Source organism: Streptomyces sp. NPDC027672, assembly GCF_055566335.1.
Window position 1 is genome coordinate 170,609 of sequence record NZ_JBVHSO010000015.1, and the last position, 43,100, is coordinate 213,708.

Genomic DNA, 43,100 nt, shown 5'->3' on the forward strand with positions numbered 1-43,100 from the left:
AGTGCAGCGCTGGCGTGGCTTGGAGGACATCCCCCAGGACTGGGGGCGCAGCGTCGTCACCATCGGTTCCTACGACGGCGTGCACCGCGGCCACCAGCTGATCATCAAGCACGCCGTGGACCGCGCCCGGGAACTGGGCGTGCCGGTCGTCGCCGTCACCTTCGACCCGCATCCCAGCGAGGTCGTCCGCCCCGGCAGCCACCCGCCGCTGCTCGCCCCGCACCACCGCCGCGCGGAACTGATGGCCGGGCTGGGCGTCGACGCCGTGCTCGTCCTGCCGTTCACCACGGAGTTCTCGAAGCTGTCACCGGCCGAGTTCGTGGTGAAGGTGCTGGTCGACAAGTTGCACGCCAAGGCGGTCGTGGAGGGCCCCAACTTCCGCTTCGGCCACAAGGCGGCCGGCAACGTCGAGTTCCTCGCCGCACAGGGCAAGGTCTACGACTTCGAGGTCGACGTGGTCGACCTGTACGTGACCGGCGAGGCGGGCGGCGGCGAGCCGTTCTCCTCCACGCTGACCCGCCGCCTGGTCGCCGCGGGCGACGTCGCGGGCGCCCGGGAGATCCTGGGCCGTCCGCACCGCGTGGAGGGCATCGTCGTCCGTGGCGCCCAGCGCGGCCGCGAACTGGGCTTCCCGACCGCCAACGTCGAGACGCTCCCGCACACCGCCGTCCCCGCCGACGGCGTGTACGCCGGCTATCTGCACGTCCAGGGCGAGGCCATGCCGGCCGCGATCTCCGTCGGCACGAACCCGCAGTTCGACGGCACCGAGCGCACGGTGGAGGCGTACGCCATCGACCGCGTCGGCCTCGACCTGTACGGCCTGCACGTCGCCGTCGACTTCCTCGCCTATGTGCGCGGCCAGGCCAAGTTCGAGTCGCTGGACGCCCTGCTGGAGCAGATGGCCGAGGACGTGCAGCGCTGCCGGGAGATCGTGGCGGCGCAGTAGTCCGCTCACCGCCCCTCGGCGCCACGACACGAAAAGGGCGGCCGGTGCTCGACGCACCGGCCGCCCTTTTCCCTTGGCGCCTATGGCCCCTACTGCTCGGGCGGAGCCTGCGGCGGCTGCTGCCCCGGGTGCGGCTGCGGCTGGGGCTGGGGCTGGGCCTGCGGCTGTCCGGGCTGCGGGTAGCCCGGCTGCTGGGCCGGGTACGGCTGCGGCCCGCCCTGCTGCGGCGGGTACGGCTGCTGCTGCGGGGCGTAGGGCTGGCCCGGTGCTTGCGGGTACGGCTGTCCAGGAGCCTGGGGGTAGGGCTGATCCGGTGCCTGGGGATACGGCTGGCCCGGCGCCTGCGGGTACGCCTGATCCGGCGCCTGCGGATACGGCTGGCCCGGCGCCTGGGGGTAGGGCTGGCCGGCACCGTACACCTGGCCGGGCGTCTGGTGTCCCGGCATCGGCGGGGCGGCCACCGGCGGCGGGTTGCCGTCGCTCGTCCACAGGCCCTGCGACTGCTGGTGCCGGGTGAAGTCCTCGGCGATCAGCGCCGCGAGGTTGAAGTACGCCTCGCGCGTCTTCGGGCGCATCATGTCGAGGTCGACCTCGGCACCGGCGGCCAGGTGCTCGTCGAACGGCACCACCACGACCCCGCGGGTGCGGGTCTCGAAGTGCGCGACTATGTCCTCCACCTTGATCATCTTCCCGGTCTCGCGCACCCCGGAGATCACGGTCAGGGACCGGGAGACCAGATCGGCGTACCCGTGCGCGGACAGCCAGTCCAGCGTCGTACTGGCGCTGCTCGCGCCGTCCACGGACGGCGTGGAGATGATGATCAGCTGGTCGGCGAGGTCCAGCACACCGCGCATGGCGCTGTACAGCAGACCGGTGCCCGAGTCGGTCAGGATGACCGGGTACTGCCTTCCGAGGACGTCGATCGCCCGCCGGTAGTCCTCGTCGTTGAACGTGGTCGAGACGGCCGGGTCCACGTCGTTGGCGATGATCTCCAGACCGGAGGGCGCCTGGGAGGTGAACCGCCGGATGTCCATGTACGAGTTCAGGTACGGGATCGCCTGGACGAGGTCGCGGATGGTGGCCCCGGTCTCCCGGCGCACGCGCCGCCCCAGCGTGCCGGCGTCCGGGTTGGCGTCGATGGCGAGGATCTTGTCCTGCCGCTCGGTGGCCAGGGTGGAGCCGAGCGCGGTCGTCGTGGTCGTCTTGCCGACACCGCCCTTGAGGCTGATGACCGCGATCCGGTAGCAGGACAGCACCGGCGTGCGGATCAGCTCCAGCTTGCGCTGCCGCTCCGCCTCCTCCTTCTTGCCGCCCAGCTTGAACCGGCCGCCGGCCGCCGTGGGCCGGCCGCTCTTGGCCTTCTGCTTCTTGTTGTTGAGCAGCCGGTCCGAGGACAGCTCGACGGCGGCGGTGTAACCGAGCGGCGCGGCACCGGGGTTGGTCGGCTGCCGCTGGTCGTGCTGCACGGCCTGCGGCCACGCGGCACCGGTACGCGGGTCGACCGGCGCCTGCGGGGCCTGCGGAGCGCCGGGACCGGCGTCCTGGCCCTGCGGAGGCTGCGGGAAGCCGTAACCGGGCTGCTGCGGCGGGGCGCCGGGTGTTCCCGGCTGCGGGAACCCGTAACCGGCGTGCTGTGCGGCGGTGTTGGGAGCACCGGGCGGCGGGAATCCGTAACCGCCCGGTGCGGCGGGGCCGTTGGCGTGCGGCTGGGGCCCGCTGCCGGGGGCCGGGGGCTGTGGGAAGCCGTAACCGCCGGGCTGGGGCGGGGTGTCGGGACCGCCGGGCTGTGGAAAGCCGTAACCGTCCGGGGGAGTGGGGCCGTTGGGGGCCGGCTGGGGGCCGCCGGGAATCGGCTGCGGAGCGCCCGCCGGTGCCCCGGGCTGACCCGGCTGTCCTTGCTGGCCCGGCTGGTGCCACGCGGTGGGTGCGGGCTGCGGGGCCTGCGGCTGGAACGGCGGCTGCGGGAAGGGCCCCTGCGGGAACGGCGGTTGCGGGAACGGCGGCTGCTGACCGGGCGCGCCGGCCGGTGACCGGCTGTCCGCCGGCTGCGGCTGGTGGCCGGGCATGGGCCCGGGCTGCTGCGGGGCGCCCTGCTGCGGCCACTGGGCGGCGGGCGCCGGGGCGGCGGGCTGGTACGAGGGCGGCAGCGGAGGCAGCCCGTCCTGCGGCGCCGACGGCGTCCAGCCGGGCTGGGCGCCCTGGGCGACGGGCGGCACGGCGGCGTACGGGGCGCCGGGACCGGGCTGCGGCACACCGGGCTGCGGCACGCCGGGCGGCGGGAAGCCGTAGCCGCCGGGCTGCGGTGCGCCGGGCGGAGCCGCCTGAGGCAACGGCCCGCCGGGCTGAGCGGTGCCGGGCTGGGCAGTGGCCGCCGCTGCGGTGCCGGGCTGCTGGGCGCCTGGAGCGGTCGCGGCGGCCTGCTCGGCGGCGTACGGGGCACCGGGGCCGGGCTGGGGCACGCCGGGCGGCGGGAAGCCGTAGCCGCCGCGCTGCGGTGCGCCGGGCGGGGTCGCGTCAGGCAGCGGCCCGCCGGGCTGGGCGGTGCCAGGCTGGGCGGTACCGGGCTGCTGGGCCTCCGTGTCGGGTGCGGCGGTCTGCTCCGGTGCGTGGTCCGACGTGCCGTCACCCGGGGCGTCCTCGCCCGGCGCATCGCCACCCGGGACCTCGTCCCCGGAAGCGCCGTCCGGCGCGGCGGAGTCCTCCAGCGCGGTCTGCCGGGGCGTGCCGTCCTCGGCCACGCCCTCCGTCTCCTCGGCGGCACCGTCCTCCGCTGCGGCATCCCCGGCCGTCTCCGCCGGGCCGCTCTCGCCCCGTACCCCGTCCGTCTCCTCGCCGTCCTCCTGGTCCCGCTCCCCGCTCCGCTCCTCGTCGGACGCGGCCTCCTCCGCAGCGGCGGTCCGCGCCACCGCGTCCTCGGCCGGGGCGGCTTCGTCGTCTCGGGAGTGGCCGTCCGCGCCCTCCGCCGAGCCGGTGCCCGCGGACGCGGTCCGCTGCCCGGCCGCCGCCACGCGCTCGGCGATCTCGTCCATCTGGCGTTGCAGCGAGCCGGCGGAGAACCGCATGGTGGCCCCGCTCTCCAAGTCCCCGTCGTCCGGCTCCGGTTCCACCGCGGCGGCCGGGTCCGCCTGCGGCTGCTGCGGCTCGAAGCCCTTGGGCAGCCGGGGCACCGGGACGGGACCGCCGGCCGGCGGCGCGGGCTGTGCGGCCGGGGCGTACGGCGTGCCCGGCGCGGGCGGAGCGTACGGCGTGCCCGGCGGCGGGAAGGCGGTCCCCGGGACGGGCGGGGGCGGCGGGTACGCGGCACCCTGCGGCGCGGCGAACGGCGTTCCCTGCGCGGGAGTTCCCGGCACCGGAGTGCCCTGCGGGGGAGTGCCGGCCGGCTGGGCGGCCGGCGCGGGCGGCGTCGGACCCGGGACCGGCGGACCGGCCGGGAACGACGGCACACCGGGTCCGGCCGAGGCGCCCGGCGCACCGGAGGCGTTCTGCGTGTACCAGGCGGGGGGAGCGTAGTCGATGGTGAACTCGCCGGTGGTCTCGACGGCCTCCGCGTCGGGCTGGTCATCGCCGGGTGTGTCCCAGCCCCCGCGCATCCCGTCCCGATCGCTGCTCACAGTTCCTCCTGGTGTGGTCGAGCACCCTCATGCCGTGCCGGGGCGACCATGTCGTGTCGTACCGAATCGTCCGTAGTCGTTCGGGGCGGTCCGGCTCAGCGGACCTGCCCCGGGACACCGACGCCCGGCCCACGGGTCCTGCCATCGCGCCCACTCCCAGCCTAATCACCAGGAGCCACCCCCCGGCAGGCCCGCCCGCCTCCGTGTGGACGCATCGCGGGGCCGCCGCCCGCCCGGAGACCGGATGCCCGCCCCTGCCCCGGCCGGAGGAAACAGGGAGCAAACGGCAGGCATGCGGCGAAGACGGACCGGGCGGGACGTGCGCGCGGGCGTGAACAAATAGGACGTGCGGGGGCAGTTCAGTCCATCCGCCGCGGCGTGCCCAACAATCCGATCTCGGCGTCGGTCGGTTGGGTCAGCACATATTGCCGGTCACGGTCGGTGCACCACAGGGTGACGCCGTCGGGCAGCGCCGGCAGCGACTCCACCTCGGTCCGCGACAGGCCCATGGTGCGCCCGAGTTCGGCCGCCTCGTCCGGCGAGACCCGCTGGATGCCGGCCAGCCGCGCCTGCCGCAGCAGCCGGGGCGCGACCGGGCTCAGGTACGGCAGCAGGGTCAGCACCGACTGCCAGGGCCCGGACACCACCCGGCCGCGCGGCGGACGCATACCGCAGTCCCGCACCACCAGCACCGGCGTACCGGCGGAGGCGCCCTGCGGCGGGACCCGCCCCACCTCGTACACGGACAGGCCGTTCTGCCCGCCGCCCATGGCGTGCACCATCTGCATCCACGCCTGCGGCCGGCCGGTCTCCACGGCGACCCGGGCGCCGGTGGCCGCCGTGCGCAGCGCCAGCACCTGCGCCGTCCACAGACCGCCGATCAGGATAACGTCGTAGGGCGTGGGCCGGTTGATGCCCAGCACGGCCGGCTGGCCCTCGGCGTCGACACCCGCCACCACGCCGTCGTCCCCGATCGGCAGGGCGAGCGCGTCCAGGTGCTGGGCGGACAGGCCGTGCCGGCCGTGCCGGGGCCCGATCAGACCGAGTCCGTGCCGCAGCAGCCCGGCCGCCCGCCGCGGCCCGGAGGGCTCCCGCGCGGCCGGTCCCGCCGGGGAGGTCGTGCCCATCGTCGTCATCGCGCACCTCCGAGGGGCAGAGTGGCCAGCATGCCGGGCAACTGCTCGCGGTCGAGCCGGGCCAGGCCCGCCCCGGACCGCCGGGCCGCGTCCTCCAGCGCGCGCCGGGCCGCCACGAGTTCGTCGTCGCTGCGCCCGGTCACCCGCAGGTGCCCGCACAGCGACACCTCCTGCCGCTCGCCGCGCGCCAGCGTCAGACTGAAGGTGGTCGCCAGGGCCGGCACTGCCGTGACCCGGGCGACGAACTGCGGCAGGGACTCGGCCCCGCCCCCGCCCAGCGGCGGCCACCGCCGCACCCAGTACGTCGTGTGCCGCCGGTTGTCGCAGCGCCAGCTCCGCCCGGACTCCTCCGTGCGCCGCTCCCGGGTCTCGCTGCGTCCCGCCTCCGCGGTGACCAGCGGGTTCGCGCAGGCCGAGGTGGCGACGGCGGCGACCAGCTCCTCCTCGTCCAGCACCCGCGCCCGGAACCCGGCGCCGGTCAGCCGGCTCGCCAGATGGTCCGCGATCCGTACGACGCACTTCTGCGCCCCTTCCAGCCCGCCGCCGCGCGCCGCCACGGCCTCCGCGCACAGCTCCGGGTCCAGCTTGAGCGCGATCCAGGTGATGCGCACGGCCGGGGCGCCGGTCTGCTCCTGCAACGGGACGTAGTTGGCGACGGCCACCGACTGCTGGGGCAGGTGCAGCGCGGGAGCGGGCTGGGTGTGCAGCACGACCTGGGCGGACTCCAGGCGGATGCCGTCCACCTCCAGCGCGTCGCGCACCAGGCCCAGCGGCAGCGGCTGGCGGCTCCGCTCGGCGCGCAGCGCGGTCGCGTCGGCCTCCACCTGGAGCACGGCGGTGACGAACGTGCCGTCGCCGATGACGCCGACCGGCCGGCGGTCACGCCCGCCGTACGAGGAGGTGCGCAGGGCCGGTTCGCACTCCACCGCCGGGACCAGCCCGGGCTCCGTGCCCGGCGGCACCGGGGTGTGCGCGGCCCGCTTCTGCCGCGCCCGCAGCTCCCGCGCGGTGGCGAGCCACTCGGGCAGGGACCGGCCCCGGCGCCGTACGAACGCCAGCAGGAGCAGCACCAGCGCGAGCACCGCGGCCGGCACCAGGGCCGCCATGCCGACGGCCCAGCCGGCCAGCAGTACGCCCGCCGCCAGCTCCACCAGCACCAGCCGTTGCAAACGGAACGAACCGGCCTGGCCCGGCCGTTGCCTGAGGCCGGGCGTGACCTGCTGGCGGTCCCCGCCGCGCCGGGCGGACGCGTCGCGCGCCGGCGTCCCGGACCCGGCCGCACGGCCTCGTGCCGCCGACCGGCCGCGTGCTCGCGTCCGCGTTCCGGAAGCCATCACTCCATCCCCCCGTTTTACTCACAACTCACTGGAACCAGGCCACCGAACAAGGCCCTTGAGGGCCCCGGTACCCTACCCGCTCCACGCGGTCCGCTCCGTACCAGGCATAGTAGGGGCCGGGTCCGACAACGGAGGGCGGGGGAGCGTGGTCCCCGGGCGCGCTCCGCGGGAGACACGGGGAGAAACAGGCACAGATGGCATCTCGGCGGGACCAACTCAACGCCTACACCTTCGCGAAGCGCCGCATGCTCGCGTCGTTCGTGCAGTCGTCACCGGATGCCTCCGACGAGGGGGCGCCCCGGCCGCTGCGCGCCATCCTGCCCGGTGCCATCGTCGGCGTGGTCGTGCTGGCGGCCTTCGGGGCCTGGGGCATGTTCAAACCGACGGCTCCGCAGGGCTGGGACGATCCCGGGCAGAAGGTGATCATCGCCAGCAAGTCCACCACCCGCTACGTCGTCCTGAAGACCAAGGACAAGGTCCAGCTCCACCCGGTCCTCAACATGGCCTCGGCCAAGCTGGTCCTCGACACCCAGAACGACGTCGACGTGGTCACCGTGGACGAGTCGGTCCTCGACAACGGCAAGATCCCGCACGGCGTCACCATCGGCATCCCCTACGCCCCGGACCGGCTGCCCTCCGGCAAGGAGGCCGGCGCCGCCAAGGAGTGGGCCGTCTGCGAACGCCCGAGCGGCAACGGCGGCGCCCTCCAGAAGGCCGCGTTCGTCCTGGCCGAACGGGACCGCGGCAAGCTGGGCGGCCGGCAGCGGCTGCACGGCGGCGAACTCCTCTACGTCGCCACCCCGGACAAGCAGCAGTACGTCGTCGACGCGCACGGCCGGGCGTACCCGGTGGACGCCGGCGACAGCCTGCTCCTGCAGACCATCGTGGGCGCCGACCGCGTCCCGCAGAAGGTCACCAAGGAGTGGATCGACACCCTGCACCCCGGCGACCGCATCAGCTTCCCGCCGGTCGACGGCGTGCCGGGCGCCCCCGCCGGCGCCCCGGGCCAGCTCGACCCGGACGCCAACCGCGTCGGCATGGTGCTCAGGGCACCGGTCAACGGCCAGGAGCAGTACTTCGTCGTCCTGCCCCACCGGGTCGCACCCGTCTCCGACTTCGTCGCCCAGCTCCTCCTGGTCAGCGAGGACCTCGTGAAGCTGGGCCAGGCCGGGCACCCGCTGGAGGTCAGCGCGGGCGCCATCACCCGGGGCGAGCCGTTCGCCGCCGACCACCAGTGGCCCACCGAGAAGCCCAAGGCGGTCAACAACCCCGCCACCGCCGACGGCAGCCGCAACACCCTGTGCAACGTGCTCAACCACGTCGACCCCGGCAACGGCGACACGACCCTGACCACCTGGGCCGGCACCGACTTCCCCGCGGTCCTGCCCACCGGCTCCTCCAGCGCCTACGTCACCGCCGGATCCGGCCAGCTCTACCGCCAGTTCAAGGGCAGCGAGACCAAGGCCGGCCCGGTCTTCCTCGTCACCGACACCGGCCTGCGCTACGCCCTGCAGTCCAACGACGACAGCGCCGGCGACGACAAGGGCGTCGGCGTCGACGCCAAGCAGCGCCAGCAGCTCCGCCAGGAGGCCAAGCTGGCGCAGACCCGCCTCGGCTACGCCGACCTCAACCCCGCGCCCGTCCCGGCGGCCTGGTCGCAGTTCCTGCCGACCGGCCCCCGCCTGTCGACCGCGGCGGCCCGCCAGCCGCAGGGCTCCTGAGGAGTACGACGATGGGTACGACGACGACGCCCGGCCCCGGCCGCCACGCCACCCTCGCGGCGGTGCCCCGCGGCCGCGCGGCCCTGGCCGCCGCCGCGGCCCTGGCCGCGGTGCTGCCGGCCGCGCCGGCCGCCGCGGCCGATCCGGGCTCCGGCCAGTGCACCTTCGCCAAGACCAACCACAAGTACGCCGGCACCCCCTGGGCGCTCCAGCGCGTCAACCTCGACGAGCTGTGGAGCGAGTCCAAGGGCAAGGGCGTGCGCGTCGCGGTCATCGACACCGGCGTCGACACGGCCAACCCGCAGCTCACCCAGGCCGTGGACGCCTCCCTGGGCGCCAACTTCCTGCCCTCCAAGGACAGCCAGGGCGAGCCCATCGACCGCGGCAACACCAAGGGCACCACGGACACGGTCGGCCACGGCACCCGGGTGGCGGGCATCATCGCGGCCCGCCCCATGAAGGGCACCGGCTTCGTCGGACTCGCCCCCGAGGCCACCATCATCCCGGTCAAGCAGAACGACGCCGAAGGCCACGGCACGGCCCTCACGCTCGCGCAGGCCATCCGGCACGCGATCGCCAAGAAGGCCGACGTCATCAACATCTCCCAGGACACGACCGACGCCGCCCGACCGGACCCGGACCTGCAACGGGCGGTGGACGAGGCGCTGGCGGCCCGTATCGTCGTGGTCGCCTCGGCGGGCAACGGCGGCGGCAACGGCGCCTCGAAGAAGACGTACCCCGCCTCCTACCTCGGGGTCCTCGCCGTGGGCGCCTCCGACCGCAACAACGAACGCGCGGCCTTCTCCCAGTCCGGCGACTTCGTCGGCGTCTCCGCGCCCGGCGTCGACATGATCTCCACGGTGCCGAAGGGCGGCCACTGCCCGGACAACGGCACCAGCTTCTCCGCGCCGTATGTGGCCGGCGTGGCCGCGCTGATCAAGGCCAAGCACCGCGACTGGACGCCCCGCGAGGTCGTGGCCCAGATCGAGCAGACCGCCGAACGTTCCATCCCGGGACACGACCGCCTGGTCGGCTGGGGCGTGGTGGACCCGGTCCGCGCCCTCACCGAGGACGATCACCCCATCGAGTCGCCCCACCCCGACGCCGGCCTCACCCACGCGGAAGCCCCCACCCCCGCCAAGCTCACCCTCGGCGAAACCCCGCGCGAACGCACGGCCCGCATCGCGACGTACGTCGCCGTGGCCGTGGCGGTCCTGGTGGCGGCCCTGAGCGGCGCGGCGGTGGCGGTGCGCGACGCCCGCCGCAGGCGCCGCGGCCTCAGGGGAGGCGGAGCATGGACGCGCTGAACCAGCTCAACGTGATCGGCTTGGTGCTGTCCGCCGTGCTGGTGGCCATGGCCTGCGTGAAGGCCGACTGGGTGCGCTCCTGGCGCGCGAACGTCAACCCCTCGGCCCCGGAACTGCCCGGCTCCGCCTTCGTCACCGCCCGCGTCCTCTTCCTGGGCCTGGCGGCCATCGGCGTCTACCTGGCCGTCCAGGGTTTCGGCGTCTCCGACGACGGGTCCTGGAGCGACGACGAGCTGAGCAGCGCGGTACGGCACGCGACCGACGACCTCGACGGCTTCATGTTCCGCACCGACCAGGGCGACAACCCCGACTCCTTCACCGACTACGCCTCGCTGGTGCAGGACCGGGTGACCGAGGCCGGCGGCGGCGACGCACCGGAGTTCGGGGTGGCGGTCGAGCCCGCCGAGGGCAACACGGCCGCCGACGCCTCCCTCACGATCACCGCGGACGGCACGGACGCCGAGTTCTGCGCCCGCCTGCGGCGCGTCCGCTCCAAGAAGGACGACTACACACCGCCGGGCATCACCGGCGGGCAGGGAACGATCACCTACCAGGCGTACCGCCTGCGGACGTCGGTACGCGAGGGAGGCTGCTGACGACCGCCGGCCCGCTCAGCCCGCGGACGCCGTGAGCCGGGCCGCTCAACCCGCGGACGCCGTGAGCCGGCCCGCTATGCCCGCGGACGCCGTGGGCCGGGCCGCTCAGCCCGCGGATGCCGTGAGCCGGGCCGACGGCTCGTCGCCCGCCTGGGCCTGTGCGGCCCGCCGTGCGAAGACGCCGGCGAACCGGTCGGCGAAGGAGTCCGCGGTGGGGACCCCGGGACCGGCCTCGGCCATGGACAGCATGATGACGCTGCCCACCCGCACCTGGACCATCAGGCCCTTCGAACCCTCGGCCGTCGACGCGCTCAGACCGGCCACGGCGTCGCGCTGGTCGCCGAGGTGCGGGGCCGGCACGGTCCTGGCCGCCGGCACCCACTGCTTCCACGCCTTCCAGACGGTTCCGTACGCGGCGCGGGCCGTGGCCTCGTCGCGGTACGTCTGGACGACGAAGGAGAGGTCCGGCTTCCCCTGCCGGCGGAACACCGAGGCACCCAGCACCCGGACGTGATCGCAGGAGTTCCGCCCCGCCACGTCATGGCACCGACGCAGGCCCATCTCCTTGGCCTTTTTCACCGGGTAGGCGACCGGCTCCATGGAGGCCTTCCACCCCGGCAGGGCCGCGGCATCCGGCAACACCGCCGCGGCCTGACCGGCCCCGAGAGCGGACTGTGCTCCCGATTCCTCACTCCCGCACCCGCTCACCAGCACAAGAGAACCAACGAGGGCCAGAGCAGCCTTACGCACAGGCATCGGACTTCCCCACGGCTGCCGTGAAGGCGTTCGCCAGCTTCTTCATGGCGGCGGTGTCACCGAGGTCCGGGTCGTCCACCATGATGGAGGTGTACAGCAGATGCCGGGCGTGGTCAGGGTTCTTGCAGCCCTTGACCAGCTTCACGGCACCCGTGCCGGTGTAGAAGAAGTCGTCACCGGTCGACTGCGGCGCCTTGTCGGTCTCCGGATTGGCGGCCACGACGGTGGAGACGTCCACGTCCTTCTCCCACCACTGGAGATTCGCCATGAACGCCCACTTACCGTCGACATCCACCCGGCACTGCTTCCTGGAGGGCACGGGGCGGGTCTCCCTGACCGCGATCTTCTTGCCCGCGGGGAGGAACGGCGAGACCAGGCCGCGGTCCAGCGGGATGCCGCACAGCGCCCTGGGCACGTCGTATTCCTTCTTGGCAGCGGAATCCGAGCAGCCGGCGATCAGGCCGGCCGCCAGGAATCCGGTGACAGCCGACACAGTTCGCCGGGCAAGTAACGACCTTCTACGCATTCCCGTCCTGTCCCATCGACGCTCATTTGCCTGACGGTGCGCGCCACAGATCAGTGCGCGGACAGAGTCCGGCAAGCGCTCTTGGCTGCGGCAGCCCTATAGCCTTCGATGAAGCTCCGCATGGCCGATGCCTTCACGCTGTGGGACGTCCGCGCAGTGGCCCAGACGGTGTTGTTCGCCGAGGCGGAGTTCGGGCACTCGACGCGGCCGACGGCTCCCGTTTTCGAATAGATGACATCCCCGCCGTTCGTGCCGGCGTCGGTCGGATCCACACCGTAGGCGGACGCGGCCACATCGCCGGCGGTGGTATTCACGCCGCGCTTCTCCAGACTGCTGGAAAAGACGACCTTGCCGTCCACCAGCAGCCGGCAGCGCTGGGTGCCGACTGCCGACGTCGGCTCTGCCGTGATCTTCTTCCCGGCAGGAAGGAGCGGTTCCAGCAGGGGGCCGGCCACGCGAATGCCACATACATCGTCGGGTACGGCGTACTCACGCGTGGCCGATGAGGACGAGCAGGACGTTGCCAGGCCGACCAGCAGTCCGGCACCGAGAAGGGAAACGACGGAGCGGACTCCGCTCCCGGAGATCTTGCGCATACAGCCTTCCAACGCAGTGGGTGAGAGCACGTTCGGCCCGCCTCGTCTCAGTCCGGGATTTCGGTGTCCATGTCCTTGGCCATGGCATGGATATCAGTGCTGGCGTCGTTGAAGCCGGTGGCCGTCCCCTCGCTGACCCAGGTGTCGATCTGATCGGTGTAGTCGGCGTGGTGAGCCTTGGCCGCCTCGTGGGCCGCGGCGTAGTTGATATTGGTGGTCGAGTCCTTGATGGTCTCCCAGCGGGTGGCGATGTCATGGCCGGCCTCGGCCCGGTACTGGCCGGAGTCGTCCTTGTAGAAAGCCTCCAAGACCATGGACGTCACTGTCCCGGCGGCACCGCCTACGCCGGCACCTACTACGGGACTGGCGATAAAGCTGGTCCCGATGCCCACTCCTGTCCCGACGAACCCCGAGATGAAGTTTTTCTTCTGGCTGACGGCGTAGTCGTAGTCACTGTCCTTCTCGGCGGCGGGGCCGAGAACGGCCTCCTGGCGGCCCTGGGCGAGTAGACCGCTGAACTCGCCCGACTTGCGGGAAAGGCTCGTGATGGTGTCGTGCGCGTCATGGGGATAGCGCTGGTCCGCCGGCAGATCCGGGTTCAGGTGGTAGTCCATCAGGCTGGCGGTGTATGCCTTCTCGCCGACGTGCAGTGCGGCATACCCTTCGGGGTTCTGGCTGACGGTGACAAGGAACCGGGTCACAGCGCTGTGGTCCAGCTTGGCGTCCGTGCCGGCGAGCGGATACAGCAGGTTCCAGCCGGACGCACCGTCCTTGACCGTAGGACCGTCGGCCATGGCGCGATGGATGTCGGGCAGGTACTCGGAGCCGATCTGGCCGAGGCTGTCCGACATGTACGAGTGGTCCTTCACCCGGCTCGGGTCGTCCGAGACGGAGTTGACGAGCGCCCGCATGAGGTTCGCCTGATCGGGCGAGTGAGGCGGAGTGTCATCAGTCGGGATCTCGCCCGCGGGATGCCCCGTCGTGGCGGCCTCCAAGGCCAGCGCGAGGTTGTTCCGACCCGTGATGAGTTCGTCTCCGTGCAGGTTGGTCTCCTGGGGCCAGTCCCGCTCCTCGAACAGGTACTGGAAGTTGGACAGGGAGACCTTGCCCTTCTTGCCGTTGCCGTCGGTGTCCCGTTCGAAGGGGTTGTCCGGGTCGTCCTTGGAGACGTACTGCTGGTTGAAGAAGTCGGTCGCGGCGTCGGGGCTGTTGGACAAGCCCTTGAGGTAGCCGGTGAGCGGATCGTTACCGCTGTCGTCCCCGATCCGGTTCAGCCATGAACTCGGTGCCGAGAGCCGCCACATCAGGTTCGGGCGCTCGCCCTTGCCCGTGAGTTTCCGCTCGGTGTCCATGAGCTTGGTGCCGTAGTCCTTCAGGAACTGGTCGTCATAGTCACCGGTCCGCATGAGGTTGCTCATGACCTGGAAGCCCATGGGGCCGCCCCGGTCGCCGTAGATCGGCTGGTCACCGATGTCGATCATCTTGCGTTTCCACTCGGCCATGGCCGTGGAATCGCTCTGCGTCGCGTGTGCCAGCGTCAGCCCCAGATTCCTCTGGAGGTCGTCGAACTGGTCGAGGCGCTGGTGCCCCAAGTCCCAGTTTCCCCTGTGGGGGTCGCTGATGCCGGTCCAGAACTCCAACGTCTTCGCCGGGCCGAGGTCAGTGGTGAAGCGCTCCGCGAACAGCGGATCGTTCGCGTACGTCTTCAGCCCCTTGTTGAGCCGGTCGAAGTCTTCCACCGACAGGTCGTCGGGGTCCTTCCTGGCCAGCTTCGCCAGTTCGTCGGCTTCCTTGACGGCCGCTGCGGCGGTGTCCCGGTCCTGGTAACTGGCGTCCGAGAAGCCCATCCGGGACTGGTCGACGATGGCCGTGAGGACGTCCTTGGCCGAGTTGTCGCTCTCGGTGGCCTTGCCGAGGATGCCCTGGATCTCGTCGCGGAGGTCGTCGACGTCCTTCTGGTTGGTGGCGCCCGTGTTGCCGCTCGGGTCCGAACTCCAGTCGGGCCGCGTGTTGCCCATCACCGTGAACTTGCCGCCGCCCGCGTCGATGACGGTCAGGTTCTTCTTCTGCCCGCGCGAGACGGCGTCCGTCAGCTGCTGGTGGAACGACTTCAGCTCGTCCCGGGTGTCCCGCAGGATGTTGTGGATGGTGGTCGCCTGCGTGTGGGCGTCACCGAACTCACCGGCCGTCTTGCCGATGAACTGCTGGGACACCTGGGCGTTCACACCGGCCCAGTCAGCCTTTACAGCGGTCTTGTGAAGATCCTCCTCGGCGTCCTTCTTCAGGTCCGCGAGGTGCTTGACCAGCGTCGACCAGTCGGTGACGGCGTCGTCCAGCAGCTTGAAGTTGGCGTGGTAGAGAGCGTTGAAGTCCATGGCGTGTCGTCGTCCTCGGAAGTAAGCGGTGCCGGCCGGTGCGGAGTGAGGCGTTGTGCTCGCCTCCCGGTGCCGCTACTCCTTCTTCTCGCTCTTGTCCTGCTCGCCGTAGATGGAGTTCTTCCTGCCCGGCGCCCCCACCCGCTCGTCGAACCCGTCGTCCAGCGCGTCGATGCTGCTCATCTGGCGCTGGATGTAGTGCTCGTCGTTCGCGTGCACGGCCTTGGTGGTCTGCATGTGGTTGGCGATCTGGGCGCAGGCGTCCATCAGGGACTTCAACTGCTCTTCCCAGCGGCTCGACACGTGCTGGAGCCCGGCGCCGAGGGCGAAGCCCTGCGTGGACAGGTCGCCGGCCGCCGAGTCGCTGGACGGGGTGGCCACGCGGGCCTTGTCCCACAGCTGGTCGTACAGGTGGTGCGCGGAGCTGCCGATCTTCTCCAGGTCCTTGTGGCCGACCTTGAGGTCACCGGTCTTGCTGGGGAGGACGTACGGCCCGTACGTGCCACCGCCCCCGTCGACATGGTTGAGCTGCATGTGCGTCGACTGCCCCTGGGCAGCGTCTGCCTTGAGCTGCTCCCATTCGTCCCATGCCATGGAAGGGCCCCTTCCCCCGCGATTAGTCCGATGCCGTGTCAACCTAGCAATCAACGCCGGGGAAAATTTGCGCCATGTCTGCCATATGCGATGTACCGGGCGTGAAAATTCGGCGGAGGGACCGGCCGCCGGCCACCTGGCGCGACTGCCCGGACGGGACGGCGGGTAAGCGCGCGCATGTGAATCTTCTGCGCAGACGGCGGTCCCTTTCTGTCGTTATCAACCGCCTTGTCGGTCTCCGGTGACCCGGAGCCGGTCGGATCCGGACAGCATCGCAACTGAACCGTCGCGGAGTTCAGTTGGCCGCCATTTCCGCAATGACTACAGTGGTCGCCGGTGGACCGGTGCGCGGCCCTGCGCCGCCCGGTCTGCCGGCTGTACCAACGGGGAACGGGGAAGGGGTCGCGGTGAGCGGCGGTAGCGGCTCGGGTATGAGGCGTGGCATCGATGCGCTGGCGAAGTTCAAGAAGAAGGTCGACGACGCGCTGAAGGCCTTCGAGGGCGCTCCCGGCAGCCCGTCCAGGCTCGCGGAACACAGGATCAGCGCCTCCTCGTTCAGCGGCTCGAACATCCCCTTCCACGAGGCGACCGAGCTGCACGGCAAGTACGAGCAGGTGCACGAGCGCCTCACCACGCTGTCGCGGAACCTCGGGATGCAGATCGAGGCCCTGACGCTCGCCGCCCACGCGGCCGACGTCACGTACGACGGCACGGACGACGAGGTGCGGCGCCGCTTCTGGCAGATCCGCGCGCACCTGGACCACGAGCACCGCGAGGCCACGGAGCCCAAGGAGAAGCACGCCGACCCGAAGCCCGCCAAGACTGCCGAGCACGGCGGCGACCACCAGTCCGCGGGGGCGAGTTCCATTGACTGACAACTGGCAGCACAAGTCCGAGTACAAGACCGACGTCGAGCAGGCCAACCGCCAGGTCGGCATGGTCAACAGGCTCAGCCGGCTGCAGAACGGGTTCAGGGGCACACCGATCGGTGCGGCCCTGTCCCTGGGCCGCACCGACTTCGAGGACCGCGATCTCAACGCGATGATCGACCTGGTCCACCACGCCAACCCCGAGCACCTGGAGACGGCCAGCAAGACGCTGTGGGACGCCCGCACGGCGATCCACGACGCGGCGACGGACCTGGAGACCCACCTCAAGGGTGTCGACTGGGAAGGCGAGGGCGCCGAGCAGTTCCGCACCTGGACCGACGGCCTCGTCGACTGGACGAAGAAGCTGGCGACCTTCGCCGACGTCGCCGCCACCGAGATCTCCGCCGCCGCGACGGGCCTGGCCTCGGTGCGCAGCGCCATGCCCGAGCGCGACCCCCGGCCCGCGGCCGAGCAGAAGCGTCCCCACGAGCTGCCCAAGACCAAGCAGGTCGACGGCGACCCGGAGTACGCCGCCGCGCTGAAGGTCGAGAAGAACCGGCAGGAGGCGATCAACCAGATGAACCGGTTGGCGTCCTTCTACGCCGTGTCCGCGACCGCGCTGGGGCTGGCGATGGCTACGGACCCGAAGCCGTACAAGGCCATTCCGGACGTGGGCGTGCCCCGGCCGACGGGGCGGAGCGAGGACCGGGTTCCGTACGGCCCGGGACCGGGTGGCTCGGCGACGCCCCGGCAGAGCGTGGGACGAAGCCACGCAAGCGTGGCGGGGGGCGGCTCCGGCCGCGCAACGTCGCACGGAACGGGTGCCGGCGGACACGTGCCGCCCCTGAAGGAGGTCCACGACCCCGTCGTGCCTTCCACCGGCGGCGGCCACGACGTCGGCACGGAGATCAACACCACGACCACGCTGCCTCCCCAGGCACCGGCCGCACCGCCCGGCACCCCGACGCCGACCGTTCCGACCAGCACCGGCGGTGGCCCGCTGCCTCCGCTGCCCACGGGCCCGATGGGACCGCCCGTCACACCGACGTCCGGCCGCACTCCCGGCTACGGGCCGGCCGGCCCCGCGCAGGGCCGTACCGGTCCCGCGGGCACCGGGACCGGCCGGGTGCCGCAGGGTCGTACCGGCCCCACGGGCACCGGGACCGGCCGGGTGCCGCAGGGCCAGCCGGGACGCACCACCGCCGGCGGCCGGGCTCCGCAGGGACCGACGGGACAGGCCGCCCGTGCCATGGGACGCGCGACCCCGGCGGGCCAGCCGGGTGCGCGGGGGCCCGTGCAGACCGGGCGCACCGCACAGTCGGGACGCGCACCGGTGGGACGCCCCGTCACCGGCGGGACGCCGAGGACGACCGGCATGCCCGGCGGACGCACCGGGGCGACCGGTCCCGCCGGTCCCGCCGGTGCGGCGCGCAACGGCGTCGTGGGCGGCAAGCAGGTCACCGGCCGTACGTCCGCGGGGGCGGCCAACCCCCGGGTCCCGCGCGGCATGGTCGTCGGCGCCGAGGAACCGGCGTCCTCCACGCCGCCCAAGGGCGCGCTGGGCCGGCGGGGCGTCGTCGGCGCCCCCACGGCCAAGCCGGAACCCGGCGCGGGCCAGGCGGCGCTGCGCTCGGCGGCCAACCCCGAGGGCGTCGTCGGCGCACCGCGCAACACCTCCGGCTCCCCGCTCAAGGGTTCCGAGGCCGGTGCCAAGGGGCTCGGCCGCGGAGCGGTGGGCGGTCGCCAGGCACCGGCCGCCGAGACCGGCCGCACCGGCGCACCCGCCAGGACGGAACAGCACCGCTCGTCGCAGGAGCGGCGTGATGTGCCCCAGAAGAGCGACTGAACACGAGCGAGGACGTACACAGGCATGAAGCCAGGGACCGGCCGACGCGGCCCGAGGACCGCCCTCCTGACGAGGCGCACCGCGAGACGGCTGTCTGCGATGTGCTCGGCACTGGGCACGCTGGTGATCGCGTCGGCGGGACTGGCCTCCGGAGCCGTGGCCGCGGACGGCGCTCCGCCCAAGCAGTGGTATCTGGACGCGATGGGCGCCGACGAGATCTGGAAGCACAGCACCGGCAAGGGGGTGAAGGTCGCCGTCATCGACACCGGAGTGAATCCGCAGACGCCTTCGCTCAAGGGGCAGGTGCTCGTCGATGAGGTCCCGAGCGCCGCGAAATACCACGTCACCCAGGACTACGACGGCCACGGCACGTCGATGGCGGAGATCATCGCCGGCACGGGAGCCGGTGGCGGCATCAAGGGCCTTGCTCCCGGCGCGAAGATCATTCCGATTCGTATCGGACTCGATCAGCTGACGGACGAGACCGAGCGGGCGAAGTCCCTCACCTCCGAGAAGGCGATCAGGGCCGCGGCCGACAGCGACGCCAAAATCATCAACATGTCGTTCGGAAGCCCGTACTACAGTTCCGAGGAGGAGGACGCCATCAAGTACGCCGCCTCCAAGGGCAAGTTGATGTTCGCCTCCGTCGGCAACAGCGGGAACAAGGGGAACAAGGGCGAATATCCGGCCGCTGACCCCTACGTTGTCGGTGTCGCCGCCATCGACAAGACCGGCACCGTGGGCGACTTCTCCACGTACGGCAACGACGTGGACCTCTCGGCACCCGGTCTCAACGTCCCCACGTGGTGCGACAAGACCTTCCGGAAGTACTGCCCCGGGCAGGGGACGAGCCAGGCCTCCGCCATAGCCTCCGCCTCCGCCGCCCTGGTCTGGTCCGCCCACCCCGACTGGACGGCCAACCAGGTCCTCCGTTCCTTCATCGACACCGCCGGCCGCACCTGGGCCAAGGACGAGCCCAGCAAGTACCTCGGCTACGGCATCATCCGGCCCCGCCGTGTGCTGATCGACAAGGACATCGATCCGGGACCGGCGAACCGCGACCCCCTCGCCGCCGAGAACGGAACGGACCCGGACGAGGACGTCACCGCCACGCCGAGCCTGTCGGTCGCGCCCTCCGCCGGGGAACCCACCGAGGGAGCCAAGGAAAAGGAAGCCGGTTCCGCCGGCGGACCCACCTCCGCCGCCGCGAAGGACACGGAATCGGGCGGTGACACCCAGACCTGGGTGATCATCGGCGCCGTGGCCGCCGTACTCGTCATCGGAGGCGCCGGTTTCGCCGTGCTGCGCGCACGCCGTAACGCCTGAGCGGTCTCCCGCATACCCGCTCGTCCGCCGAGTGGGCAGAAATCCGCTTGCCGGCCGTACCGACGCCGCCTCAGGCTCGGCACCCGGCAAGGTCAGTCACAACGAAAGGCATCGACATGGCGACGCAGCGCCAGAAGGTAAGCGACAAGGACATCGTCGTCCTCGAAAAGGAGCTTCTGCACCGTTTCGAGGGCATCAAGGGCCAGCTCAAGGAACTGCAGGCCCTCATCGACAGCCTCGAGGGCAACTGGAAGGGCATCGGCGCCGGTGCCTTCAACTCCAAGCAGACCGAGATCAACGAGCGCATGGTCAAGATCGGCAACATCCTGGCCAAGTTCATCGAGGCCATGAGCACCACCCGGAAGATCAAGGACGGCACGGAGGACGAGGTCCGCTCGCAGGTGCAGAGCATCGACGTCGGCCTCGGCGGCTCGGCGCTGTCCAGCTACTGATCCCCTCCAGACCACCACCTCCTCGTAAGCAACGGAGCAATCATGGGCGCCAACAACAGCGGCGAGCTCGAAGTTTCCTACGGCAGCCTCGACGAGACCGCCACCCAGCTCGCCAACCACGCGCGGCGGCTCGAAGAGGGCCTCGAGGCCATCAAGCAGAAGGTCGCCGGCGTCGCCAGCATGTGGGAGGGCGAGGCGCACAACGCCTACGCCGAGCAGCAGGCCGCCTGGGACCGTGAGGCCAAGGGCATCCACGAGGCCCTGGTCCAGATCGGCAAGGTCGTGCACGCGGCCGGCGGCGACTACCAGGGCGGCGACCGGAAGGCCGCCAGCTACTTCATGTAGGACCGGCCGGCACGGTACGGCAGCGGGGTGGGCACGCACGGGAGGTGCCCACCCTCTGTCGTGCCGCACGGCCAGCGCGGAACGGACACCAGGACAGCGATGCATGCCACAGAGGGCGCCACGGGCGTGGCCGCCGGGGGAGGAGCGGGCGGCACCGGCCCGGCGCGGCGGCGGGTGGGCCCGTACACCCTGATCACCGCCCTGGACGAGGCGCGCACCCGGCTCCCCGTCCCCGAGCGGCGGTACATCGCCCGCGGCGCCGACTCCACGGACACCGTCCTGCTGTCCCTGCCGCTGCCCGGCGCCGACCCGCGGCGCTTCCTCGCCGAGGCCGAGGACTCCCGCTATCTCCTCGGCCCCTGCGCCGCCCCGGCCACGGCCGTCGCCGGCCCGGACGGGCCCGCCTGGCACGCCCGTCCCTATCTGCCCGTCCTGCCGCTGCCGACCGCCCTCGCCGTGCACGGCGGGCCGCTGCCCGAGCGGACGGTACGCGCGCTCGGCGCGGCCCTCGCCGAGACCCTGGCCATCGTGCACGGGCAGGGCCTGGCCTTCGCGGGCGTGTCCCCCGCGGCCGTGCTCCTCGCCGCCGACGGCCCGCGCCTGACCTGCTTCGGTGCCGTACGCGCCGCCGCCCCGGACGGCACGCCCCGGTCCGGGCTGCCCGGCCTGGAGGCGGGCAGCCTGCCGCCGGAGCAGGCGTCCGGCGGCCGCCCGCGCCCGCTCGGGGACGTGTACGCCCTCGGTGCGACGCTCGCGTACGCCGCCACCGGCCACACGGCCCCGGAGCGCGACGAACTCCCGGCCGCCCTGCGCACCGTCATCGGCCGGTGTCTCGCCCGCGACCCCGGCTCCCGGCCCCAACTGGCCGAACTCATAGCGGAGTTGACGGATGCCAGCGACTCCCCGCTCGCCCCGGGCCGGCTTCCCGGCCGGGTGATCGCCGCCCTCGCCCACCAGTCGGCGGCCCTCCTCACGGCGGAGACGGCCGTCGGGGCCGCCCCCGTCCGGAACTGACGTACGCCGATGCCCTCTCCCCTCACCCACGACGACCCCCGGGCGATCGGCCCCTACCGGCCCGTCGCCCGCCTCGGCACCGGCGGCATGGGCACCGTCTATCTGGCCCGAACCGCGGGCGGCCGTACCGTCGCGCTGAAGACCATGCACGCCCGTATCGCCTCCGACCCGGCCTTCCGCACCCGGTTCCGGCTGGAGACGGACGCGGCCCGGGTGGTCGGGGAGCGGTACGGCGCCGGGGTCGTGGCCGCGGACGTGCGGGCCGAGACGCCCTGGCTGGCCACGGAGTACGTGCTCGGACCGCCCCTGGACGAGGCCGTCGAGCTGTGCGGCCCGCTGCCCGAGGCGACGGTGCGGGCCCTCGGCGCGGCGCTGTGCGGGGCGCTGGGACAACTGCACGCCTCCGACGTCGTCCACCGGGACCTCAAACCGTCCAACGTCCTCGTCACCGCCTACGGCCCGAAGGTCATCGACTTCGGCATCGCCCGCGCGGCCGGCGACGAGCACCTCACCCGGGTCGGGGTCGCGGTCGGCACGCCCGCCTTCATGTCACCGGAGCAGGCGGCCGGGCAGGAGCACTCCGCGGCGGGCGACGTGTTCGCGCTCGCCGGGCTGCTGGTCTTCGCGGCCACCGGGCACCCGCCGTTCGGCCACGGCCAGGCCGCCGACCTGCTGTACCGGGTGCAGTACGCCGAGCCCGACCTGACCGGCGTACCCGACGCCCTGGTGCCCGTCCTCGCGCAGTGCCTGGACAAGAACCCCTTCCGCCGACCGACGACCGGCCGACTGGCCGCCCAACTGCACGACGGCGCCGGCGAGTTCGCCGACCACCTGCCGGACGCGCTGCTCGCCGACATCGGGCACCGCGCGACCGAGGTCTGGCAGCTCACCCCGCGGCGGCTGCCGGCTCCGGCCGACGCGCCGGACACCGCGGCGACGGCCGCGCCCGCGCGGTGGACCCGCCGCCGGCTGCTGTTCACCGGCGCGGGCACGGCGGCGGCGGTGGCCGGTGCGGGCGCCGGCGCGTGGGGCCTGTACGCGGCGGCCGGCGGCGGTCCGGACCGGCCGCTCCCGGGGCCCGGCAACAGCGTGCTGCCGAAGAAGCAGCTCGATTCCCTCTGGCAGATCCAGGTCCCCGACCCGGACCCCGGCTGGGTGCAGTGGCCGCTGGGCTACCTCCCGGCCCAGCTATACCCCGCCGGGGACCTGGTGGCGCTGGTGGCGGGCAAGGGCCTGAGAGGCGTCCTGGCCGAGACCGGCGCGACCCGGTGGACGACGGACCTGGACGAGTCGGTCTGGCAGTCCGCCTCCGACGGCGAGCGGCTGGTCCGGGTGGCGTCCATCCTCGACGACGTGCCCTACCAGGAGGCGAAGTCGTACCCGCTGTACCTGGCCGCGGTCGATCCGGCCACCGGCGCGGCCGAGAAGTCCTTCGCGCACTTCGACGACCTCAACGGGGCCCTGGTGGAGACCCAGATGCTCTGTGTCGCGGACGGTGTGGCCTATGTGGTGGCGGGCACCGGCGCGTACTCCCTCGAAGGCTTCAAGGCCGGCCAGTCCTGGTACCTCCTCGCCGTCGACACCGGCACCGGCAGGCGGCTGTGGAAGACCCCGCTGCCGGCCCGCCGGCCGGGCGCCCAGGACCTGTACTTCGTCGCCGCCGCCGCGGTGGGCCGGCACCTGGTGGCGTTCCAGGAGGCCGGCGACGGCAGCGTGCACGCGGTCGTGCGCGACAACCGCACCGGCGCCGTCCGTTGGGACCACCCGCTGCCCGGGATCAAGCCGGACCGGGTGCGCCGGCCGCTCGCCGTGGACGGACGGCACCTGTACGTGGGCGCCGGCCGGCTCACCGCGCTGCGGCTCGCCGACGGCGCGAAGGTCTGGGACTCCGGGACCGGGCGGCCGGGCCGGACCTACGGGCTGCCGGCGGTCAAGGACGGCACCGTGTACGCGGTGGAGAAGGGGACCGGGCTGGTCGCCCTCGACGCGGCGGACGGCCGCGTCAGGTGGCGGGAGAAGGGCGGCGGGGGCGCGGAGGCGGACCTGAACGCGGCGCCCGTCATCGGCGCCGACTACGCCTACAGCAAGCGCGGTAAGCGGCTGTGGGCCATCGACCTGTCCTCCCGCACCCCGGCCCGCGCCTACAAGACCACCGGCGACCGGTTCACGGCCCACGAAAAGGCCGGGCTGGTCCTCGCACTGGGCGGCCGCTTCCTCGCGGCCTTCCCGCTGCGGTGAACGCCCCCGCCGACCACGGGACCAGCCGCCCCGTCAGCCATCCGGCCGGTCGTCCGGCCAGCCATCCGGCCGGTCGTCCGGTCAGCCGTCCGGCCGGCCGTCCGGTGAGAAGAGAGAGCGAACAGCGATGAGACCCCTGGAGACCGGCGACCCCATCCGGCTCGGCCCCTACCGGCTGCTCGGCGTGCTGGGCGAAGGCGGCATGGGCAAGGTGTACGTCGGCCAGGACCAGGCCGGGACCGTCGCCGCCGTCAAGGTGCTCCGGCCCGAACTCGCCCACGACGGGAACCTGGCCCAGCGCTTCGTGCGGGAGGCGCTGGCGGCGCGGGCCGTGAGCAGCCCGGGTGTGGCGGCGGTGCTGGGGGCGCAGACCGAGGGCGGCCGGCCCTGGATCGCCACCGAGTTCCTCGCCGGACCGACCCTCGACCAGATCGTGGACCGGCACGGCCCGCTCGACGACGCGCGCCTGCGGGCCCTGGCCGCGTCGGTCGCGCGGACCCTGCGCGACATCCACGCCGCCGGCTTCGTCCACCGCGACCTCAAGCCGCCGAACATCGTGCTCACCGCGCGCGGCCCGCGGGTCATCGACTTCGGCATCGCCCGCCCCGAACACGGCCTCACCCTCACCACCACCGGCCAGATCCCGGTCACCCCCGGCTACGGCGCACCGGAGCAGGTCCTCGGCCGGCGCGTGGCACCGGCCGCCGACGTGTTCTCGCTCGGCGCCGTCCTCGTCTACGCGGCCACCGGCCACCGCGCGTTCCGGGGCACCCATGTGGCCGCCGTGCAGTACGACGTCGTGCACGGCGAACCCGACTGGCAGGGCGTCACCCCCGAGTGGCACGCGCTGATCGCGCCCTGCCTCGCCAAGGACGCGGCGGCCCGGCCCACCCCGGAGCAGATCGCCACCGCGTTCGCCGGGCCGAAGAAGGACTCGGCGGCGTGGCGGCGCGGGCCGGTGGCCGACGCCATCCGGGAGCGGGAGCGGGCGATCCGGGAGCTGTCCGCGCCGCTGCCGACGGCACGGACCGGGCCGTCCCGGCGGGGGCTGGTCACCTCGTTCGCGGCCGGCGGCGCGCTGCTCGCCGCGGGCGGGGGCGGCACGGCGTGGTGGCTGCTGCGCGCGGGCGGCGGCCCGCGCACGGATCCGTTCCGTATCCCGCCCGCCGTGCGCACGCCCGCGGCCCGGGTCCTGTCCGCCGACGACGGCGACTACCTCGTCGGCGGCCATCCCAAGCCGCTGTGGAGCCACGACGGCGTGGTGGGCAAGGACTCGCCGGCGCCGCTGCCGATCCGGGACGTCGTCGTCACCGGCGCCCTGTCCGGCGGCGTCTGCGCCGTCAACGTCGTGGACGGCAAACGCCGCTGGACCGCTCCGGACCTGGAGATGACGAGCCGCTATCTCTCGCTGTCCGACCGGCTCCTCGTGGGCGCCGACCGGGAGGGCACGCTGCACACCTTCGTCCCGTCCACCGGCGAGGCGAAGTGGACGGCGCCGGCCGGCGCCAAGGCACTGCTCGCCGCCGACGCGACGGCGGTGTACGTCTGGACGCAGGACCACCGGCTGCGCGCGGTGGGCCGCTCCGACGCGCGGATCCGCTGGACCGTGTCGCCGCCGGCGGAGTTCCGCGACACCGTCGCGCCCGAGGGCGCCGTCGCCGACCACGGCATGCTGGTCCTCGCCACCACCACGGGCCACGCCTTCGCCCTGGACGCGCGGACCGGACGCACCGCGTGGACGCTGTACCACCAGGCGAGGAAGCGCGCGCTGCTCCCGGCGGCCCGGGACGGCGTGGTCTACCTCAACGGCAAGTCGCTCTCCGCGCGCCGCATCACGGACGGCAGGGAGCTGTGGCAGGACACGAACAAGTACGCCGACCCGCCGGAATACAGCCGGCCCAGCGTCTTCGGCGACTCGGTGTACGCCTGCGTCGGCGGCACCACGGTACGGCTCGCCGTCCGCGACGGTGACCAGGTGTGGTTCTCCCTGGAGAGCGGGGAGAAGTGCCCCGTCGTCGTCCAGGGCGGCGGCGCCTGGCTGATCGACGACTCCAGCGGCCTGACCGTGCACACCGCGAGCCTGGACAGCGGCGACGAGATCTGGTCCTACGACGTCCCGCTGGCCGGCGACCCCGGGCTGGCCGCCGCCGGCAACCGCGCCTTCGTCCGCTCCGGCGACACCCTGCTGGCCCTCCCGGTCTTCTGACGGGACACACCCCGGCGCACCCGCCACCTCCCCGGCGCGCCCGCCACCTCCCGGGTGCGGCCCCGCCACCTCCCCGGTGCGGCCTCGCTCCTCCCCGGCAGCCGTCGGTCCGCGTCACGGCCGACGCGACGACGGGCCACCGGGGAGGAGCGCGCGTCAGTACTCCCCGTCCACCCAGCCCGTCTGGACCAGCGGCTTGCCGCGCTTGCGCGAGACGAAGACGCCCCGGCCCGCGGGCATCGGGCGCGGGCGGACCCCGCCGAGGATGTCGCCCTCGGCCGGGTCGCCGGACAGGAGGAGGCCCTGGGCGCCCAGTTCCTTCATGCGCTGCATGAACGGCTCGTAGGAGGCGCGGCCCGCACCCGCGGAGGAACGGGCGATGATGAAGCGGACGCCGACGTCCCGGGCGAAGGGCAGCATCTCGGTCAGTCCGCCGAGCGGGTTGCCGCTGGACGTGGACACCAGGTCGTAGTCGTCGATGACGACGAACACCTGCGGCCCCCGCCACCAGCTCCGGTCCCGGAGCTGCTGCGCCGTGACGTCGGCCGTCGGCGTGCGGCGCTGCATCAGGTCGCCCAGCGCCACCATGTGGTGGTCCATCTGGTTGGACATCGGGATGTACTCGGCCAGGTGCGAGGCCGGCGTGACGTCCAGCAGCGAGCGGCGGTTGTCGACCACGAAGAACTTCGCCTCGTCACCGCCGTACCGCAGCGTGAGCTGCCTGATCAGCAGCCGCAGCAGGTTGGACTTGCCGGACTCGCTCTCGCCGAAGACCAGGAAGAACGGGTCCTGCTCGAAGTCGACGAACACCGGCTCCAGGTTCTCCTCGTCCAGCGCGAAGGCGACGCCCCGCTGCCGGAACCGGTCGCCCGGCGGCAGCTCGACCGCGTCCAGCCGGCGCGGCAGCAGCCGTACCTTGGGGGCGCCCGGCGCCTGCCAGTGCCGCCCGACCTCGGTGGTGAGCGCGGCCGTGGCCTCGGCCAGTTCGGTGTCGGAGGTGAGGCCGTCGATCCGCGGCACCGCCGCCATGAAGTGCAGCTTCTGGGGTGACAGACCACGGCCGGGGACGCCGGCGGGGACGTTCACCGCGACCTTGCGGTCGATCTCGGAGTCCATGACGTCGCCCAGGCGCAGCTCCAGGCGGTTCATCAGGTGGTCCTTGAGGTTCGCCCGGACCTCCATCGAGCGGGACGCGGTGAGGACGAGGTGGATGCCGTAGCCGAGGCCCCGCGCGGCGATGTCCAGGACCGCCGGCTCCAGGCCCTCGTAGTCGGTGCGGAAGTTGCCCCAGCCGTCGATGACCAGGAACACGTCGCCCCAGGGCTGGTCGGTGACCGAGATGTCGCCCCGGGCGCGCCGCGCGCGGTAGTCGGCGATCGAGGCGATGCCGGCCGTGCGGAAGTACTCCTCGCGGCGGGTGAGGACGCCGTACACCTCGGAGACCGTACGGCGCACGCGCTCCGGGTCCAGACGGGAGGCGATGCCGCCGACGTGCGGCAGCCCGGCCACCGCTGCCATGCCGCCGCCGCCGAAGTCGAGGCCGTAGAACTGCACCTCGTGCGGGGTGTGGGTGAGCGCGAAGGCGCAGATCAGCGTGCGCAGCAGGGTGGACTTGCCGGACTGCGGGCCGCCGACGATCTGCATATGGCCCGCCGCGCCGGAGAAGTCGAGCATCAGCCGGTCGCGGCGCTGCTCGTACGGCTTGTCGACCAGACCGGCCGGCACGACCAGACGGCCCGCGCCCTCGTAGTTCGGCTGGGTCAGACCGCGGCCCTGCACCGCGGCCAGGCCCGGCAGCAGTGCGTCCAGCGACGGCGGGCTCTCCAGCGGCGGCAGCCACACCTGGTGCGCCGCCGGGCCCTGCGCCTCCAGCCGGCGCACGATCACGTCGAGGACGGTGTCGGCGAGCGCCTCGTCCACCTCGGGCGCGGACTGCGTGCGCTGCTGCGGGATCGCGGAGTACTGCACCGGCACCTCGGTGGCCGTGAACAGCACCGGGCGGCGGTCCACCGGGAGCCGGCCGTCGGGCAGGGCCGCCCGCTGGCCGCCCGAGCGGTACACACCGGAGACGTACGCCGCCTTGAACCGGACCATCTCGTCGGTGCCGTACTTCAGGAAGCCGGAGCCGGGGACGTTCGGCAGCTCGTAGGCGTCCGGGACGCCGAGCGCGGCGCGCGACTCGGCCGCGGAGAAGGTGCGCAGACCGATCCGGTACGACAGGTACGTCTCCAGACCGCGCAGCCGGCCCTCCTCCAGGCGCTGGGAGGCCAGCAGCAGGTGCACGCCCAGCGACCGGCCGATGCGGCCGATCTGCACGAACATCTCGATGAAGTCCGGCTTGGCGGTCAGCAGCTCGCTGAACTCGTCGATCACCAGCACCAGGGACGGGATCGGCTGGAGCGGGGCACCGGCCGCGCGCGCCTTCTCGTAGTCGTGGATGTTGGCGTAGTTGCCCGCGTCGCGCAGCAGCTCCTGGCGGCGGTTCAGCTCGCCGCGGATCGAGTCGCCCATGCGGTCGACCAGGGTGAGGTCGTCCGCGAGGTTGGTGATGACGGCCGCCACGTGCGGCATCTGCGCCATGCCGGCGAAGGTCGCACCGCCCTTGAAGTCCGCGAGGACGAAGTTCAGGGTCTCCGAGGAGTGGGTGACGGCGAGGCCCAGCACCAGGGTGCGCAGCAGCTCCGACTTGCCGGAGCCGGTCGCGCCGACGCACAGGCCGTGCGGGCCCATGCCCTCCTGCGCGGCCTCCTTCAGGTCCAGCATCACGGGCCGGCCGTCCTCGCCGAGACCGATCGGCACCCGCAGGCGTTCCGCGAGCGCGCGCGGGCGCCAGGTCCGCTTGGTGTCGACGGACGCCGCGTCCCCGAGCCCCAGCAGGTCGGTGAACTCCAGGTTGGCGAGCAGCGGCTGGTCGTCGTCGCCGCCGGAGGCCATGCGCAGCGGCGCGAGCTGCCGGGCCAGCGCCTCGGCGGACTCGTAGGACAGGGCGTCGGGGCTGCCCTCGTACACCTCGCCGTGCCCGGACTCCAGGCGCAGCAGGCCGGGCTGTACGACGACGGACAGGTCGCCGCCGGCCGTCGTCAGCTCGCCCGGCACCACCTCCAGGACCGTGACGCCCTGCAACCCTTCCGGGTTGGCGAGGACGGAGTCCGGCAGCAGGGACAGCTCGTCCAGGACGAGCACGATGTGCGGCTCGTCCAGCAGCGGCGGGGCGGCCGGGTGGAAGCGCGGCCGGCCGGTCAGCCGGGCGGCCAGCAGGTCCTCCAGCTCGCGCGGGTCGCCGCCGATCAGCCGGCGCGAACCGGCGCCGTCCACCGCGCCGGGCGCCTGGGCGTGCGGCAGCCACTTGACCCAGTCCCAGTGCGGCAGCGCCTCCCGGCCCGCGGCCACCGCGACGATCAGGTCCTGCGGGGAGTGCAGCGAGGCCAGCGAGCCGACCAGGGCGCGGGCCGAGGCCCGCACGGACCGCGCCTCGCCGCTGACCGTGACGTGGTAGAAGGCGCGCAGCGACACGGCCATCGGCAGGTCGCCGACGCTGCCGTGCGCGGCGAGGAAGCGCTGCATCGCGCCCGCGGTCAGCGGCTCCAGTTGCTCGACGGGACCGGTCTCCGGGGCGACGAGCGGGGTCGCCAGCGGCTGCGGGCCCAGGCCGACGCGCACGTGCGCGAAGTCCTCGTCGCCGGGCCGCCGCTCCCAGACCCGGCTGCCCTCGGCGACGAGCGCCCAGAGCTGTTCGGGGGAGGGGTGCAGGTAGTACTGCGCGTCCCGCTGGGTCCTCGCCGTCGCCACGGCGGACTTGCGCGTCTGGGACAGATAGCTGAGGTAGTCGCGGCGCATGTCGGCGAGCTGGCCCTGGGAGCCGCGGCGGAAGCGGACCACCATCGCGACGGACATGCCCACCGTCGAGGCGATCATGATCATGCCCATGATCTTCATGAACGGCTGGCCGTTCGTGAAGAAGAAGACCACCGAGCCGCCCATGCCCAGCGTGGGCAGGAGCTGCATCAGCACGCTCTCCTGATGCCCCCGCGGCAATTCCGGCGGCGGCTGGACAACGACCTCATCCGCGGGCACTTCGGACGGCAGCGCCCTAGGGGGGCGCTTTACGACAATCTGGCTCACGCTCACCAATTCCCTTGCCCGACCCAGGCGTTCCGCCCGCCGCCCCGTGTCCGGCGAGCGCAGGCCGCCGCGTGATCCTACTGAGTTCACGCGGCACGGGTGAGCGGTAGGGTGCCGGATGTTCGCGTGAGCACACGCCGAGCAGACCGGAATACCCGGGCAAACCCCTCAGGGAAGAGGCGGCGGAACCCCGGAATCCCGGTCTGCGGCACCCGGGTCGCCGCGCACCGGGCAAACCGGCACGGGACCTTCACGACACAGACGCACCACCACCACTGAGGGGGAGCAGCAGGTGAGCATGACGGCCGCCGCCACCGGCGGACCCGGGACGGGAGCACCTTCCGGGTCCGGCACCGGACTCGGTTTCTGCCGGGTCACCATCGTCGCGCCGGACAGCCGTATCGACGTGGCACTGCCCGACGACGTCCCGGTCGCCGACCTCTGCCCGGAGATCCTCCGGCTGTCCCGGCAGAGCCCCGAGGCCGGCGCCCCGGTCGGCTACCACCTGGTCCGCACCGACGGCACCGTGCTGGACAGCGCCCGCTCCTTCGCCGCCCAGCGCATCCTCGACGGCGAACTGCTCACCCTGCGCCCGTTCGCGGAATCCCTGCCGCCGGCCGTCTTCGACGACGTCGCCGAGGCCGTTGCCTCCTCCGTCACCAAGCAGCACAAGCTGTGGAGCGGCGACCTGACCCGGGCCGCCGGCCTCGTCGGCGGCGGCGTGCTGCCCGCGCTGCTCGCGTTCGTCGCCTGGACCGCGGACCCGCGCCACGACATGCACGGCCTGGCCGGCATCCTCGCCGCCGTCACCGGCGTCCTCCTCGTCGTGCTCTCCGCCGTCCGCGCCCGCGTCTACGACGACCGCGGCTCGGCCGTCGCCCTCGGCCTCGGCGCGCTGCCCAACATCGGCGTCGCCGGCAGCGGACTGCTGCCGCTCGCCGCCGGCGAGGGCATCGGCAGGCTCCAGTTCCTGCTGGCCTGCGCGGCCGTCCTCGTCGCCGCCCTGATCCTCGCCCTGTGCTCACCGCACGGCGACGGCCCCTTCGTCGCGTTCGTGTTCGCCTCGGCGGTCGCCCTGGCCGTCGTCTTCGTCGCCACCCTCACCGGCTGGGCGCCCCGGGAGACCGCCGCCCTGTGCGCGCCCGTCTCCGTCGGCGCGCTCGCCTTCCTGCCCGGCATGTCCATGCGGTTCGCCCGGCTGCCCATCGGCTTCGAGAACCCCAGCAGCGGCACACCCCGCCCCGCCTACGGCACCGAGTCCGCCCCCCAGGAAGCGGTGGACACCGAACGCGTCGAGGCGCAGGCCCGGCGCGGCCACGAACTCCTCGTCGGCCTGGTCGGCGGCTGCGCGCTGCTCGCCGTGGGCGCGTCGGCCGTGCTCGGCTTCTCCGACGACGTCTGGGCCCAGCTGCTCGCCCTCGCCACCGGGGTCGCCCTGCTCATGCGCGCCGGCCTCTTCCGCTACACCGCCCAGGTCGCCCCGGTGCTGGCCGCCGGCCTCGCCGCCCTGGTCCTGCTCGGCCTCGGCCTCGCCCTGAACCCGCCGCAGCACATCATGCGCGCCGCGCTGGCCGGCGACCGCACCGACCTGAGCATCCGCACCATCTGGCTGATCGCGGCGATCGCCCTGGCCACGGCCCTGGTGACGGCCCTCGGCCTGATCCTGCCGCGCGGCGGACCGACCCCGTTCTGGGGCCGCTTCCTGGAGATCGGCGAGGGCTTCGTCCTGCTCACCCTGATCCCGCTCGCCCTGGCCGTCTTCGACGTGTACGCCAAGGCGCGCGCCATGACCAGCTAACGGACGGACGCGGGAACGAAAAAAGGGGCGGCACGCGCGCGTGCCGCCCCTTTTTCCGTTCCCGTGCGGGCCGCTCACTGCACGTCCAGGCCCCCGTTGTGCGCCATCGGCTTCAGATCGAACTCGCCGTCCCGCGCCCCGAGCACGAACGCGTTCCACTCGGCCTCGGTGTAGCGCAGCACGGTGTCCGGGTCGAGGGAGGACCGCATCGCCACCGCGCCGCCGGGCAGGTGGGCGATCTCGACCCGCTCCTCGTGCTCCTCCGTGCCGGGCGCGCTCTGCCACTCGACGCCCGAGATGTCGAGCGCGTACAGCTCGTCGCGCTCCCGCTCCTTGCGCGCCTTGATCTCCGCTTCCGATTCCGCCATGTGCGGCGACCCCTTCCCGAGATAGGTACGGTCCCGGCGCTCACCCTAGTGGCGCACACCGGGCCGCCAGGACGGTTCGGCGACCCCGCGCAAGGCGCCCGCCGTCCCCTGGTACCCTGAGTGACGGCCGTTCGTGTACGCACCCCCGGAACCCTTGCCGTTCTGGAGGCCGCGCCCAGCGGATCCCCGCCTCCCGAGTAACGGAAGCTCCCCCGCGATGCAGACCGGGGGCACTCGGTGGCCGTTCACAGACTATGAGGAGTACGCGTGTCGCTCGACGCCGCCACGAAGAAGCAGATCATCTCCGAGTTCGGTGCCAAGGAGGGTGACACGGGCTCCCCCGAGGTCCAGGTCGCTCTGCTCTCCCGTCGGATCTCCGACCTGACGGAGCACCTCAAGACCCACAAGCACGACCACCACTCCCGCCGTGGCCTGCTGATCCTGGTCGGTCAGCGCCGCCGGCTGCTGCAGTACCTGGCGAAGAAGGACATCCAGCGCTTCCGTGCGCTGGTCGACCGCCTCGGCATCCGCCGCGGTGCGGCGGGCGCCCGGTAGGACGCCATGAGGGGAGCGGTTTCCCGGCAGGGCCCGGGGACCGCTCCCTTTGCCGTATGCGGGGCCCCGCCGCGCATCCGGTGAGTAACCGTCGTCCGTTGCGGGAACGTGCGGAGTGTCACTCACGCTTTGTAGTGTGGTAGCACAACGCAATACGGACGACACAGCAGGATAGGAAGAGGAGAAGCGCGCCCAGTCGCCGCCGGTCCTCGGTAGTGGCCCCCGGAGAAGCGAACCCCGGGTGCTTCGATCGAAGACCGGCCCGCACCGCACGGAGCGCCTCTCCATCACCGTCCCCCTGCCACACGGGCAGCCAAGGGACGAAGACGAGGAGAAAACGCTAGTGGAGAACGAGACCCACTACGCCGAAGCCGTTATCGACAACGGACCCTTCGGCACCCGCACCATCCGCTTCGAGACGGGCCGCCTGGCCAAGCAGGCCGCCGGCTCCGCCGTGGCGTACCTGGACGACGACACCATGGTGCTGTCGGCCACCACCGCCTCCAAGAACCCCAAGGACCAGCTCGACTTCTTCCCCCTCACGGTGGACGTCGAGGAGCGGATGTACGCCGCCGGCAAGATCCCCGGCAGCTTCTTCCGCCGCGAGGGCCGGCCCTCCGAGGACGCGATCCTCACCTGCCGCCTCATCGACCGCCCGCTGCGCCCGTCCTTCAAGAAGGGCCTGCGCAACGAGATCCAGGTCGTCGCCACGATCATGGCGCTCAACCCCGACCACCTGTACGACGTCGTGGCGATCAACGCCGCGTCCGCGTCGACGCAGCTGGCCGGCCTGCCCTTCTCCGGTCCGATCGGCGGCGTCCGCGTCGCGCTGATCCGCGGCCAGTGGGTCGCCTTCCCGACCCACACCGAGCTGGAGGACGCCGTCTTCGACATGGTCGTCGCCGGCCGCGTGCTGGAGGACGGCGACGTCGCGATCATGATGGTCGAGGCCGAGGCCACCGAGAAGACCATCAAGCTGGTCGAGGGCGGCGCCGAGGCGCCCACCGAGGAGGTCGTCGCCGCCGGTCTGGACGCCGCGAAGCCCTTCATCAAGGTCCTCTGCCGCGCCCAGGCCGACCTCGCCGCCAAGGCCGCCAAGCCGGTCGGCGAGTTCCCGATCTTCCTGGACTACCAGGACGACGTCTTCGAGGCCCTGGCCGCCGCGGTCAGGCCCGAGCTGGCCCAGGCGCTCACCATCGCCGGCAAGCAGGACCGCGAGGCCGAGCTGGACCGCGTCAAGGCGCTCGCCGCCGAGAAGCTCCTGCCGGAGTTCGAGGGCCGGGAGAAGGAGATCTCCGCCGCGTACCGCTCGCTCACCAAGCAGCTGGTCCGCGAGCGCGTGATCAAGGAGAAGAAGCGCATCGACGGCCGCGGTGTCACCGACATCCGCACCCTGGCCGCCGAGGTCGAGGCCATCCCGCGGGTGCACGGCTCCGCGCTGTTCGAGCGTGGCGAGACCCAGATCCTGGGCGTCACCACCCTCAACATGCTCCGCATGGAGCAGCAGCTGGACACCCTCTCCCCGGTGACCCGCAAGCGCTACATGCACAACTACAACTTCCCGCCGTACTCCGTCGGCGAGACCGGCCGCGTCGGCTCCCCGAAGCGCCGCGAGATCGGCCACGGCGCCCTCGCCGAGCGCGCCCTCGTGCCGGTGCTGCCCACGCGCGAGGAGTTCCCGTACGCGATCCGCCAGGTGTCCGAGGCCCTCGGCTCCAACGGCTCGACGTCCATGGGCTCGGTCTGCGCCTCCACCATGTCGCTGCTGAACGCCGGTGTGCCGCTGAAGGCCCCGGTCGCCGGCATCGCCATGGGCCTGATCTCCCAGGAGATCAACGGCGAGACGCACTACGTCGCCCTCACCGACATCCTCGGTGCGGAGGACGCCTTCGGCGACATGGACTTCAAGGTCGCCGGCACCAAGGAGTTCGTGACCGCCCTCCAGCTCGACACCAAGCTGGACGGCATCCCGGCCTCCGTCCTGGCCGCGGCCCTCAAGCAGGCCCGCGACGCCCGCCTGCACATCCTCGACGTGATGATGGAGGCCATCGACCGGCCCGACGAGATGAGCCCGCACGCCCCGCGGATCATCACCGTCAAGATCCCGGTCGACAAGATCGGTGAGGTCATCGGCCCCAAGGGCAAGATGATCAACCAGATCCAGGAGGACACGGGCGCCGAGATCACCATCGAGGACGACGGCACGATCTACATCGGCGCCGCCGACGGCCCCTCCGCCGAGGCCGCCCGCGCCACGATCAACGGCATCGCCAACCCGACGATGCCCGAGGTCGGCGAGCGGTACCTGGGCACGGTCGTCAAGACGACCACCTTCGGCGCCTTCGTCTCCCTGCTGCCCGGCAAGGACGGTCTGCTGCACATCTCGCAGATCCGCAAGCTGGCCGGCGGCAAGCGCGTGGAGAACGTCGAGGACGTCCTCGGCGTGGGCCAGAAGGTCCAGGTCGAGATCGCCGAGATCGACTCCCGCGGCAAGCTGTCCCTCATCCCGGTGATCGAGGGCGAGGACGGCGACGCGGCGTCCGACAGCGGCTCCGCCGCCGGTGCGAAGGACGACGCCGAGCAGTGACGTCCCGTAGCTCCGAGGCGACGGCCCGCCCCTCTTCGGAGGCGCGGGCCGTCGCCCGTACCCAAACCCTGATCAAGGGAGCAGGCGGCATCGGCACGGTCCGCAAGACCACCCTCCCGGGCGGCCTGCGCATCGTCACCGAGACCCTGCCCTCCGTCCGCTCCGCGACCTTCGGCATCTGGGCGCACGTCGGCTCCCGCGACGAGACCCCGGCCCTGAACGGCGCCACGCACTACCTGGAGCATCTGCTCTTCAAGGGCACCGAACGCAGGTCGGCGCTGGACATCTCCGCCGCCCTCGACGCCGTCGGCGGCGAGATGAACGCGTTCACGGCCAAGGAGTACACGTGCTACTACGCGCGTGTGCTCGACACCGACCTGCCGCTCGCCATCGACGTGGTCTGCGACATGCTGACCGGCTCGCTCATCCGCGAGGAGGACGTCGACGTCGAGCGCGGCGCGATCCTCGAAGAGATCGCGATGACCGAGGACGACCCGGGCGACTGCGTGCACGACCTGTTCGCGCACACCATGTTCGGCGACAACGCCCTCGGCCGCCCGGTCCTCGGCACGGTGGACACGGTCAACGCCCTCACCGCCGACCGCATCCGCCGCTTCTACAAGAAGCACTACGACCCGACCCACCTCGTGGTCGCCTGCGCCGGCAACGTCGACCACGCCAAGGTCGTCCGCCAGGTCCGCGCCGCCTTCGAGAAGGCGGGCGCCCTGCGCAGCCCGGACGCACAGCCCGTCGGCCCGCGCGCCGGCAGCCGTACGATCCGCGCCGCCGGCCGGGTGGAACTGGTCGGCCGCAAGACCGAGCAGGCGCACGTCGTCCTCGGCATGCCCGGCCTGGCCCGCGCCGACGACCGCCGCTGGGCCATGGGCGTCCTCAACACCGCCCTCGGCGGCGGCATGTCCTCGCGCCTCTTCCAGGAGGTCCGGGAGAAGCGCGGCCTCGCCTACAGCGTGTACTCGTACACCTCGGCGTTCGCCGACTGCGGCCTGTTCGGCGTCTACGCCGGCTGCCGGCCCAGCCAGGTGCACGACGTGCTCAGGATCTGCCGCGACGAACTCGACCAGGTCGCGCAGAACGGCCTCTCGGACGACGAGATCGCCCGCGCCATCGGCCAGCTCAAGGGCTCCACGGTCCTCGGCCTGGAGGACACCGGCGCGCTGATGAACCGTATCGGCAAGAGCGAGCTGTGCTGGGGCGAGCAGATGTCCGTGGACGACATGCTGGCGAAGATAGCCGCGGTCACCCCGGACGAGGTCCGCGAGGTCGCCCGGGACGTCCTCGGCCGGCGCCCGTCGCTGTCGGTCATCGGCCCGCTCAAGGACAAGCAGGCCGCCCGGCTGCACGACGCGGTCGCCTGAAACACCACCGGTTAGGAAGCAGGAACATGAGCAAGCTGCGCGTGGCGGTCCTCGGTGCCAGAGGCCGGATCGGGGCCGAGGCGGTCAAGGCGGTCGAGGCCGCCGGCGACATGGAACTGGTCGCCGCCCTCGGCCGGGGCGACAAGCTGGAGACGCTGGCGGAGACCGGCGCCCAGGTCGCCGTCGAGCTGACCACCCCGGACTCGGTCATGGACAACCTCGACTTCTGCGTGCGCCACGGCATCCACGCCGTCGTCGGGACGACCGGCTGGACCGACGAGCGCCTCGCGCGGCTGCGGGGCTGGCTGGCCGAGTCCCCGGAGACCGGCGTGCTCATCGCGCCGAACTTCTCCATCGGGGCCGTGCTGACCATGAAGTTCGCGCAGCTCGCCGCCCCCTACTTCGAATCGGTCGAGGTGGTCGAGCTGCACCACCCGAACAAGGTGGACGCCCCCTCGGGCACCGCCACGCGCACCGCCCAGCTCATCGCCGAGGCCCGCCGGGCGGCCGGTACGGCCCCGGCGCCGGACGCCACGGTCACGGCGCTCGACGGCGCCCGGGGCGCCAGCGTCGACGGCGTCCCGGTGCACGCCGTCCGGCTGCGCGGCCTGCTCGCCCACCAGGAGGTGCTGCTCGGCGGCGAGGGCGAGACCCTCACCGTCCGGCACGACTCGCTGCACCACAGCAGCTTCATGCCGGGCATCCTGCTCGGCGCCCGCCGCGTGGTGACCGCTCCGGGCCTCACCTTCGGCCTGGAACACTTCCTGGACCTGGGCTGACGAACACTGCCATGCGCGCGAAGATCACCTACCTCGTCACGGCCGCCGTCCTGGTCTTCTACTTCGTCCTGGTCGGCAGCCGCGGCGTCCTGCTCATCCAGGCCGGCACGCTCCTGACCGTCACGTTCGGCGTGGCGGTGCTGATCCTGCCGGTCATCGGCGTGTGGTTCCTGTGGAAGAACACCCAGTTCGTCCGCAAGGCCAACCGGCTGGCCGCCGCACTCGACGCCGAGGGCGGTCTGCCGGCCGACGAACTGCGGCGCCTGCCCAGCGGCCGGATCGACCGCGACTCGGCGGACGAGGTCTTCGCCGCGCGCAAGGCCGAGACCGAGGCGTCCCCCGACGACTGGCGCTGCTGGTTCCGCCTCGCCGTCGCCTACCACGACGCCCGCGACACCCCGCGGGCCCGCAAGGCGATGCAACGCGCCATCGCCCTGCACGAAAACCGCCCCGTCCCCTCCTGACCCCACCTCGCGCGGGCGGACGGTCCCGGATGCACGGGGCCGCACGGAGGGGATTCACGCCGGCGGATCTGCACGGACGGGATTGCGCCGCGGGCTCGCGCGGACGGGGCGCCCGGCGCGCGGGCGACGCGCCAGCCCCCGGGCCCTGCCAGCCCGGCACCCTCGTCCGTCAGCCGCGTCCGTGTTCCGCCGCCCACGCCTCCACCAGGTCCGCCGCCCGGTCGAAAGCCATCGGGCGGGCCAGGAAGTCCAGGCTGTGCGTGGTGAGCAGCGGCGGGGTGTCCGCGGCCGGCCGGTCCTCGCGGACGAGCGCCAGCGCCTGCCCCTGCACCGTGCGCGGCAGCCCCAGCCAGCGCACCGGCTGCTGCACCGTCCGCACCGACACGACCCGCGCCCACGGCACCGTCCGCGTCGCCAGGAAGCCGGTCCGGCGCAGCCCCCGCCGGCTCACCCACACACCCATGCGCAGCAGCCGCAGCGCGCCCGCCACGAACGCCAGGCCCACGACCAGCACCACGGCGGCCGTGGGCACGGCACCGGTGAGCGCGGTCAGCACCGCGGCCAGCAGCACGAACGAGGCGAGCAGCAGCCACAGCGCGGCCACGCCCACCCGCCACGGCCCGAGCCGGTACGGGCGTCGCCAGCGATCCGGATCGTCGTACGGCAGCGCGCTCTCGGCCGCCGTCTCGAAGGTGCGGTCGGCCGTCAGGAAGGGCAGGGGCACGGCTGTTCCTCACTCGGTCCTCGCGTGGACGGTGTCCGGTGAGGCTATCCGGCCGTGATCCCGCCCACCAGCGGTGAGCGTCCGGAAGGAGGAGGGCCCCCGGTCAGTGCCCCGGGGACGCCTGGGACTGCTGGACCGGCGTATCGGACGGCGTGGAGAGCGCCGGCGTCCCGACGGCCAGGGCACCCACGACCCCGGCGACGAGAGTGAGGCCCAGCAGCCAGCGTCCGGCGAGTTCGCCGAGGGACGCCCGCTGACGGGGCGGGGGAGTGACATTGCTGCGGAACCGGTCCGCCTCGGCCAGGAAGGCGAAGGGTACGGGCTCGCGCCTACGGAACATCGTGACTGCCGCTCCTTTCGGGGAGAGAAGATCGAACATGCGCGCCTCACCGGTAAAGACGCCCGAGTGACGCAAAAGGTGCCCCATGTCCGGAAAAAATCGCAGGGAAGGGCGCCGCTCGTTCCGTGCCGTCTGCCCCGTACAGTGGGCGCGAACCTCAAGCAGCACTGGGAAGGACCTGCCCCACCGTGACCCGCACCCCGGACGACATCAAGATCGACTTGCGCAGTGACGTCACCGTCGAACTGGTCAAGCACAGCGCGGCCGACGCCGACGTGCTCTTCGCCGCCCGTGTGTCGACCGTCGGGGAGCAGTCCCTGGACGAGCTGAACAAGGACCCGGAGCGCTCCAAGGGCCTCATCAACTACCTGATGCGCGACCGGCACGGCAGCCCGTTCGAGCACAACTCGATGACGTTCTTCGTCAGCGCCCCGATCTTCGTCTTCCGCGAGTTCATGCGGCACCGCGTCGGCTGGTCGTACAACGAGGAGTCCGGCCGCTACCGCGAGCTCCAGCCGGTCTTCTACGTCCCCGACGCGTCCCGCAAGCTGGTCCAGCAGGGCCGCCCGGGCAAGTACGTCTTCGTGGAGGGCACCGAGGAGCAGCAGGCGTCGGCCGGGCACGCCATGGAGGAGTCCTACCGCCAGGCGTACGCGGCCTATCAGGAGATGCTCGCCCAGGGCATCGCCCGGGAGGTCGCCCGCTCGGTGCTCCCCGTCGGCCTCTACTCCTCGATGTACGCCACCTGCAACGCGCGCTCCCTGATGCACTTCCTCGGGCTGCGCACCCAGCACGAGCTGGCCAAGGTGCCGTCCTTCCCGCAGCGGGAGATCGAGATGGTGGGCGAGAAGATGGAGGCGGAGTGGGCGAAGCTCATGCCGCTGACGTACGCCGCCTTCAACGCGAACGGCCGGGTGGCCCCGTAACGGAGCCGTACGCCCCCGCCGGGAACGGACGTACGCGTCAGCCTCGCGAGGTGTCCGTATTGCGGCATTAAGAGAAGTTCATCTAGCCTGATCAAACGGACCCGGCACTGCTTGAACCCCCGAGCAGGCAGTGCCGGGCTCCGCCTTTGTCCTGACTTTCCCGGCACCCCACGGGCACAGCGCCCGACCGGCACCGAGTAGCGTGTTACCCATGGCTCCGACCTCGACTCCGCAGACCCCCTTCGGGCGGGTCCTCACCGCCATGGTCACGCCCTTCACGGCGGACGGCGCACTCGACCTCGACGGCGCGCAGCGGCTCGCCGCCCACCTGGTGGACGCAGGCAACGACGGCCTGGTCGTCAACGGCACCACCGGCGAGTCCCCCACCACCAGCGACGCGGAGAAATCGGATCTGGTACGAGCCGTCCTGGAGGCCGTCGGAGACCGTGCCCACGTCGTCACCGGCGTCGGAACCAACGACACCCGCCACAGCGTCGAGCTGGCCCGCGAGGCCGAGCGCGTCGGCGCCCACGGCCTGCTGCTCGTCACGCCGTACTACAACAAGCCCCCGCAGGAGGGCCTGTACCGGCACTTCACGACCGTCGCCGACGCCACCGGCCTGCCGGTCATGCTCTACGACATCCCCGGCCGCAGCGGCGTCCCGATCAGCACCGAGACGCTCGTCCGGCTCGCCGAGCACCCGCGGATCGTCGCCAACAAGGACGCCAAGGGCGACCTCGGCCGTGCGAGCTGGGCCATCGCCCGCTCCGGCCTCGCCTGGTACTCCGGCGACGACATGCTGACCCTCCCGCTGCTGTCCGTGGGCGCGGTCGGCTTCGTCTCGGTCGTCAGCCACCTCGTCACCCCGGACCTGCGCGCCCTGGTGGACGCGTTCACCTCCGGCGACGTCGTCAAGGCCACCGAGATCCACCAGAAGCTGCTCCCGGTCTACACCGGCATCTTCCGCACCCAGGGCGTCATGACCACCAAGGCCGCCCTCGCGCTCCAGGGCCTGCCGGCCGGACCGCTGCGCTCGCCCATGGTCGAGTGCTCGCCCGAGGAGATCGCCCAGCTCAAGATCGATCTTGCCGCGGGCGGGGTACAGCTCTGACAACAGACTTGGCACCACACGGGCTTCACAACTGAATCGAAAACCGCAGACGCAGGCCACCGGTGCCTGCGCGTTACCAACAACTGCTTCTGCACGAACGTCATGCGCGCCACGTGCCCGACCGGTACGTGGCGCGCGTGTGTGAGGAGAGTCTTTTGAGTCATCCGCATCCTGAACTCGGCCCGCCCCCGCCGCTCCCCGAAGGCGGCCTGCGCGTCACCCCGCTCGGCGGCCTCGGCGAGATCGGCCGGAACATGACCGTCTTCGAGTACGGCGGCCGCCTGCTGATCGTCGACTGCGGAGTGCTCTTCCCCGAGGAGGAGCAGCCCGGAATCGACCTGATCCTGCCCGACTTCTCGTCCATCCGGGACCGCCTCGACGACATCGAGGGCATCGTCCTCACCCATGGCCACGAGGACCACATCGGCGGCGTCCCGTTCCTGCTCCGCGAGAAGCCGGACATCCCGCTGATCGGCTCCAAGCTGACCCTCGCCCTGATCGAGGCCAAGCTGCAGGAGCACCGGATCCGGCCGTACACCCTGGAGGTGGTGGAGGGGAACCGCGAACGCGTCGGACCCTTCGACTGCGAGTTCATCGCCGTCAACCACTCCATCCCGGACGCGCTGGCCGTCGCCATCCGCACCCCGGCCGGCATGGTCGTGCACACCGGCGACTTCAAGATGGACCAGCTCCCGCTGGACAACCGCCTCACCGACCTGCACGCCTTCGCGAGACTCAGCGAAGAGGGCATCGACCTGCTGCTCTCCGACTCCACGAACGCCGAGGTCCCGGGCTTCACCGCGCACGAGCGCGACATCTCCAACGTCCTGCGGCAGGTCTTCGCCGGCGCCCGCAAGCGGATCATCGTGGCCAGCTTCGCCAGCCACGTCCACCGCATCCAGCAGATCCTGGACGCGGCGCACGAGTACGGCCGCCGGGTCGCCTTCGTCGGCCGCTCCATGGTCCGCAACATGGGCATCGCCCGCGACCTCGGCTACCTCAAGGTCCCGCCGGGCCTGGTGGTGGACGTCCGGACGCTGGACGACCTGCCCGACCACCAAGTGGTCCTGGTCTGCACGGGTTCCCAGGGCGAGCCGATGGCGGCACTGTCCCGCATGGCCAACCGGGACCACCAGATCCGCATCGTCGACGGTGACACGGTCATCCTCGCCTCCTCGCTGATCCCGGGGAACGAGAACGCGGTCTACCGCGTGATCAACGGCCTGACCCGCTGGGGCGCCGACGTCATCCACAAGGGCAACGCCAAGGTGCACGTCTCCGGCCACGCGTCCGCGGGCGAGCTGCTGTACTTCTACAACATCTGCCGCCCCAGGAACCTGATGCCGGTCCACGGCGAATGGCGCCACCTGCGGGCCAACGCCGAGCTGGGCGCCCTGACCGGCGTCCCGCACGACCGGATCGTCATCGCCGAGGACGGCGTGGCCGTCGACCTGATCGAGGGTAAGGCCAAGATCTCGGGCAAGGTCCAGGCCGGATACGTCTACGTCGACGGTCTCTCGGTCGGCGATGTCGGCGAGCCGGCGCTGAAGGACCGCAAGATCCTCGGCGACGAGGGCATCATCTCGGTGTTCGTGGTCATGGACTCCTCCACCGGCAAGATCACCGGCGGCCCGCACGTCCAGGCCCGCGGCTCCGGCATCGACGACTCGGCCTTCGCCGACGTGCTGCCGAAGATCACGGAAGTCCTGGAGCGGTCCGCCCAGGACGGTGTCGTGGAGCCCCACCAGCTCCAGCAGCTCATCCGCCGGACCCTCGGCAAGTGGGTCTCGGACACGTATCGCCGCAGGCCGATGATCCTGCCGGTGGTCGTGGAGGTCTGACGGTCCGTCCGTGCCGACCGGGAGCGGGCCGCCTCGATTTGCATCGAGGCGGCCCGCTCCAGTACGTTTACGGCTCCGCCCAACCGGGAACCCGAGCACATCACGTGCTGCACACGGGAAGTCCGGAGCGGGTGGGAAAACCGGCTCAGAACTTCTGATAAAGTCGGAACCGCCGGAAAGGGAAACGCGGAAGCGGGAACCTGGAAAGCACCGAGGAAATCGGATCGAGAAAAGATCTGATAGAGTCGGAAACGCAAGACCGAAGGGAAGCAGCCCGGAGGAAAGCCCGAGAGGGTGAGTACAAAGGAAGCG

33 protein-coding genes are annotated in these 43,100 nt (G+C 72.3%); 21 read left to right on the forward strand and 12 right to left on the reverse strand.

The window, feature by feature from the left end; all coding sequences use genetic code 11:
* Position 1: 1 nt before the first annotated feature.
* Positions 2-946, forward strand: coding sequence for a bifunctional riboflavin kinase/FAD synthetase (locus tag ACZ4SV_RS30525; protein WP_397940527.1), 945 nt, complete (start codon positions 2-4; stop codon positions 944-946).
* Positions 947-1,035: 89 nt separating this feature from the next.
* Here ACZ4SV_RS30525 and ACZ4SV_RS30530 read toward each other — a convergent pair whose 3' ends face one another.
* From ACZ4SV_RS30530 to eccE, 3 genes are all read right to left on the reverse strand, one after another.
* Positions 1,036-4,557, reverse strand: coding sequence for an SCO5717 family growth-regulating ATPase (locus ACZ4SV_RS30530; protein WP_468008071.1), 3,522 nt, complete (start codon positions 4,555-4,557; stop codon positions 1,036-1,038).
* A gap of 359 nt (positions 4,558-4,916) precedes the next feature.
* Entirely contained in the window at positions 4,917-5,693 is a 777-nt protein-coding gene (locus ACZ4SV_RS30535; RefSeq protein ID WP_468008073.1) for a hypothetical protein, read from the reverse strand.
* Positions 5,690-7,027, reverse strand: a complete 1,338-nt coding sequence (gene eccE, locus ACZ4SV_RS30540) for a type VII secretion protein EccE (protein ID WP_468008075.1) — start codon at positions 7,025-7,027, stop codon at positions 5,690-5,692. Before eccE ends, ACZ4SV_RS30535 begins: the two co-directional genes overlap by 4 nt.
* A gap of 197 nt (positions 7,028-7,224) precedes the next feature.
* Here eccE and eccB point away from each other — a divergent pair, with 197 nt between their 5' ends.
* Genes eccB through ACZ4SV_RS30555 form a run of 3 tightly spaced genes read left to right on the forward strand, consistent with a single transcriptional unit; the run spans position 7,225 to position 10,654 of the window.
* Entirely contained in the window at positions 7,225-8,751 is a 1,527-nt protein-coding gene (gene eccB / locus ACZ4SV_RS30545) for a type VII secretion protein EccB (protein WP_365941707.1), read from the forward strand.
* 11 nt (positions 8,752-8,762) lie between these two features.
* Positions 8,763-10,058, forward strand: a complete 1,296-nt coding sequence (gene mycP, locus ACZ4SV_RS30550; RefSeq protein ID WP_468008077.1) for a type VII secretion-associated serine protease mycosin — start codon at positions 8,763-8,765, stop codon at positions 10,056-10,058.
* Complete coding sequence (locus tag ACZ4SV_RS30555) at positions 10,046-10,654, forward strand: hypothetical protein (RefSeq protein ID WP_398215768.1); 609 nt, start codon at positions 10,046-10,048, stop codon at positions 10,652-10,654. The genes mycP and ACZ4SV_RS30555 overlap by 13 nt, the downstream gene beginning before the upstream one ends.
* Before the next feature lie 105 nt (positions 10,655-10,759).
* Here the strand turns inward: ACZ4SV_RS30555 and ACZ4SV_RS30560 are convergent, their stop codons facing one another.
* The 5 genes from ACZ4SV_RS30560 to ACZ4SV_RS30580 all read right to left on the reverse strand — a co-directional run bounded on the left by ACZ4SV_RS30560 (position 10,760) and on the right by ACZ4SV_RS30580 (position 15,501).
* Entirely contained in the window at positions 10,760-11,254 is a 495-nt protein-coding gene (locus ACZ4SV_RS30560; protein WP_468008080.1) for a hypothetical protein, read from the reverse strand.
* A gap of 142 nt (positions 11,255-11,396) precedes the next feature.
* Positions 11,397-11,903, reverse strand: a complete 507-nt coding sequence (locus tag ACZ4SV_RS30565; RefSeq protein ID WP_468008081.1) for a hypothetical protein — start codon at positions 11,901-11,903, stop codon at positions 11,397-11,399.
* Between the two features lie 83 nt (positions 11,904-11,986).
* Positions 11,987-12,532: a hypothetical protein gene (locus tag ACZ4SV_RS30570; protein ID WP_468008083.1), complete on the reverse strand. Its 546-nt coding sequence runs from the start codon at positions 12,530-12,532 to the stop codon at positions 11,987-11,989.
* 47 nt (positions 12,533-12,579) lie between these two features.
* Positions 12,580-14,907, reverse strand: coding sequence for a hypothetical protein (locus ACZ4SV_RS30575; RefSeq protein ID WP_468008085.1), 2,328 nt, complete (start codon positions 14,905-14,907; stop codon positions 12,580-12,582).
* Positions 14,908-14,982: 75 nt separating this feature from the next.
* Entirely contained in the window at positions 14,983-15,501 is a 519-nt protein-coding gene (locus tag ACZ4SV_RS30580; protein WP_468008087.1) for a hypothetical protein, read from the reverse strand.
* Positions 15,502-15,932: 431 nt separating this feature from the next.
* Here ACZ4SV_RS30580 and ACZ4SV_RS30585 point away from each other — a divergent pair, with 431 nt between their 5' ends.
* The 8 genes from ACZ4SV_RS30585 to ACZ4SV_RS30620 all read left to right on the forward strand — a co-directional run bounded on the left by ACZ4SV_RS30585 (position 15,933) and on the right by ACZ4SV_RS30620 (position 25,797).
* Positions 15,933-16,376 carry a hypothetical protein gene (locus ACZ4SV_RS30585; protein WP_365876150.1) on the forward strand — a complete coding sequence of 148 codons (444 nt, stop codon included), beginning with the start codon at positions 15,933-15,935 and terminating at the stop codon, positions 16,374-16,376.
* A complete protein-coding gene (locus ACZ4SV_RS30590) occupies positions 16,369-18,216 on the forward strand; it encodes a WXG100 family type VII secretion target (RefSeq protein WP_468008089.1) in 1,848 nt (615 codons plus the stop codon). Before ACZ4SV_RS30585 ends, ACZ4SV_RS30590 begins: the two co-directional genes overlap by 8 nt.
* Positions 18,217-18,315: 99 nt before the next feature.
* Positions 18,316-19,542, forward strand: coding sequence for a S8 family serine peptidase (locus ACZ4SV_RS30595; protein WP_468008091.1), 1,227 nt, complete (start codon positions 18,316-18,318; stop codon positions 19,540-19,542).
* Between the two features lie 116 nt (positions 19,543-19,658).
* Positions 19,659-19,994, forward strand: a complete 336-nt coding sequence (locus ACZ4SV_RS30600) for a WXG100 family type VII secretion target (RefSeq protein ID WP_365876146.1) — start codon at positions 19,659-19,661, stop codon at positions 19,992-19,994.
* Between the two features lie 42 nt (positions 19,995-20,036).
* A complete protein-coding gene (locus ACZ4SV_RS30605; RefSeq protein ID WP_365876144.1) occupies positions 20,037-20,339 on the forward strand; it encodes a WXG100 family type VII secretion target in 303 nt (100 codons plus the stop codon).
* 99 nt (positions 20,340-20,438) lie between these two features.
* Positions 20,439-21,353, forward strand: a complete 915-nt coding sequence (locus ACZ4SV_RS30610; RefSeq protein ID WP_468008093.1) for a protein kinase family protein — start codon at positions 20,439-20,441, stop codon at positions 21,351-21,353.
* A 9-nt stretch (positions 21,354-21,362) separates the two neighbouring features.
* Positions 21,363-23,591 (forward strand): protein kinase domain-containing protein, encoded by a 2,229-nt coding sequence (locus ACZ4SV_RS30615; RefSeq protein ID WP_468008095.1) that lies wholly within the window; start codon positions 21,363-21,365, stop codon positions 23,589-23,591.
* A 127-nt stretch (positions 23,592-23,718) separates the two neighbouring features.
* Positions 23,719-25,797, forward strand: coding sequence for a protein kinase domain-containing protein (locus ACZ4SV_RS30620; RefSeq protein WP_468008097.1), 2,079 nt, complete (start codon positions 23,719-23,721; stop codon positions 25,795-25,797).
* Between the two features lie 156 nt (positions 25,798-25,953).
* Here the strand turns inward: ACZ4SV_RS30620 and eccCa are convergent, their stop codons facing one another.
* A complete protein-coding gene (eccCa, locus tag ACZ4SV_RS30625; protein WP_468008099.1) occupies positions 25,954-29,919 on the reverse strand; it encodes a type VII secretion protein EccCa in 3,966 nt (1,321 codons plus the stop codon).
* A gap of 298 nt (positions 29,920-30,217) precedes the next feature.
* Here eccCa and eccD point away from each other — a divergent pair, with 298 nt between their 5' ends.
* Complete coding sequence (gene eccD, locus ACZ4SV_RS30630; RefSeq protein WP_468008111.1) at positions 30,218-31,717, forward strand: type VII secretion integral membrane protein EccD; 1,500 nt, start codon at positions 30,218-30,220, stop codon at positions 31,715-31,717.
* 74 nt (positions 31,718-31,791) lie between these two features.
* Here the strand turns inward: eccD and ACZ4SV_RS30635 are convergent, their stop codons facing one another.
* Positions 31,792-32,085: a DUF397 domain-containing protein gene (locus ACZ4SV_RS30635; protein WP_397940557.1), complete on the reverse strand. Its 294-nt coding sequence runs from the start codon at positions 32,083-32,085 to the stop codon at positions 31,792-31,794.
* Positions 32,086-32,352: 267 nt separating this feature from the next.
* Here ACZ4SV_RS30635 and rpsO point away from each other — a divergent pair, with 267 nt between their 5' ends.
* The 5 genes from rpsO (at position 32,353) to ACZ4SV_RS30660 (ending at position 37,846) form a co-directional block, all read left to right on the forward strand.
* Positions 32,353-32,640: a 30S ribosomal protein S15 gene (gene rpsO, locus ACZ4SV_RS30640; protein WP_365876131.1), complete on the forward strand. Its 288-nt coding sequence runs from the start codon at positions 32,353-32,355 to the stop codon at positions 32,638-32,640.
* Between the two features lie 343 nt (positions 32,641-32,983).
* Positions 32,984-35,227 carry a polyribonucleotide nucleotidyltransferase gene (locus ACZ4SV_RS30645; RefSeq protein WP_468008101.1) on the forward strand — a complete coding sequence of 748 codons (2,244 nt, stop codon included), beginning with the start codon at positions 32,984-32,986 and terminating at the stop codon, positions 35,225-35,227.
* Positions 35,224-36,603 (forward strand): M16 family metallopeptidase, encoded by a 1,380-nt coding sequence (locus tag ACZ4SV_RS30650; protein ID WP_397970367.1) that lies wholly within the window; start codon positions 35,224-35,226, stop codon positions 36,601-36,603. The genes ACZ4SV_RS30645 and ACZ4SV_RS30650 overlap by 4 nt, the downstream gene beginning before the upstream one ends.
* A gap of 26 nt (positions 36,604-36,629) precedes the next feature.
* Positions 36,630-37,382 (forward strand): 4-hydroxy-tetrahydrodipicolinate reductase, encoded by a 753-nt coding sequence (gene dapB / locus ACZ4SV_RS30655; RefSeq protein ID WP_468008103.1) that lies wholly within the window; start codon positions 36,630-36,632, stop codon positions 37,380-37,382.
* An 11-nt stretch (positions 37,383-37,393) separates the two neighbouring features.
* Positions 37,394-37,846, forward strand: a complete 453-nt coding sequence (locus ACZ4SV_RS30660) for a tetratricopeptide repeat protein (protein ID WP_365882989.1) — start codon at positions 37,394-37,396, stop codon at positions 37,844-37,846.
* A gap of 169 nt (positions 37,847-38,015) precedes the next feature.
* Here the strand turns inward: ACZ4SV_RS30660 and ACZ4SV_RS30665 are convergent, their stop codons facing one another.
* Positions 38,016-38,570 (reverse strand): YdbT family protein, encoded by a 555-nt coding sequence (locus ACZ4SV_RS30665; RefSeq protein WP_397949154.1) that lies wholly within the window; start codon positions 38,568-38,570, stop codon positions 38,016-38,018.
* A gap of 103 nt (positions 38,571-38,673) precedes the next feature.
* The gene (locus ACZ4SV_RS30670) at positions 38,674-38,910 is read right to left on the reverse strand and encodes a hypothetical protein (protein WP_397940569.1); all 237 of its coding nucleotides are present in this window, start codon (positions 38,908-38,910) and stop codon (positions 38,674-38,676) included.
* A 188-nt stretch (positions 38,911-39,098) separates the two neighbouring features.
* On the opposite strand from ACZ4SV_RS30670, the gene thyX reads away from it, so the two are divergent.
* The 3 genes from thyX (at position 39,099) to ACZ4SV_RS30685 (ending at position 42,788) form a co-directional block, all read left to right on the forward strand.
* Positions 39,099-39,836 (forward strand): FAD-dependent thymidylate synthase, encoded by a 738-nt coding sequence (thyX, locus tag ACZ4SV_RS30675; protein WP_365882985.1) that lies wholly within the window; start codon positions 39,099-39,101, stop codon positions 39,834-39,836.
* 211 nt (positions 39,837-40,047) lie between these two features.
* Positions 40,048-40,947, forward strand: a complete 900-nt coding sequence (gene dapA / locus ACZ4SV_RS30680) for a 4-hydroxy-tetrahydrodipicolinate synthase (RefSeq protein WP_397940571.1) — start codon at positions 40,048-40,050, stop codon at positions 40,945-40,947.
* A 155-nt stretch (positions 40,948-41,102) separates the two neighbouring features.
* Positions 41,103-42,788 (forward strand): ribonuclease J, encoded by a 1,686-nt coding sequence (locus tag ACZ4SV_RS30685; protein WP_468008107.1) that lies wholly within the window; start codon positions 41,103-41,105, stop codon positions 42,786-42,788.
* Positions 42,789-43,100: the final 312 nt, after the last annotated feature.

Coding starts and splice junctions, on each gene's coding strand:
- ACZ4SV_RS30535 (WP_468008073.1), bottom strand. CDS start 5,693: ATGACGACGATGGGCACGACCTCCCCGGCGGGACCGGCCGCGCGGGAG.
- eccE (WP_468008075.1), bottom strand. CDS start 7,027: ATGGCTTCCGGAACGCGGACGCGAGCACGCGGCCGGTCGGCGGCACGA.
- eccB (WP_365941707.1), top strand. CDS start 7,225: ATGGCATCTCGGCGGGACCAACTCAACGCCTACACCTTCGCGAAGCGC.
- mycP (WP_468008077.1), top strand. CDS start 8,763: ATGGGTACGACGACGACGCCCGGCCCCGGCCGCCACGCCACCCTCGCG.
- ACZ4SV_RS30555 (WP_398215768.1), top strand. CDS start 10,046: ATGGACGCGCTGAACCAGCTCAACGTGATCGGCTTGGTGCTGTCCGCC.
- ACZ4SV_RS30560 (WP_468008080.1), bottom strand. CDS start 11,254: ATGGAGCCGGTCGCCTACCCGGTGAAAAAGGCCAAGGAGATGGGCCTG.
- ACZ4SV_RS30570 (WP_468008083.1), bottom strand. CDS start 12,532: ATGCGCAAGATCTCCGGGAGCGGAGTCCGCTCCGTCGTTTCCCTTCTC.
- ACZ4SV_RS30575 (WP_468008085.1), bottom strand. CDS start 14,907: ATGGACTTCAACGCTCTCTACCACGCCAACTTCAAGCTGCTGGACGAC.
- ACZ4SV_RS30580 (WP_468008087.1), bottom strand. CDS start 15,501: ATGGCATGGGACGAATGGGAGCAGCTCAAGGCAGACGCTGCCCAGGGG.
- ACZ4SV_RS30585 (WP_365876150.1), top strand. CDS start 15,933: ATGAGGCGTGGCATCGATGCGCTGGCGAAGTTCAAGAAGAAGGTCGAC.
- ACZ4SV_RS30595 (WP_468008091.1), top strand. CDS start 18,316: ATGTGCTCGGCACTGGGCACGCTGGTGATCGCGTCGGCGGGACTGGCC.
- ACZ4SV_RS30600 (WP_365876146.1), top strand. CDS start 19,659: ATGGCGACGCAGCGCCAGAAGGTAAGCGACAAGGACATCGTCGTCCTC.
- ACZ4SV_RS30605 (WP_365876144.1), top strand. CDS start 20,037: ATGGGCGCCAACAACAGCGGCGAGCTCGAAGTTTCCTACGGCAGCCTC.
- ACZ4SV_RS30610 (WP_468008093.1), top strand. CDS start 20,439: ATGCATGCCACAGAGGGCGCCACGGGCGTGGCCGCCGGGGGAGGAGCG.
- ACZ4SV_RS30615 (WP_468008095.1), top strand. CDS start 21,363: ATGCCCTCTCCCCTCACCCACGACGACCCCCGGGCGATCGGCCCCTAC.
- ACZ4SV_RS30620 (WP_468008097.1), top strand. CDS start 23,719: ATGAGACCCCTGGAGACCGGCGACCCCATCCGGCTCGGCCCCTACCGG.
- eccD (WP_468008111.1), top strand. CDS start 30,218: ATGACGGCCGCCGCCACCGGCGGACCCGGGACGGGAGCACCTTCCGGG.
- ACZ4SV_RS30635 (WP_397940557.1), bottom strand. CDS start 32,085: ATGGCGGAATCGGAAGCGGAGATCAAGGCGCGCAAGGAGCGGGAGCGC.
- dapB (WP_468008103.1), top strand. CDS start 36,630: ATGAGCAAGCTGCGCGTGGCGGTCCTCGGTGCCAGAGGCCGGATCGGG.
- ACZ4SV_RS30660 (WP_365882989.1), top strand. CDS start 37,394: ATGCGCGCGAAGATCACCTACCTCGTCACGGCCGCCGTCCTGGTCTTC.
- ACZ4SV_RS30670 (WP_397940569.1), bottom strand. CDS start 38,910: ATGTTCCGTAGGCGCGAGCCCGTACCCTTCGCCTTCCTGGCCGAGGCG.
- dapA (WP_397940571.1), top strand. CDS start 40,048: ATGGCTCCGACCTCGACTCCGCAGACCCCCTTCGGGCGGGTCCTCACC.